At 54.9% G+C, this 56929-nt stretch carries 53 protein-coding genes and 4 tRNA genes (1 of these 57 only partly in view); 29 read left to right on the plus strand and 28 right to left on the minus strand.

The window, feature by feature from the left end:
- Positions 1-25: 25 nt before the first annotated feature.
- The 5 genes from miaA to nnr form a co-directional block, all read right to left on the minus strand.
- Positions 26-976, minus strand: coding sequence for a tRNA (adenosine(37)-N6)-dimethylallyltransferase MiaA (gene miaA / locus AAH450_RS13610; RefSeq protein WP_342910695.1), 951 nt, complete (start codon positions 974-976; stop codon positions 26-28).
- The gene (gene mutL / locus AAH450_RS13615; protein WP_342910696.1) at positions 969-2897 is read right to left on the minus strand and encodes a DNA mismatch repair endonuclease MutL; all 1929 of its coding nucleotides are present in this window, start codon (positions 2895-2897) and stop codon (positions 969-971) included. The genes miaA and mutL overlap by 8 nt, the downstream gene beginning before the upstream one ends.
- Positions 2898-2971: 74 nt before the next feature.
- On the minus strand, positions 2972-4624 hold the full coding sequence (gene amiB / locus AAH450_RS13620; RefSeq protein WP_342910697.1) for an N-acetylmuramoyl-L-alanine amidase AmiB: 1653 nt from the start codon (positions 4622-4624) through the stop codon (positions 2972-2974).
- Positions 4621-5097 (minus strand): tRNA (adenosine(37)-N6)-threonylcarbamoyltransferase complex ATPase subunit type 1 TsaE, encoded by a 477-nt coding sequence (tsaE, locus tag AAH450_RS13625; protein WP_342910698.1) that lies wholly within the window; start codon positions 5095-5097, stop codon positions 4621-4623. Before tsaE ends, amiB begins: the two co-directional genes overlap by 4 nt.
- 2 nt (positions 5098-5099) lie before the next feature.
- Positions 5100-6617, minus strand: a complete 1518-nt coding sequence (gene nnr / locus AAH450_RS13630) for a bifunctional ADP-dependent NAD(P)H-hydrate dehydratase/NAD(P)H-hydrate epimerase (RefSeq protein ID WP_342910699.1) — start codon at positions 6615-6617, stop codon at positions 5100-5102.
- Here nnr and queG point away from each other — a divergent pair.
- Positions 6616-7752, plus strand: a complete 1137-nt coding sequence (gene queG / locus AAH450_RS13635; RefSeq protein WP_342910700.1) for a tRNA epoxyqueuosine(34) reductase QueG — start codon at positions 6616-6618, stop codon at positions 7750-7752. The genes nnr and queG overlap by 2 nt on opposite strands.
- 304 nt (positions 7753-8056) lie before the next feature.
- Here the strand turns inward: queG and AAH450_RS13640 are convergent.
- From AAH450_RS13640 to orn, 4 genes are all read right to left on the minus strand, one after another.
- Positions 8057-8132, minus strand: a tRNA-Gly gene (locus AAH450_RS13640).
- Positions 8133-8165: 33 nt separating this feature from the next.
- Positions 8166-8241: transfer RNA gene (locus AAH450_RS13645), tRNA-Gly, on the minus strand.
- A gap of 33 nt (positions 8242-8274) precedes the next feature.
- Positions 8275-8350, minus strand: a tRNA-Gly gene (locus AAH450_RS13650).
- A gap of 159 nt (positions 8351-8509) precedes the next feature.
- Positions 8510-9055, minus strand: a complete 546-nt coding sequence (gene orn / locus AAH450_RS13655) for an oligoribonuclease (RefSeq protein ID WP_318788546.1) — start codon at positions 9053-9055, stop codon at positions 8510-8512.
- Between the two features lie 95 nt (positions 9056-9150).
- Here orn and rsgA point away from each other — a divergent pair, with 95 nt between their 5' ends.
- The 3 genes from rsgA (at position 9151) to mscM (ending at position 14563) form a co-directional block, all read left to right on the plus strand.
- A complete protein-coding gene (gene rsgA, locus AAH450_RS13660) occupies positions 9151-10212 on the plus strand; it encodes a small ribosomal subunit biogenesis GTPase RsgA (protein WP_342910701.1) in 1062 nt (353 codons plus the stop codon).
- 106 nt (positions 10213-10318) lie between these two features.
- A complete protein-coding gene (asd, locus tag AAH450_RS13665; RefSeq protein WP_318788544.1) occupies positions 10319-11218 on the plus strand; it encodes an archaetidylserine decarboxylase in 900 nt (299 codons plus the stop codon).
- A gap of 9 nt (positions 11219-11227) precedes the next feature.
- Positions 11228-14563 (plus strand): miniconductance mechanosensitive channel MscM, encoded by a 3336-nt coding sequence (mscM, locus tag AAH450_RS13670; RefSeq protein ID WP_342910702.1) that lies wholly within the window; start codon positions 11228-11230, stop codon positions 14561-14563.
- A gap of 65 nt (positions 14564-14628) precedes the next feature.
- On the opposite strand, the gene epmA is transcribed toward mscM, so the two are convergent.
- Positions 14629-15606, minus strand: a complete 978-nt coding sequence (gene epmA / locus AAH450_RS13675; protein ID WP_342910703.1) for an elongation factor P--(R)-beta-lysine ligase — start codon at positions 15604-15606, stop codon at positions 14629-14631.
- A 271-nt stretch (positions 15607-15877) separates the two neighbouring features.
- On the opposite strand from epmA, the gene frdA reads away from it, so the two are divergent.
- From frdA to AAH450_RS13700, 5 genes are all read left to right on the plus strand, one after another.
- Positions 15878-17659 (plus strand): fumarate reductase (quinol) flavoprotein subunit, encoded by a 1782-nt coding sequence (gene frdA, locus AAH450_RS13680; RefSeq protein WP_318788542.1) that lies wholly within the window; start codon positions 15878-15880, stop codon positions 17657-17659.
- Entirely contained in the window at positions 17652-18386 is a 735-nt protein-coding gene (locus AAH450_RS13685) for a succinate dehydrogenase/fumarate reductase iron-sulfur subunit (RefSeq protein WP_342910704.1), read from the plus strand. Before frdA ends, AAH450_RS13685 begins: the two co-directional genes overlap by 8 nt.
- A gap of 11 nt (positions 18387-18397) precedes the next feature.
- Positions 18398-18799: a fumarate reductase subunit FrdC gene (frdC, locus tag AAH450_RS13690; RefSeq protein ID WP_342910836.1), complete on the plus strand. Its 402-nt coding sequence runs from the start codon at positions 18398-18400 to the stop codon at positions 18797-18799.
- Positions 18799-19155, plus strand: a complete 357-nt coding sequence (frdD, locus tag AAH450_RS13695) for a fumarate reductase subunit FrdD (protein ID WP_342910705.1) — start codon at positions 18799-18801, stop codon at positions 19153-19155. Before frdC ends, frdD begins: the two co-directional genes overlap by 1 nt.
- Positions 19156-19227: 72 nt before the next feature.
- Positions 19228-19755: a lipocalin family protein gene (locus tag AAH450_RS13700; protein WP_342910706.1), complete on the plus strand. Its 528-nt coding sequence runs from the start codon at positions 19228-19230 to the stop codon at positions 19753-19755.
- 35 nt (positions 19756-19790) lie between these two features.
- On the opposite strand, the gene AAH450_RS13705 is transcribed toward AAH450_RS13700, so the two are convergent.
- The 3 genes from AAH450_RS13705 to efp form a co-directional block, all read right to left on the minus strand.
- Positions 19791-19925: an entericidin A/B family lipoprotein gene (locus AAH450_RS13705; RefSeq protein ID WP_318788537.1), complete on the minus strand. Its 135-nt coding sequence runs from the start codon at positions 19923-19925 to the stop codon at positions 19791-19793.
- Positions 19926-20035: 110 nt separating this feature from the next.
- Entirely contained in the window at positions 20036-20167 is a 132-nt protein-coding gene (locus AAH450_RS13710) for an entericidin A/B family lipoprotein (RefSeq protein WP_306208433.1), read from the minus strand.
- Between the two features lie 58 nt (positions 20168-20225).
- Positions 20226-20792, minus strand: coding sequence for an elongation factor P (efp, locus tag AAH450_RS13715; protein WP_034891518.1), 567 nt, complete (start codon positions 20790-20792; stop codon positions 20226-20228).
- A 41-nt stretch (positions 20793-20833) separates the two neighbouring features.
- On the opposite strand from efp, the gene epmB reads away from it, so the two are divergent.
- A complete protein-coding gene (gene epmB, locus AAH450_RS13720; RefSeq protein ID WP_342910707.1) occupies positions 20834-21862 on the plus strand; it encodes an EF-P beta-lysylation protein EpmB in 1029 nt (342 codons plus the stop codon).
- Between the two features lie 95 nt (positions 21863-21957).
- Here epmB and AAH450_RS13725 read toward each other — a convergent pair whose 3' ends face one another.
- From AAH450_RS13725 to AAH450_RS13740, 4 genes are all read right to left on the minus strand, one after another.
- Positions 21958-22311: a DUF4156 domain-containing protein gene (locus tag AAH450_RS13725; protein WP_318788535.1), complete on the minus strand. Its 354-nt coding sequence runs from the start codon at positions 22309-22311 to the stop codon at positions 21958-21960.
- A 231-nt stretch (positions 22312-22542) separates the two neighbouring features.
- Positions 22543-24189 (minus strand): chaperonin GroEL, encoded by a 1647-nt coding sequence (gene groL, locus AAH450_RS13730; RefSeq protein WP_318788534.1) that lies wholly within the window; start codon positions 24187-24189, stop codon positions 22543-22545.
- Between the two features lie 45 nt (positions 24190-24234).
- The gene (locus tag AAH450_RS13735; RefSeq protein ID WP_034891529.1) at positions 24235-24528 is read right to left on the minus strand and encodes a co-chaperone GroES; all 294 of its coding nucleotides are present in this window, start codon (positions 24526-24528) and stop codon (positions 24235-24237) included.
- A 212-nt stretch (positions 24529-24740) separates the two neighbouring features.
- Entirely contained in the window at positions 24741-25202 is a 462-nt protein-coding gene (locus tag AAH450_RS13740; protein WP_342910708.1) for an FxsA family protein, read from the minus strand.
- A gap of 378 nt (positions 25203-25580) precedes the next feature.
- Here AAH450_RS13740 and aspA point away from each other — a divergent pair, with 378 nt between their 5' ends.
- The 5 genes from aspA (at position 25581) to AAH450_RS13765 (ending at position 31191) form a co-directional block, all read left to right on the plus strand.
- The gene (gene aspA, locus AAH450_RS13745; RefSeq protein ID WP_318788532.1) at positions 25581-27017 is read left to right on the plus strand and encodes an aspartate ammonia-lyase; all 1437 of its coding nucleotides are present in this window, start codon (positions 25581-25583) and stop codon (positions 27015-27017) included.
- 114 nt (positions 27018-27131) lie between these two features.
- Positions 27132-28433, plus strand: a complete 1302-nt coding sequence (locus AAH450_RS13750) for an anaerobic C4-dicarboxylate transporter (protein WP_342910709.1) — start codon at positions 27132-27134, stop codon at positions 28431-28433.
- Positions 28434-28603: 170 nt separating this feature from the next.
- Positions 28604-30364: a protein-disulfide reductase DsbD gene (locus AAH450_RS13755; protein ID WP_342910710.1), complete on the plus strand. Its 1761-nt coding sequence runs from the start codon at positions 28604-28606 to the stop codon at positions 30362-30364.
- 62 nt (positions 30365-30426) lie between these two features.
- The gene (locus tag AAH450_RS13760; protein ID WP_306208451.1) at positions 30427-31005 is read left to right on the plus strand and encodes a transcriptional regulator; all 579 of its coding nucleotides are present in this window, start codon (positions 30427-30429) and stop codon (positions 31003-31005) included.
- Between the two features lie 110 nt (positions 31006-31115).
- Positions 31116-31191: transfer RNA gene (locus AAH450_RS13765), tRNA-Phe, on the plus strand.
- A 3-nt stretch (positions 31192-31194) separates the two neighbouring features.
- On the opposite strand, the gene AAH450_RS13770 is transcribed toward AAH450_RS13765, so the two are convergent.
- On the minus strand, positions 31195-31443 hold the full coding sequence (locus tag AAH450_RS13770; protein ID WP_342910711.1) for a hypothetical protein: 249 nt from the start codon (positions 31441-31443) through the stop codon (positions 31195-31197).
- Between AAH450_RS13770 and umuD the strand changes: the two genes are divergently transcribed.
- The 3 genes from umuD (at position 31442) to dld (ending at position 34096) form a co-directional block, all read left to right on the plus strand.
- Positions 31442-31861: a translesion error-prone DNA polymerase V autoproteolytic subunit gene (gene umuD, locus AAH450_RS13775; protein WP_342910712.1), complete on the plus strand. Its 420-nt coding sequence runs from the start codon at positions 31442-31444 to the stop codon at positions 31859-31861. The genes AAH450_RS13770 and umuD overlap by 2 nt on opposite strands.
- Before the next feature lie 14 nt (positions 31862-31875).
- Positions 31876-32259: a hypothetical protein gene (locus tag AAH450_RS13780; protein WP_342910713.1), complete on the plus strand. Its 384-nt coding sequence runs from the start codon at positions 31876-31878 to the stop codon at positions 32257-32259.
- A 142-nt stretch (positions 32260-32401) separates the two neighbouring features.
- On the plus strand, positions 32402-34096 hold the full coding sequence (gene dld, locus AAH450_RS13785) for a D-lactate dehydrogenase (protein WP_342910714.1): 1695 nt from the start codon (positions 32402-32404) through the stop codon (positions 34094-34096).
- Positions 34097-34163: 67 nt separating this feature from the next.
- Here the strand turns inward: dld and AAH450_RS13790 are convergent, their stop codons facing one another.
- Both AAH450_RS13790 and AAH450_RS13795 read right to left on the minus strand, forming a co-directional pair.
- Complete coding sequence (locus AAH450_RS13790; RefSeq protein WP_342910715.1) at positions 34164-34748, minus strand: YceI family protein; 585 nt, start codon at positions 34746-34748, stop codon at positions 34164-34166.
- A gap of 574 nt (positions 34749-35322) precedes the next feature.
- Complete coding sequence (locus tag AAH450_RS13795) at positions 35323-36177, minus strand: SDR family oxidoreductase (RefSeq protein ID WP_342910716.1); 855 nt, start codon at positions 36175-36177, stop codon at positions 35323-35325.
- A gap of 118 nt (positions 36178-36295) precedes the next feature.
- Between AAH450_RS13795 and AAH450_RS13800 the strand changes: the two genes are divergently transcribed.
- From AAH450_RS13800 to AAH450_RS13810, 3 genes are all read left to right on the plus strand, one after another.
- Complete coding sequence (locus tag AAH450_RS13800; RefSeq protein ID WP_342910717.1) at positions 36296-36697, plus strand: winged helix-turn-helix transcriptional regulator; 402 nt, start codon at positions 36296-36298, stop codon at positions 36695-36697.
- Between the two features lie 47 nt (positions 36698-36744).
- Entirely contained in the window at positions 36745-37173 is a 429-nt protein-coding gene (locus tag AAH450_RS13805; RefSeq protein WP_342910718.1) for a nucleotide triphosphate diphosphatase NUDT15, read from the plus strand.
- 167 nt (positions 37174-37340) lie between these two features.
- Positions 37341-38120, plus strand: a complete 780-nt coding sequence (locus AAH450_RS13810) for a HalD/BesD family halogenase (protein ID WP_342910719.1) — start codon at positions 37341-37343, stop codon at positions 38118-38120.
- A 164-nt stretch (positions 38121-38284) separates the two neighbouring features.
- Here AAH450_RS13810 and AAH450_RS13815 read toward each other — a convergent pair whose 3' ends face one another.
- The 3 genes from AAH450_RS13815 to AAH450_RS13825 all read right to left on the minus strand — a co-directional run bounded on the left by AAH450_RS13815 (position 38285) and on the right by AAH450_RS13825 (position 41967).
- Positions 38285-39394 carry a DUF2817 domain-containing protein gene (locus AAH450_RS13815; RefSeq protein WP_342910720.1) on the minus strand — a complete coding sequence of 370 codons (1110 nt, stop codon included), beginning with the start codon at positions 39392-39394 and terminating at the stop codon, positions 38285-38287.
- A gap of 5 nt (positions 39395-39399) precedes the next feature.
- Entirely contained in the window at positions 39400-40170 is a 771-nt protein-coding gene (locus tag AAH450_RS13820; RefSeq protein ID WP_342910721.1) for an ABC transporter substrate-binding protein, read from the minus strand.
- A gap of 150 nt (positions 40171-40320) precedes the next feature.
- Positions 40321-41967 (minus strand): alpha,alpha-trehalase, encoded by a 1647-nt coding sequence (locus AAH450_RS13825; RefSeq protein ID WP_463322733.1) that lies wholly within the window; start codon positions 41965-41967, stop codon positions 40321-40323.
- A gap of 532 nt (positions 41968-42499) precedes the next feature.
- Between AAH450_RS13825 and AAH450_RS13830 the strand changes: the two genes are divergently transcribed.
- Both AAH450_RS13830 and AAH450_RS13835 read left to right on the plus strand, forming a co-directional pair.
- A complete protein-coding gene (locus AAH450_RS13830) occupies positions 42500-43798 on the plus strand; it encodes an MFS transporter (RefSeq protein WP_342910723.1) in 1299 nt (432 codons plus the stop codon).
- Between the two features lie 146 nt (positions 43799-43944).
- Entirely contained in the window at positions 43945-44844 is a 900-nt protein-coding gene (locus AAH450_RS13835) for a LysR family transcriptional regulator (protein ID WP_342910724.1), read from the plus strand.
- A gap of 30 nt (positions 44845-44874) precedes the next feature.
- On the opposite strand, the gene AAH450_RS13840 is transcribed toward AAH450_RS13835, so the two are convergent.
- On the minus strand, positions 44875-45654 hold the full coding sequence (locus tag AAH450_RS13840; RefSeq protein WP_306208492.1) for an L-threonylcarbamoyladenylate synthase: 780 nt from the start codon (positions 45652-45654) through the stop codon (positions 44875-44877).
- Positions 45655-45896: 242 nt separating this feature from the next.
- Between AAH450_RS13840 and AAH450_RS13845 the strand changes: the two genes are divergently transcribed.
- Entirely contained in the window at positions 45897-46463 is a 567-nt protein-coding gene (locus AAH450_RS13845) for a GNAT family N-acetyltransferase (RefSeq protein ID WP_342910725.1), read from the plus strand.
- Between the two features lie 2 nt (positions 46464-46465).
- Here the strand turns inward: AAH450_RS13845 and AAH450_RS13850 are convergent, their stop codons facing one another.
- Positions 46466-47533 (minus strand): SDR family oxidoreductase, encoded by a 1068-nt coding sequence (locus AAH450_RS13850; RefSeq protein WP_342910726.1) that lies wholly within the window; start codon positions 47531-47533, stop codon positions 46466-46468.
- 1329 nt (positions 47534-48862) lie between these two features.
- On the opposite strand from AAH450_RS13850, the gene AAH450_RS13855 reads away from it, so the two are divergent.
- From AAH450_RS13855 to AAH450_RS13875, 5 genes are all read left to right on the plus strand, one after another.
- Positions 48863-49576, plus strand: a complete 714-nt coding sequence (locus tag AAH450_RS13855; protein ID WP_342910727.1) for a fimbria/pilus periplasmic chaperone — start codon at positions 48863-48865, stop codon at positions 49574-49576.
- A 29-nt stretch (positions 49577-49605) separates the two neighbouring features.
- Positions 49606-52209 (plus strand): fimbrial biogenesis usher protein, encoded by a 2604-nt coding sequence (locus tag AAH450_RS13860; protein ID WP_342910728.1) that lies wholly within the window; start codon positions 49606-49608, stop codon positions 52207-52209.
- A 207-nt stretch (positions 52210-52416) separates the two neighbouring features.
- Positions 52417-52974, plus strand: coding sequence for a fimbrial protein (locus AAH450_RS13865; protein ID WP_342910729.1), 558 nt, complete (start codon positions 52417-52419; stop codon positions 52972-52974).
- 387 nt (positions 52975-53361) lie between these two features.
- Positions 53362-53844: a hypothetical protein gene (locus AAH450_RS13870; protein ID WP_342910730.1), complete on the plus strand. Its 483-nt coding sequence runs from the start codon at positions 53362-53364 to the stop codon at positions 53842-53844.
- Positions 53845-54015: 171 nt separating this feature from the next.
- On the plus strand, positions 54016-54267 hold the full coding sequence (locus AAH450_RS13875; protein ID WP_342910731.1) for a LysR substrate-binding domain-containing protein: 252 nt from the start codon (positions 54016-54018) through the stop codon (positions 54265-54267).
- On the opposite strand, the gene yjdN is transcribed toward AAH450_RS13875, so the two are convergent.
- The 3 genes from yjdN to AAH450_RS13890 form a co-directional block, all read right to left on the minus strand.
- Positions 54264-54704 (minus strand): VOC family metalloprotein YjdN, encoded by a 441-nt coding sequence (gene yjdN, locus AAH450_RS13880; protein WP_342910732.1) that lies wholly within the window; start codon positions 54702-54704, stop codon positions 54264-54266. The two genes, AAH450_RS13875 and yjdN, sit on opposite strands and share 4 nt — an antisense overlap.
- A 233-nt stretch (positions 54705-54937) precedes the next feature.
- Positions 54938-56248: a c-type cytochrome gene (locus AAH450_RS13885; protein WP_342910733.1), complete on the minus strand. Its 1311-nt coding sequence runs from the start codon at positions 56246-56248 to the stop codon at positions 54938-54940.
- A gap of 11 nt (positions 56249-56259) precedes the next feature.
- Positions 56260-56929, minus strand: the 3' end of a protein-coding gene (locus AAH450_RS13890) for a GMC family oxidoreductase (RefSeq protein ID WP_342910734.1). Its footprint extends 1112 nt past the window's final position; only the last 670 of its 1782 coding nucleotides appear in the window; its start codon lies off the right edge, out of view; it ends in the stop codon at positions 56260-56262.

Raw genomic sequence — 56929 nt, forward strand, 5'->3', positions numbered from 1 at the left:
AGGATAATGCACTAATTGTACACAATCACCCAGGCTTCGCACTAAGAACCTGTAACAGCGTATCCTGTGCGGCTTCCGGTTGTTCGCTATCCAGCCAGTGAACCTCCTTCCAGCCACGCAACCAGGTTATCTGTCGCTTAGCTAACTGCCGGGTCGCACAAATTCCCCGATAAACCATGTCATCGTAAGTGATTTCGCCCGCTAAATATGACCACATCTGGCGATAACCCACACAACGAATGGAAGGCATGTCCGTATGCAAATCACCTCGTGCGTATAACGCCCGAGCCTCCGCTTCAAACCCTGACGCCAACATCTGCTGAAAACGCAGCTCAATACGCTGATGGATCACTTCGCGATGCTGAGGCGCAATCGCAAACTGAACAACATCGTAAGGTAACGCTTCACCAGCAGTTTTAGTCAGTTCCGTTAAAGTTTTACCCGAAATAAAAAAAACTTCCAGTGCTCGCGAGAGTCTCTGGGGATCATTCGGATGAATACGATTTCCAGCAACGGGATCTATCTCACATAATTGACGATGAAGGGCATCCCACCCCCTTTCATTCGCCTGCTGCTCAATACGCTGACGCACTTCCGGATCCGCCGGGGGCAACGGCGACAATCCTTCCAGCAAAGCCTTGTAATAGAGCATGGTGCCACCAACAAGCAACGGAATACGGCCGCTTTGGGTAATCTCCGCCATTTCTGCCAGCGCATCCCGACGAAACTCTGCGGCGGAATAGGCCTCAGAGGGGTCGCGAATGTCCAGCAAACGATGGGGTGCCAACGCCAGTTCTTCTGCGGAAGGTTTGGCAGTACCAATATCCATTCCGCGATAGATCAGAGCCGAATCGACGCTGATTAACTCAACCGGCAGCTGCTGACGTAATGCAATTGCCAGCGCGGTTTTACCGGAAGCCGTTGGCCCCATCAAAAAAATTGCCTTTGGCCGGCCAGCCTTGGATGTTTCACTCATGCTTCAGGGCGTTCATCGCCAGTTCTGTATCGATGTGCTGTAAAAAACCAGAAGGTGGCGATTTCAGTAACTGCGGACAAAGTCGTTCAACTTCAGCCAGCAGAGCAATCGCCTGCGAGTGATTCCAGTGTGGATGCTCTGCGACAGAATGGCGCGCCAACCATTGCGCCACCTGCGTTGCCGACGCATCCTGCTGCCGGGCGAGATAGCCTAACAGGTCTGGAATCAAGTTTTGTAAATTTTGTTGGCGTAATGGTAAAGGTACGGCACGAAGCGTCACGTGATGCGAATCTGCCTGCAAATCAATGCCCATTCTCGCTAATAAATCGGCCTGCTGCCCTATCGCTTCCCGCTCCGGCTTCTCCATCTTCAGCCGCACCGGAATCAGCAGCGGCTGCGGTTTCAGCCCTTCTACTCCTGGCTCCAGCTGCGCCTGTTTCAGCCAGCGCTCCGCCACCGGCAGATTGATCAGCGCCAGCCGCTCCTGTGCTTCAACCACCGCATAGCACTCCCTGAGCACCGTGAGTACGCGGCCAAAGCTCTGGCTGTGAGCGCTGAGCGGCATCTCCCTGGCTTTTTGGGGCAGCGGCTCTTCAACCCTGGCACTTTCCGGCGTTTGCAGGAGCTGCTGATAGGCTTTCCCTTCCCTTTTCTGGTAGCCCGGCTCCTGACGCTGCCAGACAGGGGAAGCCGCGCCCGCCTTTGACGTTCCGCCCGACACTGATGAAGGAGCCGTGGTGGCACGTCGGTCTGAAACAGACGAAGCGCCATGGCTAACGGAACCGCCCTGCGCATAAGAGCCTGAACCCTCGCCCTGCTCTGGCCTGTTTGCCGGTGCCGGAGTGGCGAAATGGTTTCCGCCCGCTGCCTGACGATTTTCAGGCTGCCAGCGGGCAGGATCTTCTGTCTCGCTGACGGGGGTGCCCGTCTCCTGTAGTACGCTCACGACCCCCTGATAGATGAAGTCATGCACCAGTCGTGACTGATGAAAGCGCACTTCATGCTTGGCGGGATGGACGTTAACGTCTACCTGATGCGGATCGATTTCCAGATAGAGCACATAGGCGGGCTGGTGATTCTCTCCCAGCTTGTCCTGATAGGCCTGGCGGATGGCATGATTGATCAACCGATCGCGCATCATCCGGCCATTAACATAGCAATATTGCAGATCCGTAATAGTGCGCGATCCCACAGGGTCAGCCACCCAGCCCCGCAGGCTCAGATCGCCATGCTGCCACTCAATCGCCAGGGCGTGGGTCAGAAAACCCGTTCCGCAAATCGCGCCAAGCCTGCGTTCTCGCTGGCTGCTCTCTTTCACGCCGCGATACTGGCGGATCAATTTACCGTTGTGGGTCAGTGAAAAAGCGACATCAAACCGCGCCAGCGCAATGCGGCGGATAATTTCATCTATATGGGTGAATTCAGTTTTCTCGGTGCGCATGAATTTGCGCCGGGCTGGCGTGTTGTAGAAGAGATCTAATACTTCCAGCGTGGTTCCCACCGGGTGGGCCGCAGGCTTTAACGTCACCGCCATCTCCCGGCCTTCGGCGTAGGCTTGCCACGCTTCTGCCTGCGTTGCTGTGCGCGAGGTCAGCGTGAGCCTTGATACGGAACTGATACTGGCCAGCGCTTCGCCCCGGAATCCGAGGCTGGTAATCGCTTCCAGATCGTCCAGCGTGGTGATTTTGCTGGTGGCGTGACGCGCAAGCGCCATCGACAGCTCATCTTTACCAATACCGCTGCCGTTGTCGCGGATGCGGATCAGCTTCGCGCCCCCCTTATCAATCTCGATATCGATGCGTGTGGCACCAGCATCCAGACTGTTTTCCACCAGCTCTTTGACTACCGACGCTGGCCGCTCCACCACTTCACCAGCGGCTATCTGGTTAGCAAGCTGAGGAGGCAACACCTGAATCGGCATAGTTAAGTCCTTGTGATAAATGAAATTGCCCGAACGGCCTGCAAACGTCAGGGAGCGAAACGCTGCCGCCAGCTTTACGAAGCCGGAATAGTCAGCGTCTGCCCCAGCATAACGTTTTGCGACTTCATTTTATTCGCCTGCTGTATCGCCTGCGGGCTGACGCCATAATGGACGGCAATAGCGGTGAGCGAGTCGCCACGCACCACCTTATGCCGTGTCGGCGCTTTCGCCACGCTGGCGCCCGCCGGAACTTTTAATCGCTGCCCAACCCAGACAACATCGCGCTTCAGGGTATTGAGTGAGCGCAACGTCGACATACTCACGCCATATTGCGCGGCGATGCCGGAAAGCGTCTCTCCCCGTTTTACCACATGGCGCTGAGTTGCCCCAGTGTATTGGGTCGATTCAGGTGCCGGGTTAGGTTCAACATTAACCGCCGCTGCGGACTGCAAGGGGCGGTTTTCCTCCTTTGGGATAGATTGCAGCGGGTGCGCCAGGAAGTAGTTGCGGAGTCCTTTGTAAATCGACTCGGCAATCTTCTGCTGGTATGCGCTACTGCCCAGCAGTCGCTCCTCCGAAGGATTACTGATAAAGCCGGTTTCCACCAGCAGAGAGGGAATATCCGGCGAGCGAAGAACGCCCAGGCTCGCATGTTCCGGCCGACGCTTATGGAGCGCCCCTACGCGCTGAAGCTGCGCAATAACCTTAACCGCGACATCATAGCCAACCCGCTGCGAGTGGCCGAACTGCAAATCCAGTACCGCCTGGCTGAGGTAGGGATCTGCCTGGCTGTTCGCCAACAGATCTCCCGCCCCACCCAGTAGCTCAGACTGCTTCTCATGCTGCTCCAGCCAGCCAGCCATCTCACTGTTGGCACGACGGTTAGAGAGCACCCAGACAGAGGCACCGGAGGCGCTGCGGTTAGGTGCGGCATCGGCATGCACAGAGACCAGCACGTTGGCATTCTGCTTGCGCGCAACGTCTGAACGCCCCATCACCGAGATAAAGTAGTCGCCATCGCGGGTCATTACCCCTTTGAACATCGGGTCAACGTTCAGCAACGCCTTGAGCTTGCGGGCAATTGCGATGGTCACATTCTTCTCTTTCAGGCCGCCCGCGCCAATGGCGCCGGGGTCCTGACCGCCATGACCGGCATCAATCGCCACAATCACCTGCTCATTGACTGAGCGAGGCGTACTGCCAGATACCACAACCTGATTGCCGCTGGTAACGGTTGTCACAGGATTGGCTTTAAAAGGGTTCTCTTTCGGTGAAGTGGATACGCTTCGTGAAGCGCTGCTCACTTCAGCCGTACGACGGCTTGTCGTGGTGGCGGATCTGGTGCCGTTGATGGTGAACACCACGTTGTAGTTATTGCCGTTACGCTGCGTGACGGCACGGGTTTTGCCCGCCTGGGTCAGCTCAAATACCAGCCGGATACTTTGATTATCTTTAGGCTGGCTGGAGCGAATGCGCTTAACAATATTCTCGCCGCTGAAGCTCAGCGGCAGCCCTTTCACCACGCCGCTCTGACGAATATCCAGCACCACCCGGTCCGGGTTATGCAGCGGGAAAAAGCCATAGATAGGCTGTCCGCTGAAACTCAGCGTTACGGTGGCTTTGTCATCACCGTTGGAGACCCGGATATCGGATAAATTGGCTGCGAGCGTGCTGAATGTCGACAGTAAAAGCGCCAGTACCAAACCAAACTTTATGCGCAATCTCATTGCCAATCCTTTTCCGACGCGACTTGCTGAACCATCTTTTCCCCAACGGCGCTACAGGCGGTGAGTTTTGCCTGACGCGCGTTGCCCTGATAAGTCAGGAATAATTCAATATCCGGCACCGGCAGGAAGCCAGCGCCCTGTTGCGGCCACTCCACCAGGCAGATGCTTTCGCCGGTGAAATAGTCGCGGATGCCCATAAACTCAAGCTCTTCGGGGTCGGCCAGGCGATAGAGATCGAAGTGGTAAACCTGCCGGTCGGGCAGAAGATAGGGTTCCACCAGCGTATAGGTAGGGCTTTTGACATTGCCCTTATGACCTGACGCCTGTAGGAAACCGCGGCTGAAGGTGGTTTTTCCGGCACCCAGGTCGCCATAGAGATAGAGAGTCACCGCGCCCTGACTGGCACGGGCCAGACTGGCACCTAAAGCGAGGGTTGCAGCCTCATCGGGCAATGCGATTACACAGGTCTTCATGCTTATTTATTCAGAATCTCTGGATTAACAAAAAGATACAGCTCGGAAAAAAGATCGGTCGCCACCATTCCCCTCGTGCCATAGCGGGCAGAAACCGCTTCAGCCGCCGCACCGTGGGCTACGCATCCTGCGCAGGCTGCATCGAACAGTGAGAGCTTTTGCCCTAACAAGCTGCCAATGATGCCTGACAATACATCTCCCATACCGCCGGAAGCCATGCCTGCATTCCCCACATCGGCAAAGGCCATCTCACCGGTTTCACTGGCGATAAGGGTGCCCGCCCCTTTCAGTACCACTACGCCACCGTAGCGCTTTGCCAATTCTCTGGCTGAATGTAAGCGGTCACTCTCAATTTCACTGGTCTTGCCGTTCAGCAAGCGAGCCGCTTCACCCGGATGGGGGGTAATTATCCGATTTTGACGTTTATCGGGTCTGATTGCCAGCAGGTTAAGCGCATCTGCGTCCCAAAGCATGGGTTTCTGAGAATTTTCCACCTTTTGCAGCGCTTTTTTTCCCCATTCACCCTGACCCAGGCCAGGCCCGACGACGATCACGTCCGCCCACTCCAGCGCCTCATCAATCGCCTGCCCCGTTAATTCCTGTACCATCAGTTCGGGCCGCGCCGTCAGCAGCGGGGTAATGTTGTCTTTGTGAGTAAGTACTCGCACTAACCCCGCTCCAGCGCGCAGCGCCGCCTCTCCCGTCATGCGAATGGCGCCAGCGGTGCCGTGATCGCCACCGATAATCACCAGCTTGCCATGATCTCCCTTATGCGAGGTGGGCTTGCGGGGCTGCAACCAACGTGAAAGCGAGGAGGCATCAAAACGTGCGAAAGGCGCCTCCTGCCCGGCAAGCCAGCTGTCGAGGCTCAGGGCGTGGAAATGCAATTGCCCGATATAATCGCGCGCTTTGCCGGTTAACAAGCCCGGCTTAAGGGCGATAAACGTCAGGGTGTGCCTGGCGGATATCACAGCGCCGGGCGCTGTACCGTTAGCGGCTACTAACCCCGAAGGGATATCTACCGCAAAAACATCGGCCCGATGCGCATTCGCTTTATCAATCAGATCGGTGTAAGGCGCTTCTGGCGACCGGTTTAGCCCCGTTCCCAGCAACGCATCAACAATCACATCAACTTTTTCCGGCCAGGCAGTAGCCGGATCGTGAATGATGCCGCCTGCCGCCAGCCAGGCATCGCGCGCCTGTGCCGCCTCTTCAGGCAGAGGTTTGCTGCCTTCGCAGGCGATCACCGTGACGGAAAGCCCCGCCGACTGGGCGAGCCTGGCGATCACAAACCCATCGCCGCCGTTATTCCCCTGTCCGCACAAAATCAGCCAGTGAAGGCTGTCAGGCCACTGTTTACGCAGCGTGGCAAAAGCCGCTTCGCCCGCCCGCTGCATCAGTTCAAACAGCGTTAAGCCCAGCGCATCTGCGGCTTCCTGCTCAAGCTGCGCCATCGCCTCTACAGGCCAGACAGAATAGGGTAAACTGGTGGGGTTAATTTGTTGGTTTAGGTTAGTCATGTCGCATCCTCTCGATCTCCATCAACTTGCCCTGGATATTAAACAGTGGGGGCAGGAACTCGGCTTTCAGCAAGTGGGTATCTGTGATACAGATTTAAGCCCTGAAGAGCCGCGCCTACAGGCCTGGCTGGACAACCAGTATCATGGGGAGATGGAGTGGATGGCGCGTCACGGCATGATGCGCGCTCGTCCCCATGAACTGTTGCCCGGCACGCTGCGGGTCATCAGCGTACGGATGAATTATCTTCCCGCCAAAGCGGCCTTCGCCAGCACCCTGAAAAACCCTCAGCTGGGCTATGTCAGCCGCTATGCTCTCGGGCGCGATTACCATAAAGTATTACGCAATCGACTGAAAAAGCTCGGAGACTTGATCCGCGAACGCTGTTCAGAGGCGCAGTTCCGTCCTTTCGTAGACTCCGCACCGGTTCTGGAAAGGCCGCTGGCAGCAAAAGCGGGACTGGGCTGGACAGGCAAACATTCGCTGATTCTTAACCGTGAAGCGGGTTCGTGGTTTTTCCTGGGCGAGCTGCTTATCGATCTGCCGCTGCCCGTTGATCAACCGCAGGAAGAGCAGTGTGGGCGCTGCGTCGCCTGCCTGACTATCTGCCCCACCAATGCCATTGTCGAACCCTATAAAGTAGACGCCAGACGCTGCATATCCTATCTGACCATTGAGTTGGAGGGCGCAATTCCGGAAGAGTTCAGGCCGCTGATTGGTAACAGGATCTACGGCTGCGATGATTGTCAGCTGATCTGTCCCTGGAATCGCTATGGTCAGTTAACCGATGAAGAGGACTTCAGCCCTCGTGCCGTGCTGCACGCCCCGCCGCTGACAGAGCTGTTTGCCTGGGATGAGGCAAAATTCCTGCGGATAACGGAAGGCTCAGCCATACGGCGTATTGGTCATCTGCGCTGGTTGCGTAACATTGCCGTGGCGTTAGGTAATGCGCCCTGGTCGGCAGAAAATGTTGCCGCGCTGGAGGTCAGGCTGGGGGAAAATGCGATGCTGGATGAACATATTCGCTGGGCGCTTGAGCGGCAGCTAGCCCGCCGCAGTGAAAATGCCATAGAGATAAATGGACAGCAGAAAAGGCTGGTAAGGGCAGTAGAAAAAGGATTAACACGCGATGCATAAGTGTACAGCGGAGCTGTGGCTAAACTTGTCCACACGCTGTGCATAAAAATAAAAACTTGTTGTCATTCAATCGTAACAGAAAGCACAAGCGATCCGGATAACAATTTGTAATATTAATATAAGTAGCAAAAACAAGAATTTAAATAATAAACGTAACTATTTACTTCACAGCAGAGGGCGCGGTGCACAGGATTAACTTGTGGATAACTCTGTTAAAGAACTTTTGCAAAGAGTGATAAAAAGCGACGCGCAGACGGCTTATCCCTGTGGATAAATCGACTGTAAAAAAAGAAGGGTGATGTACTGGAGCGGGAAACGAGACTCGAACTCGCGACCCCGACCTTGGCAAGGTCGTGCTCTACCAACTGAGCTATTCCCGCTTAGATATCTGGTGACGGTCTGCAACAAACGTTTGGAGCGGGAAACGAGACTCGAACTCGCGACCCCGACCTTGGCAAGGTCGTGCTCTACCAACTGAGCTATTCCCGCTTGGGTGCCTGCTGCAATACTACAAAATCAATTTGGAGCGGGAAACGAGACTCGAACTCGCGACCCCGACCTTGGCAAGGTCGTGCTCTACCAACTGAGCTATTCCCGCTCTGCGTAACGAGTAAAAAGTGTCTCGGTACGGGGTGCGCATTATACGAGAAAACAGCCCTGTCGCAAGCCTGTTGGCGGAAAAAATTTCTCTTTTTTGCTCGACTGCTGATTAAATCATCAAAGTGGCAATTTAATCAGCAGCCACAGGCAGCAGGGTTTACAGCTGGATAAAATGTTCGCGGTAATAAGCCAGTTCTGCCACCGATTCACGAATATCATCCATCGCCTGGTGAGTGCCCTGCTTTTTAAAACCAGGCAAAATAGCGGGCTTCCAGCGGCGTGCCAGCTCTTTCAGCGTGCTGACGTCAAGGTAGCGGTAGTGGAAGTAAGCTTCCAGTTCCGGCATATATTTAAACAGGAAGCGACGATCCTGGCCGATGCTGTTGCCGCAAATGGGGGAACTGTTGGCAGGCACCCACTCTTGCAAAAAGGCGATGGTCGCCAGTTCTGCCGCACGGTCATCATACTGGCTGGCCTTAACGCGCTCGACCAGGCCGCTGTTGGTGTGCGTGTTGACATTCCATTCGTCCATCAGCGCCAGCTGAGCATCGGACTGATGCACGGCAAAGACCGGGCCTTCCGCCAGAATATTGAGATCGGCATCGGTTACCAGGGTGGCAATCTCAATAATACGATCCTGTTCCGGGTCCAGCCCGGTCATTTCAAGGTCAATCCAAATCAGGTTACTGGCATTTGCAGGCATAGGGATCCTCACCGTGGCTTATATCATCAAACATTAGGGTGTATCATAAACGTTTTGCCCTGTCAGGGCGAAGCCTGCCAAACGTGAGAGGAAGAGTGAGTAAAAACAAACTGTCCAAAGGTCAGCAACGTCGCGTGAGTGCCAACCACGACCGCCGTCTTAAACAGCGTGCGGATAAACCAGAACCCGATGACAGCCTGTTTGGCGAAGCGCGGGACGGTGTGGTCATTAGCCGTTTTGGTATGCACGCTGATGTGGAAGATGCGGATGGTTCAGTACACCGCTGCAACATCCGCCGAACCATTCGTTCGCTGGTCACCGGCGACCGCGTGCTCTGGCGCCCCGGTGTGCAAGGCGGCGCGACCGTCAAAGGCATTGTGGAGGCGGTTCATGAACGCACCTCCGTCCTGACGCGTCCTGATTTTTATGATGGCGTGAAGCCGATTGCCGCCAATCTCAATCAGATTATTATTGTCTCTGCGATCCTGCCAGAGCTGTCGCTGAACATCATAGATCGCTATCTGATAGCCAGTGAAACGCTCGAGGTGGAGCCGCTGCTGGTGCTGAACAAAACGGATCTGCTGGATGATAAAGGCCGTGAGTTCGTTGACAAGCAGATGGAGATCTACCGCAATATTGGCTACCGCGTGCTGATGGTTTCCAGCCATCAAAAGAACGGTCTGGAAGAGCTGGAAGCCGCGCTTACCGGGCGAATCAGCATCTTTGCCGGGCAGTCTGGCGTAGGTAAATCCAGCCTCCTGAATACCCTGCTGGGGCTGGAGCTGGGCACCAATGAGATCCTGACCAATGACGTATCAGATGTTTCCGGCCTGGGTCAGCACACCACCACCGCCTCTCGTCTCTATCATTTCCCCCAGGGCGGCGATGTGATTGACTCCCCTGGGGTGCGCGAATTCGGTTTATGGCACCTTGAACCGGAACAAATCACCCGGGGATTTGTCGAATTCCGTGAGTATTTAGGTCACTGTAAGTTCCGGGATTGTAAACATGGTAACGATCCCGGCTGTGCCATTCGTGAAGCTGTAGAAAAAGGCGAAATCGCGAAAGCGCGCTTTGAAAGCTACCACCGAATTCTGGATAGCATGTCTGATATGCAACTGAAAACACGGCGTACTTTTTCAGAAAACAGTGACTAATACTGGCCCGTCTGCAATCAGCGGGCGGGCGCCATAGCCTAATCACCAGGGCACTGTTACAATCCGCCCCGTTTCTCTATTTGTCTGATCAAGCCAGGAGGCTACTGTGTTGGATCGTCTTAAACTCGGCCTGAACGCTGTTTTACCTAAAAAAGGCCTGACTGAACTCGCTGGCTGGGGCGCAGGAAAACGCGCAGGCTGGCTGACTAAAGCGGTTATCGATACCTTTGTCTGGTTCTATAAAGTCGATATGAAAGAGGCTCAGAAACCGGATACGGCAAGCTACCGCACCTTTAACGACTTCTTTGTCCGCCCACTGCGTGATGAAGCCAGACCGATTGAAACCGATCCGAATTTGCTGGTACTGCCTGCCGACGGCGCGATCAGCCAGTGCGGTCATATTGATGGCGACCAGATTTTCCAGGCGAAGGGGCATACTTATTCGCTGGAAGCGCTGCTGGCGGGTAACGCGGCGATGACCGAGATGTTCCGCGACGGCGAGTTTGTGACCATTTACCTGGCCCCCAGGGATTATCACCGGGTACATATGCCCTGCAACGGCATCCTGCGTGAAATGATCTACGTTCCAGGGGATCTCTACTCGGTTAACCCGCTGACGGCACAGAACATTCCAAACCTGTTTGCCCGTAACGAACGCGTTATCTGTCTGTTTGATACCGAATTTGGCCCGATGGCGCAGATTCTGGTAGGCGCAACGATCGTCGGCAGCATCGAAACCGTCTGGGCTGGCACCGTAACGCCGCCGCGTGAAGGGGTAATCAAACGCTGGAGCTGGCCGGGTGCGGAATCTGAAGAGTCGGTAGTGCTACTTAAAGGTCAGGAAATGGGCCGTTTCAAGCTGGGTTCTACAGTGATCAACCTGTTCGCCAAAGATCGGGTTAAGCTGGCCGAGAGCCTGACGCCAGAAACCGTCACGCGCCTGGGTCAGACGCTGGCTATCGCACTACAGAAAACCAGTGCAGAAGATGTTCTCCACCACTCATAGCAGACACGCATGTTACGCCTGATTCTTACTGTTTTATTGGGCTGGGTCCTTCTCCAGCCAGCCTGGGGTGCCAGTGCACCCGACGCCGCCCCTGTCAGGCAACAGCTTGACGAGGCGAAGTCGGATAAAAATATGCCGAATCAGGCGGACGTCGTGGATGCGCTGCAAACGGCGCTGAACTGGCTGGACGAAAGAGATAAATCGCTCGCCGCTTCAGAGGAGTATCAGCAGGTCATTGACGGCTTCCCCAAACTCTCCCGCGAGCTTCGTCAGCAGATCGTCGCGCTGACGGACAGCCCTAAAACCCTCAGCACCACCATCACGGCACCCGAACTGGATCAGGAGATCCTTCAGGTCAGCAGCCAGCTGCTGGAAGAGGGTCGCCAGGCGCAGCAGGAGCAGGACCGCGCCCGTGAAATCAGCGACTCTCTGGCCCAGCTTCCCCAGCAGCAGACGGAAGCGCGTCGGGCGCTGAACGAGATTGAACGCCGCCTACAGGGGCAGCCTTCGGGTACCACGCCGCTGGCGCAGGCTCAGCTTATCGCCCGTCAGGCGGAATCCGCCGCGCAAAAAGCCAAAGTGGATGAGCTGGAGCTGGCTCAGCTTTCGGCCAACAATCGCCAGGAGCTGGCCAGAATGCGGAGCGAGCTGCATCAGCGCAAAGCTGCCCAGCTCGATACCTATCTACAGGATCTCCGTAACCAGCTCAACAACCGCCGTCAGCGCGAAGCGGAAATTGCGCTGGAGCGCACCGAACAGCTGGCAGAAAACAGCGGCGAGCTGCCGAAAAACATCAGTAAACAGTTCCGCGTCAACCGCGAGCTTTCCAATGACCTGAATCAGCAGGCGCAGCGCATGGACCTTGTGGCTTCCCAGCAGCGTACTGCCACCAACCAGACCATTCAGGTTCGTCAGGCGCTGAGCACCATTCGCGAACAGTCGCAGTGGCTGGGGGTCTCTAACGTGCTGGGCGAAGCCCTGCGCGCGCAGGTTGCCCGCCTGCCTGAGATGCCCAAACCCCAGCAGCTTGATATTGAAATGGGTGAGCTGCGGGTACAGCGGCTGCGCTATGAAGATCTTCTTGAGCAGCAGCAACAGCTGCGCAAGCTAAAGCAGGATGATGGCAGCCCGCTCACCAACGATCAAAAACGTATTCTTGATGCGCAAATCAAGACCCAGCGTGAGCTGATAAACTCTTTGCTTTCCGGCTGTGACAACCTGATCCTGGAGGTTACCAAGCTGAAGGTAGCCAATGGGCAGCTGGAAGATGCGCTCCACGAAGTTAAAGAGGCCACGCACCGCTATCTGTTCTGGACGGCGGACGTAAATGCGTTAAGCCTGAACTTCCCGCTGGATCTGGCACGCGATCTGAAAAGCCTGCTTTCTCTGGATACTCTTGGTCAGATGGGCGGCGCGCTGGTTATGATGTTTACCAGCCGTGAAACCGTGATCCCAATTCTTGGCGCCGTGTTGATGGTGGGCTTCAGCCTTAGCTCCCGCCGTCATTACCGCGATTTTATGGCTCGCTCGGCCAGCAAAGTGGGCAAAGTCACCCAGGATCGCTTTGGTCTGACAATGCGTACTGTGTTCTGGTCCATCCTGGTTGCCCTGCCCCTGCCAGTGCTCTGGATGGCGTTGGGCTACGGGCTGCAACACGCCTGGCCCTACCCTATCGCCGTTGCTATTGGCGATGGCGTCACGGCAACGGTGCCGCTGCTGTGGGCATTTATGATTAGCGCCTCTTTTGCCCGCTCTCAGGGGCTGTTCATTGTGCATTTCCGCTGGCCTCAGGCGCGGGTTGCCCGCGCGATGCGTTTTTACACGCTTTGTGTCGGGCTGGTTGTGCCGCTGATTATGTTATTGATCAGCTTTGATAATCTGGACGACAGACAGTTCTCCTCCACGCTGGGCAGGCTCTGCTTTATTCTGATCTGCGGCGCGCTGAGCCTGGTGACGATCAGCCTGAAACGGGCAGGCATTCCGCTCTATCTCGACAAAGAGGGCAACGGCGAAAACCTGATCAATACGCTGCTGTGGAACCTGATGATCTGTATCCCCCTGATAGCTGCGCTGGCTTCCTGCATTGGTTATCTGGCGACGGCACAGGCGCTGCTGGCCAGGCTGGAAACCTCTGTGGCTATCTGGTTCCTGCTGCTGGTGATCTACCACATTATTCGTCGCTGGATGCTTATTCAGCGCAGACGTATCGCCTTTGATCGTGCCCGTAACCGACGAGCTGATATCCTGGCGCAAAGGGCAAAAGGGGAAGAGGAGGCCGTGACTTCTCAGACCAACTCCGACACGCTGGAAGTGGAAGAGCCAGTGATTGACCTTGACGCTATCAGCGCGCAGTCGCTGCGGCTGGTGCGCTCGATTCTGACGCTGATCGCCCTGATCTCGGTTATCGTGCTCTGGTCAGAAATCCATTCGGCGTTTGGTTTCCTGGAAAACATCCGGCTCTGGGATGCCAGCACCACCGTGCAGGGTGTTGAGAGCCTGCAACCGGTCACGCTGGGGTCGGTACTGATTGCGGTTCTGGTGCTGATCATCACCACGCAGCTGGTGAGAAACATGCCCGCGCTGCTGGAGCTGGCGCTGCTGCAACACTTAAGCCTGACGCCGGGCACCGGTTACGCCATCACTACTCTGACCAAATATGTGCTGATTTTTGTCGGCGGGCTGGTGGGCTTCTCGATGATTGGCGTGGACTGGTCGAAGCTGCAATGGCTGGTCGCGGCGTTGGGTGTGGGATTAGGGTTTGGTTTGCAGGAGATCTTCGCCAACTTTATCTCTGGTCTGATCATTCTGTTTGAGAAGCCGATACGCATTGGCGATACCGTCACCATTCGCGATTTAACCGGCAGCATCACCAAAATCAACACCCGCGCCACCACCATCACCGACTGGGACCGCAAAGAGATTATCGTGCCGAACAAGGCCTTTATCACCGAGCAGTTTATCAACTGGTCACTCTCGGACTCGGTTACCCGTGTGGTTCTCACCATTCCTGCGGCTGCGGAAGCCAACAGTGAAGAGGTCACCAACGTGCTGCTGACCGCCGCGCAGCGCTGCCAGTACGTGCTGGACACGCCGCCAGCAGAAGTTTATCTGGTCGATCTACAGCAGGGCATACAGCTGTTTGAGCTGCGTATTCATGCCGCTGAAATGGGTCACCGTATGCCGTTACGCCATGAACTGCATCAGCTGATCCTTCGCGGTTATCAGGAGCATGGGCTGGAGATGCCGTTCCCACCGTTCCAGGTGCGAATGGAAACAATTGGCCGCAAGACGCCTGCGCAAAACGGCGCGCCCGCAGCAAGAACTTACAGGTCGGGTGGGTTGTAAAGCGGGCTGAGGCCGTATGAGAGGTCAGAAAAGGGAGGCGGTGGAGAACCGCCTCCTGCGGTCGGTCAGCAGCGATCGACGGAGAAAGCGATCACTTCACTCAGCGTTTCTGCTTTAAGTGCCAGCATCACAATACGATCCACACCTAACGCCACGCCGGAACAGTCCGGCATGCCGTGTGCCAGCGCAGCCAGCAGATGAGTATCAATGGGGTGCTGCGGCAGACCGCGCGCGGCACGCTTCCGGTTATCCTGCTCGAACCGCTGGCGCTGTTCACGACTGTCGGTCAGCTCGCGGAAGCCATTTGCCAGCTCAATTCCCCTGAAGTAAACCTCAAAACGCTCCGCAACGCGGTGATCCTCAGTACTGATCTCCGCAAGAGCCGCCTGGCTTGCCGGGAAATGATAAACAAAGGCCGGTTTATCTTTACCGATCTGCGGCTCCACGCCCATCATAAACAGCAGTTGCAGCAGCGTGTCGCGGTCTTCTTCACGGCGCGCCAGATCGCCTACGCCCAGCTTTTCAGCGACTTCACGCAGCTGCGTTTTGTCTGCTGAGAGCGGGTCGATCTCCAGGTGGCGGAGAAAAGCCTGCTGGTAAGAGAGCGTTTCTGCGGGCGCGCACTCCAACACCTGCTGTAACAGATCGTCCACCTCGTTCATCAGCCGGTACATATCGTAGTGCGGGCGGTACCATTCGAGCATAGTAAATTCAGGATTATGGTGGCGCCCTGCTTCCTCGTTACGGAAGCTGCGGCAAAGCTGAAAGATCGGGCCGCTTCCCGCCGCCAGCAGACGCTTCATATGGTATTCCGGGCTGGTCATCAGATAGAGATCCAGCCCCTGCGCCGCGCCTGGCCCGACGAAACGGGTCTGGAAAGGAAACAGATGAACATCGGTCACCGTAGCCTGGCTCATAGCGGGGGTCTCTACTTCTAATACCCCACGATCGGCAAAAAATCGCCGAATTTCCGCCATAATCGCCGCACGCTTCAACAAATTGGCAATGGGTGCGCTCGGCAGCCAGCTGGCCGTATCGCTCATCGTTTTTACTCCTCATCAGACAGGGTGAAGCAGTCTACCTGTACCGGCAGGAACACACAAATCTGCGCGGAGAAATTCCCTTGGGGCGGTAAACAGTCTGACCAACAGCGCGTAAAAACCCTGACGCCGCTCCCGTTTTTTCTGTTTATTTCGCAACCAAATACCGGAACATATCAAGTTTAGCGGTGATGGACAGTTTTATACTGATGTCCCTGGAAAAAATAAGGGCTTATCCTTTTTTCCACTCTGACAGTCTGACAGGGAGAACACCGTGCACACTTGTACTGCCGATCTGGTCATTGTCGGCGCTGGCGGGGCGGGCCTGCGCGCCGCCATTGCCGCTGCCGAAGCGAACCCCACCCTCTCTATTGCGCTGGTTTCCAAAGTCTATCCCATGCGCAGCCACACGGTTGCCGCTGAAGGCGGCTCTGCCGCCGTTACTCAGGCCCATGACAGTTTCGACCTGCATTTTCAGGACACTGTTGCAGGCGGTGACTGGCTGTGCGAGCAGGATGTGGTCGACTATTTTGTTGAACACTGCCCGCGTGAGATGACGCAGCTTGAACTGTGGGGCTGCCCCTGGAGCCGCAAGGAGGATGGTTCGATTAACGTTCGCCGCTTTGGCGGCATGAAGATTGAGCGTACCTGGTTTGCTGCGGATAAAACAGGCTTTCATATGCTGCATACGCTCTATCAAACCTCGCTGAAATATCCGCAAATCCAGCGTTTCGACGAGCATTTCGTGCTCGATTTACTGGTTGATGAAGGCGAAGCGCGCGGTCTGGTGGCGATGAATATGATGGAAGGCACGCTGATGCAGATCCATGCTGCGGCGGTAGTGCTGGCCACCGGCGGCGCTGCCAGAGTCTATCGCTATAACACCAACGGCGGCATTGTCACCGGCGACGGCATGGGAATGGCGCTGCGTCATGGCGTGCCGCTGCGTGACATGGAGTTTGTGCAGTACCATCCCACCGGGCTTCCCGGATCGGGGATCCTGATGACCGAAGGCTGCCGGGGCGAAGGCGGCATTATGGTCAACAGGCACGGTTATCGCTACCTACAGGATTATGGCATGGGGCCGGAAACCCCACTGGGCCAGCCGAAAAATAAATATATGGAGCTGGGTCCGCGCGACAAAGTTTCTCAGGCTTTCTGGCATGAATGGCAGAAAGGCAACACCATCGCTACGCCGCGCGGAGACGTGGTTCATCTTGATCTGCGTCACCTTGGCGAGAAGAAGCTGCATGAACGGCTGCCCTTTATCTGTGAACTGAGCAAGGCCTACATCGGCGTGGATCCGGCTCAGGCCCCTGTTCCCGTCAGACCTACCGCGCATTACACCATGGGAGGCATAGAAACCAATACCCAGTGTGAAACGCGCATTTCCGGGCTGTTCGCCGTGGGTGAATGCTCGTCCGTGGGGCTGCATGGCGCCAACCGGCTGGGTTCCAACTCGCTGGCTGAGCTGGCTGTTTTTGGCCGCTTAGCCGGGGAAAATGCCGCCGCGCATGCCCTGCAACATCCGGCTAAATCCAACAGCGTGGTAGAGGCTCAGGCAAGGGATTGCGAAAGCCGCTTAAAAGGTCTGGTCAATCAGCAGGGTAAGGAGAGCTGGTCTGCTCTGCGCGATGAGATGGGCCTGGCAATGGAAGAAGGATGCGGCATTTACCGTACGCCTGAGCTGATGCAGAAAACCATCGATAAACTGGCCGAGCTACAGGAACGATTCAGACAGGTGCATATCAGCGATACCAGCAGCGTTTACAACACCCAACTGCTTTACAGCATCGAACTTGGTCATGGCCTTAACGTAGCGGAATGCATGGCGCACTCGGCTATGCAGCGCAAAGAGTCCAGAGGGGCGCACCAGCGTCTGGATGAAGGTTGTACCACGCGTAATGATGAGCAGTTCCTTAAACATTCGCTGAGCTACTACACCCCCGCAGGCGCGCCCGTTATTGCCTGGGATAAGGTGAACATCACCCGCCTGCCGCCTGCACAACGCCTGTATGGCGCAGAGGCGGAAAACAAGGAGGCTACTCATGGCTGAACTCACCCGCTGTAGAATCGATATTCAGCGCTACGATCCGGAAACCGATCTGCTGCCGCGCAATGAAATTTTCGAGGTTCCCTGGGATGACCAGACCTCATTGCTGGACGCGCTGGGTTATATCAAAGATAACCTGGCTTTCGATCTCTCCTGGCGCTGGTCATGCAGAATGGCGATATGCGGCTCCTGCGGCATGATGGTGAACGGTGTACCCAAGCTGGCGTGCAAAACTTTTCTGCGCCACTACCCGCAAGGAATAAAAGTTGCGCCGCTGGCCCATTTTCCCGTTGAACGGGATCTGATTGTGGATATGAGCCGCTTTATCGAAAGCCTGGAAGCGATCAAACCGTGGATTATTGGTAATCCGCGTGAGGCGGCAAAAGGCCCTAACCGGCAAACACCCTCGCAGATGGCAAAATATCACCAGTTTTCCGGCTGTATCAACTGCGGCCTCTGCTATGCCGCCTGCCCACAGTTTGGTTTAAATCCCGAGTTCATTGGGCCAGCCGCTATTACCCTGGCGCACCGTTATAACCTCGATAATCGGGATAAAGGCCGGGCGCAGCGTATGCCGCTGCTCAACGGCGATAACGGCGTCTGGCCCTGTACCTTTGTGGGTTACTGTTCAGAAGTGTGCCCCAAACATGTCGACCCGGCTGCCGCTATTCAGCAGAGCAAAGTGGAAAGCACCAAAGACTTTATGATTGCCACCCTCAGACCGCAATAAGGAGCCGCATGATGACCACCAAGAGGAAACCTTATCATCAACCAATTGCCGCTAACTGGTGGCTAAAGCTGGGCTTTTACCGCTTTTATATGCTGCGTGAAGCCACGGCCATTCCTGCCGTCTGGTTCAGTCTGGAGCTGCTTTACGGGCTTTTTGCGCTGAAAAAGGGTGAGCAGAGCTGGCTGGCCTTTGTTGCTCTGTTGCAGCACCCGGTAATGCTGGTGATAAACATGCTGGTGCTGGCTGCCGCCCTGCTGCACAGCAAAACCTGGTTCGACCTGGCTCCCAAAGCGCAGATCCTTGTGCTGGGCGGGAAAAAAGTGTCGCCCGGTCCGATTGTAAAAGGACTCTGGGCGGTAATGATTCTGGTCAGCCTGATCCTGCTGACCTGGGTAGTGATACAGGAGCAGTAATGAAAAAGCTGACAACACGTTCAGATGAGCCGATTTTCTGGAGTCTGTTTGGGGCAGGCGGCATGTGGGCTGCAATTGTCTCGCCAGTCATGGTTTTGCTGGCAGGCATCCTTTTGCCGCTGGGTATTGGCACCGAAAGCGGGCTGAGCTACGAGCGCCTGCTGCATGCGGCACAGTCTTTACCGGGGCGTCTCTTTCTTTTCCTGGTGATTGTGCTGCCGCTCTGGTGTGGCCTGCACCGACTTCATCACGGTATGCATGACCTCAACCTGCACGTTCCTGCCGGGAAATGGGTATTTTATGGGCTTGCAGCGATCCTCTCCGTGGTCACCGCCCTGGGTGTGATTACGCTGTAAATCTCAGGCGGTATACCGCCGCCTGCTAAAAACCTTCTATACTCAAGCTATTCATACATAAAGGAATAGCTTATGTCTCTGTGGAAATTTCTGGCGGCGGGCACGGGTGCCCTGCTCTCGGTAGCCTGTAGCACCACGCCGCCCAAAGGCGTAACGCCGATCGAAGGATTTAACGCTGACCTCTATCTGGGAAGCTGGTATGAAATTGCCAGGCTGAATCATCCCTTTGAGCGGGGTCTGGATCACGTCACTGCCACCTACAGCAAACGGGATGATGGCGGCTTAAAAGTGGTGAACCGCGGCTATAACACCAAAAAACAGCGTTGGCAGGAGAGCGAGGGGAAAGCCTATTTTACCGGACAGCCGAGCCGGGCCGCGCTGAAGGTTTCGTTCTTCGGCCCGTTTTACGGTGGCTATAACGTCATTGCACTGGACAGCGCCTATCAGCATGCGCTGATTTGCGGGCCTAACAGAGATTATTTATGGATCCTCTCCCGCACGCCGCAGATTAGCGACCAGGTTAAAACATCTCTGCTGGAGAAAGCACGAACGGATGGGTTTGCTGTAGATAAGCTGATTTGGGTGAAGCAGACGCACTAACGAATGAGGCCGGTGCAGCGCACCGGCACCCAGGATTACTGAGCGGTTCGCTGAATCGCCTGCCCACCGGCAGAGACATCTTCACCCACGCCACGCGTAGTATTACAGGCTGTGAGCACTGAAGAGAGCACCAGAACAGAAAGAATCGAAATAATACTTTTCTTTAACATGGGAATGTCCTTTTAAGGTGAAGTAAAGTACTGCAATCAAAGCATAGCCGTAATTCAGCCACTTGCGCTTGATGGGAGCAATAAAAAGGACATTTTAGGAAACGAAGAGATTATTTGGCCGCGTGTGAGATGGCGCCACCCAGGTGCTGGACGTCCTCACCAAAACCGTGGAAGGTATTACAGGCGCTGAGCGCGCTGGTCATTAACAGTGTGACAACAAGGCGTTTTATCCACTTCATCATCTGAATCGGCTCACTTCATTAAAGAAAAGGGCCTGAAAACAGGCCCACTTCCCGGCGGTTATTTTACGCGAGAAACGTATTCACCTGAACGGGTATCCACACGAATAACTTCACCAATCTGCACAAACAGAGGCACTTTCACCACGGCACCGGTAGAGAGCGTAGCGGGCTTGCCGCCGGTTCCTGCGGTATCGCCTTTCAGGCCAGGATCGGTATCAGTGATTTCCAGCTCGACGAAGTTAGGTGGCAGCACCTGGATCGGCTTGCCGTTCCACAGCGTCACGATACATTCAGCATTATCCAGCAGCCATTTAGCCGCATCGCCAACGGTCTTCTCTTCAACAGGATGCTGTTCGAAGGTTTCCGGGTGCATGAAGTGGTAGAACTCACCGTCGTTATACAGGTAGTTCAGGTTGGTATCTACTACGTCTGCGCCTTCGGCGGAGTCGGTAGATTTGAACGTTTTCTCAACGCGGCTGCCGGTCAGCAGGCGACGCATTTTCACGCGAGCAAAAGCCTGGCCTTTGCCTGGTTTAACGAACTCGCTCGATTCGATAGCGTAAGGTTCGCCTTCGAACATGATTTTAAGACCGGGACGGAAATCGTTGCTAGAATAAGTCGCCATAAAGGCCCTCTACAATTTAACACTGGTACTTAGCCAAAAAAATGGCACACATTGTAACCCTAAATACCCCTTCGCGAGAAGAATGGTTGCATCAACTTGCAGATGTAATCACCGACCCTGCTGAATTACTGCAACTGCTAGGCCTCGATTCGCACCCGGAGCTGACGGCGGGCAATGCTGCACGCCGTCTGTTTGCCCTGCGCGTCCCGCGAGCCTTTGCGTCCAGAATGCAAAAAGGCAATCCACAAGATCCGCTCCTGCTACAGGTCATTACCGCCAGCCAGGAGTTTATTGATGCTCCGGGTTACAGTACCGATCCGCTCGATGAGCAGACCAGCGTGGTGCCGGGTTTATTACATAAATATCGTAATCGTGCGCTGTTGCTGGTCAAAGGCGGCTGTGCGGTTAACTGCCGCTACTGTTTCCGCCGCCATTTTCCCTATTCTGATAACCAGGGAAACAAGCGCAACTGGCAGCAAGCCCTGGAGTATATCCGAGAGCAGCCAGAACTGGATGAGATTATTTTCTCCGGTGGCGATCCCCTGATGGCAAAAGATGCGGAACTGGCGTGGCTGATTGACGAACTGGAGCAGATCCCCCACCTGAAACGTCTGCGCATCCACAGTCGTTTACCGGTAGTGATCCCAGGCCGCATCACGCGTGCTCTCTGCCAGCGGCTGGCACAGTCGCGATTGCAGGTGCTGCTGGTGACCCATATCAACCACGCGCAGGAAATGGATGATGAGCTGCGCGCTGCGCTGCATCAGCTGAAGCAGGCGGGCGTAACCCTGCTTAACCAGAGCGTTCTGCTGCGTAATATCAATGATAACGCCGTCACGCTGGCAGAGCTGAGTAATGCGCTGTTTGATGCCGGTGTGCTGCCCTATTACCTGCACGTGCTGGATAAAGTCCAGGGTGCGGCGCACTTTTACGTCTCTGACGACGAGGCCAGGGCCATCATGCGCGATCTGCTGGGCCGGGTCTCGGGCTATCTGGTGCCAAAACTGGCCAGGGAGATTGGTGGCGAGCCAAGTAAAACGCCGCTGGATTTACAGCTCAGACAAGTTTAATACCCGGCCTGAAAAACAACAGGGGAGGATCATCGATCCTCCCCTGTTCACTTTTAAGCATTCTGGCTATGTTGCCTGGCGCTTATCCGGTGCCATTAAGGGCACTTATAGACCTGGCCGCTCATCTTGCTGTCCAGCGGGGCAAAGCTTGACCAGATATTTTGCGTTGGGCTGGTGGCGCCATAAATCACGTTGCCGCCCATCTCTGCCGCACGGTTGCGCAGATCGTTAGCGGCGCCACGCAGCGAGCTGCTTTCGCCGCCGCCTGCACCGCTAAACCAGTTACTCTGTTCGCCGGTCAGGTTGCCCAGCATCTGACACTCTTTTGCTGGTTGCTGGTCAGTGAAGGTGACGCGTTGACCCGCAGGACTCAACTTGTTAGAAGTACTGCTACAGCCTGCCAGCAGCACGGCTGCCAGAGAAAATCCCAGCAAGACGTTAGTCCGCATTTTAATCCCCATTATTATCATCAGAGTCAGTTCTGAGCGTACCGGAATTTGAGCACTTTGGGTAAGCTTCCGTTGCCCAAAAACAGATAAATCATTGTTCGGGTTACTTCTTGCGCCATAACTTTACTATTTTCCCCCCAAAAAGAAAAACCCCCGTTTAAAAAACGGGGGTTTATCAGCGAGCTGAACCTTTTGTCTGCGACGCCAGGTTCTTTTGCCGGGAGGCGGGGATTACATCATGCCGCCCATGCCGCCCATACCACCCATGCCGCCGCCAGCACCTAAATCAGGCGCGTCGCCTTTAGGCAGGTCGGTCACCATGCATTCGGTGGTGATCATCAGACCCGCTACAGAGGCCGCGTACTGCAAAGCAGAACGGGTCACTTTGGTTGGGTCCAGGATACCGAAGTCGATCATGTCGCCGTACTCTTCGGTCTGAGCGTTATAACCGTAGTTACCTTCGCCCGCTTTCACGTTGTTGGTTACTACAGAAGGTTCTTCACCGGCGTTAGAAACGATCTGACGCAGTGGAGATTCCATCGCGCGCAGTGCCACTTTGATACCCACGTTCTGGTCTTCATTCTGGCCACGCAGTTCGCCCAGTTTAGAAGCAACGCGTACCAGCGCCACACCACCACCAGCAACCACGCCCTCTTCTACTGCCGCACGGGTTGCGTGCAGAGCATCTTCAACGCGAGCTTTCTTCTCTTTCATTTCTACTTCAGTCGCTGCGCCCACTTTCAGTACGGCAACGCCGCCTGCCAGTTTAGCCACACGCTCCTGGAGTTTTTCACGGTCGTAATCAGAAGTTGCTTCTTCAATCTGCTGGCGAATCTGAGAAACGCGGCCAGAGATAGTAGCTTCTTCACCAACGCCATCGATGATGATGGTGGTGTCTTTGTTGATCACAACGCGTTTTGCCTGACCCAGATCTTCCAGCGTCGCTTTTTCCAGCTCCATACCGATCTCTTCAGAGATTACGGTACCGCCAGTCAGCACAGCGATATCCTGCAACATTGCTTTACGACGGTCGCCAAAGCCTGGTGCTTTAACAGCAGCCACTTTCACGATACCGCGCATGGTGTTCACTACCAGGGTAGCCAATGCTTCGCCTTCAACATCTTCAGCAACGATCAGCAGCGGTTTGCCTGCTTTCGCTACAGCTTCCAGAACGGGCAGCATTTCGCGGATGTTGGAGATTTTTTTGTCAGCCAGCAGGATGAACGGGGTTTCCAGTTCTACTGCGCCGGTTTCTGGCTTGTTGATGAAGTACGGGGAGAGGTAACCACGGTCGAACTGCATACCTTCAACCACGTCCAGCTCGTCCTGCAAGCCGGTGCCTTCTTCAACGGTGATGACGCCTTCTTTACCCACTTTCTCCATTGCCTGGGCGATCAGTTTGCCCACAGTTTCATCGGAGTTAGCGGAGATGGTGCCGACCTGAGCAATAGCTTTGGAATCGGAGCAAGGTACAGAGAGGTTTTTCAGTTCTTCAACCGCCGCGATAACGGCCTGGTCGATACCGCGCTTCAGATCCATCGGGTTCATGCCCGCAGCGACGGCTTTCAGGCCTTCGGTGATGATGGATTGAGCCAGCACGGTTGCGGTGGTGGTACCGTCGCCCGCTGCGTCGTTCGCTTTAGAGGCAACTTCTTTCACCATCTGCGCGCCCATGTTCTCGAACTTGTCTTCCAGTTCAATTTCACGTGCTACGGAAACACCATCTTTAGTGATGGTCGGTGCACCAAAAGATTTATCCAGCACTACGTTACGGCCTTTAGGACCCAGGGTAACTTTAACTGCATCTGCCAGTACGTTAACGCCACGCAGCATTTTTACACGTGCGTCATTACCGAATTTTACGTCTTTAGCTGCCATCTTAAATATCCCTTAAATTCGTTTCGTTCAATGAGTTACGCGAAATTACGCTTCAACAATTGCCAGAATGTCGCTTTCAGAAATGATCAGCACTTCCTGGTTGTCAATTTTCTCAGTTTTCGCACCGTAGCCTTCGCTGAAAATGACCACATCGCCCACTTTCACATCCAGCGGTTTAACTTCACCGCTTTCCAGGATACGGCCATTGCCAACAGCCAGCACTTCGCCACGGGTAGATTTGCCAGCTGCGGAGCCGGTCAGCACGATGCCACCAGCTGATTTGGATTCCACTTCTTTACGCTTGACGATAACACGGTCGTGCAATGGACGAATTTTCATTGATAACTCTCCTTTGAGAAGTCCAATCAGGTTTTTTGGGATGAACGCAGGGCTTCACTGCCCCGCCTCGTGACGGAAGAGATAGGGACGCAAGGCATCGCTTTCAAGGGGAAAAAAATAAAAATTTTGCTTCTGCGGCGCTTTTGCTCAGAAAATGCGCAATACCCTGCCGTAAAAAGCAAAAGGCGGGAAATCTCCCGCCTTGCGTTTCGTTACCGGCGATCTTCAGGATCGTCATGTTCAATCAGTTTGCTCTCTTTACGCTCATACTCACCGTCAACGGTGAAGCCGCTGTCGGGGCCTGCGCCTGTACCGCGCCAGACCTTGAGATGGGGCATCAGTTTCAGCGTCAGATGCTTCTGTACCGGCGGCAATAACAGCAATAAGCCGAGGAAATCGGTAAAGAAGCCGGGCAGCAGCAGCAGGAAGCCCGCCAGGATCAGCGAAACGCTTTTGATCATCTCCGCCGCGGGGCTTTCTCCCACCGCCAGTTTCTGCTGCATCAGCATGAAGTTTTTCATCCCCTGGTTCTTCACCAGCGAGATACCAATGAGCGAGCTGAACACCACCAGCAGTAGCGTCAGCAATACGCCCATGACGTGGGCAACCTGGATGAAAATCGTAATCTCGATCCAGGCGAGAAGAAATAGGACTAAAAACGGTAACCAGCGCACCGCACACTCCTGTCAGTCAGGGCCGTCTCGCCAAAACGCGACGGCAAAAAAGGGATCGTTAACGATCGTATCTTTCAGAGATGGGCTTGCCCACTCCTGTTTTCAACCGCAACCAGAGAATTTCATGCCGGATGAGTATTTGTGATCCAGATCACATCAGATCGGACACGTTTGAAAATAAACGCTCTTTAAGTGATCTCTCTTCAGGCTTTTTGCTACTAACAGAATATGATCGTGCTCCGTCAGTCGCAAATGGATAACATGTTCGCCGAGATGCAGCAGTACCAACGATCACATTGATTGTGACCACTCATGCCCCCTGAGTTCCGCCTGTAGAAGGCGCCCGGCAAGGGAAAGGGCATTAACAAGAAGGTTCCCATGACTAATAACATTCGTATCGAAGAAGACCTGTTAGGTATGCGTGAAGTTCCGGCAGATGCTTACTACGGTGTTCATACTCTGCGTGCGATTGAAAATTTCTACATCAGTAACAGCAAAATCAGCGACATTCCTGAATTTGTGCGCGGCATGGTAATGGTCAAAAAAGCGGCGGCCATGGCCAATAAAGAGCTACAGACTATCCCGCGCAACGTCGCTAACGCGATTATTCAGGCCTGCGATGAGGTGCTGAACAACGGTAAGTGTATGGATCAGTTCCCGATTGACGTCTATCAGGGCGGCGCGGGGACGTCGGTTAACATGAACACCAACGAAGTGCTGGCCAACATCGGGCTGGAGCTGATGGGGCATCAGAAAGGGGAGTATCAGTTCCTCAATCCCAACGACCACGTTAACAAGTGCCAGTCAACCAACGATGCTTACCCAACCGGTTTTCGTATTGCAGTCTACACCTCAATTTTAAAGTTACTGGATGCTATCGGGCAGCTGAGCGAAGGGTTCCAGCGCAAGGCTGTGGAATTTGAGTCCATCCTGAAAATGGGTCGTACCCAGTTGCAGGATGCCGTTCCCATGACGTTAGGCCAGGAGTTCCATGCCTATAACGTGCTGCTGAATGAAGAGATTAAAAACCTGCTGCGCACTGGCGAACTGCTGCTGGAAGTTAACCTGGGCGCAACGGCCATTGGCACACGCCTGAACACGCCTGACGGTTATCAGGCGCTGGCGGTGCAGAAGCTGGCGGAAGTCAGCAACCTGCCCTGCGTTCCGGCAGAAGATTTGATTGAAGCAACCTCTGACTGCGGCGCTTATGTCATGGTGCACAGCGCCCTGAAACGCCTGGCGGTGAAGCTTTCTAAAATCTGTAACGATCTGCGCCTGCTCTCTTCCGGCCCGCGTGCGGGACTGAACGAGATCAACCTGCCGGAGCTACAGGCTGGCTCCTCAATCATGCCAGCCAAGGTCAACCCGGTGGTGCCAGAAGTGGTAAACCAGGTCTGTTTCAAGGTCATCGGTAACGATATGACGGTAACCATGGCCTCTGAAGCGGGCCAGTTGCAGCTGAATGTTATGGAGCCGGTTATTGGCCAGGCGCTGTTTGAATCTGTTCATATCCTGACCAACGCCTGCTCAAACTTGCTGGAAAAATGCGTGAACGGCATCACCGCTAACAAAGCCGTTTGTGAAGCCTACGTGTTTAACTCCATCGGCATTGTGACCTACCTGAATCCTTATATTGGCCACCATAACGGCGATATCGTCGGCAAAATTTGCGCCGAAACGGGCAAAAGCGTACGGGAGGTGGTGCTGGAGCGCGGCTTGCTGACCGAGGCGGAGCTGGATGATATTTTCTCAACGCAAAACCTGATGTTCCCGGTTTACAAAGCAAAACGCTATACCGATGAAAATGAACAATAAAGGTCCAGCCAGTTAGGCCTTAAAGGCACGCCAGTTGCAAAACGGCGTGCCTTTTTTTATGACACCCTACAAATCATTAACGGTTAGTTATCATTTTTGACCAAGGAGAGCAGTATGTTAATACCAGAGCTGATTGTCGTGCTGATGGCGATCTATCTTGGGGCGCGGTTGGGCGGCATTGGCATTGGCTTCGCCGGAGGATTGGGCGTCCTGATCCTGACGCTGGGCTTCCAGCTCAAACCGGGCGCCATCCCCTTTGATGTTATTGAGATCATCATGGCGGTTATCGCCGCTATTGCAGCAATGCAGGTCGCGGGCGGCATGGATTATCTGGTCAGTCTGGCCGAGCGCCTGTTAAGAAAGCATCCGCGGCATATTACTCTTCTTGCTCCGCTGGTTACCTGGACGATGACCCTGCTGGCTGGAACGGGCCACACGGCCTTTTCTACCCTGCCGGTGATTGCGGAAGTGGCCAAGGAGCAGGGCGTTCGCCCTTCCCGTCCGTTATCTATCGCCGTAGTTGCTTCTCAGATCGCTATCACCGCCTCACCCATCTCTGCCGCCGTGGTGTTTCTGGCCGGCATTCTGGAACCCAGGGGCGTCAGCTATCTGGCCCTGCTTGCCGTATCGATCCCCTCAACCCTGATCGCCATTTTGCTCGCTGCGCTGGTCACTAATTTCCTGGGCAAGGAGCTGAAAGATGATGCGATTTATCAGCAACGGCTGGCAAAAGGAGAAACGGTATTAAGGGGAGCGGGCCTGTTTGAGGCGAAACCTGGCGCCAGACTTTCCGTGCTGCTGTTCCTGCTGGGGATTGTGGCTGTGGTGCTCTATGCCACCGCCATCAGCGATGCGGTGGGCCTGATAGCAAATCCGGTTCTGCCCCGTAACGAGGCCATCGTGGTCTTTATGCTGACGGTTGCCGCACTTATTTGCTTCACCTGTAAAGTGGATACGGCCAGGATCCTCTCGGCCAGCACCTTTAAATCGGGCATGAGCGCCTGTATCTGCGTAATGGGCGTGGCGTGGCTGGGCGATACCTTCGTCAAGGCCCACATCGGTGAAATCCAGCAGGTGGCGGGTGAACTGCTTAATGACTATCCGTGGATGCTGGCGGTGATCCTGTTTTTTGCCTCCACGCTGCTCTATTCCCAGGCCGCTACCACCAAAGCGCTGATGCCTGCGGCGCTGCTGCTGGGCGTGTCGCCGCTTACCGCTGTCGCCTCCTTTGCAGCCGTTTCAGCGCTGTTTGTACTGCCAACCTATCCTACTCTGCTGGCTGCCGTGGAGATGGATGACACCGGCTCAACGCGTATTGGCCGGTTTGTTTTTAACCATTCGTTTATCGTGCCTGGCATCATCGCCATTGCACTCTCGGTGCTGTTTGGCTTCCTGTTTGGAAGCCTGATTTTGTAACAGCCCGCCAGGCCTGAGGATGAGAAAGATACCGCAAGGCCTGGTTACGTCCTGACAAACCTCCCCACGCGCCGTCATGATATAGTCTGCTTCTTAGTCAGGATTGCCCTGTGCGCTCAACCTGAGCCAGGAGAGGCACCTGCCCGATTTACTGCAACATGGAACCTGTAATGGCTAAGCGCTTTACCCACCTGCTGTTCATTCTGTTTATTTCACTGCTCAGCACGAGCGCTTCTGCGTCACTGTTCGGACAAAACCGCACGCAGTTCGTTACGGTTGACCAGGCCTTCGCGTTCGACTTCACTCAGCAGGCGAACAAACTGACGTTAAGCTGGCAGGTCAAACCGGGTTATTACCTCTATCGTCAGCAAATTAAAATCACCGCTCAGGGTGCCCAACTGGCCAGATGGTCGCTCCCGGCGGGTAAACCGCATGAGGATGAGTTCTACGGCAAAACGGAAATTTATCCCGACAGCCTGACACTGCCGCTCACGCTGCAACAGGCCGGACAAGGTGCCACCGTTACCGTAACCTGGCAGGGTTGCGCTGCGGCAGGATTTTGCTATCCGCCGGAAACCCGTTCGGTTCCGCTGAACGCCGTAAGCGCTTCGCAAAACAGTGACGCACCGCGCAGCACATTGAACAGCGAGCCAGAAGCCGCCATCGCTTCACAAAACAGCGACACATCAGCCGCAGCGTTACACATACAGTCCTCTGCCGCTGAAAGCCTGCCGTTTTCACCGCTGTGGGCATTGCTGATTGGCATCGGTGTAGCCTTCACGCCGTGCGTTCTGCCAATGTACCCTTTGATTTCAGGCATCATCCTGGGAGGGAACCGGAAATATGCTCTCCCCCGCCTGTTTGCGCTGGCGATGGTATATGTTCAGGGTATGGCGCTGACTTATACGGTAATGGGCGTAATTGTTGCCGCTGCGGGCCTGCGCTTTCAGGCCGCTCTACAGGCACCGGCAATTCTGATCGGCCTTTCCCTCGTTTTTATTCTGCTGGCGCTGTCGATGTTTGGTCTGTTTACGCTGCAACTTCCCTCCGCTTTGCAGACGCGGCTCACCTTGTGGAGCAATCGTCAGCAAGGGGGTTCGCTGCCTGGCGTATTCCTGATGGGCGCGCTGGCGGGCCTGATTTGTTCGCCCTGCACTACCGCGCCGCTTAGCGCCATTCTTCTTTATATCGCCCAGAGTGGAAATATGCTGGCTGGCGCAGGGACGCTTTATCTCTATGCACTGGGAATGGGCCTGCCGCTGATCGTGGTCACGCTGTTTGGTAACCGTCTGCTGCCGAAAAGCGGTGCCTGGATGCAAACGGTCAAGGAGGGTTTTGGTTTTGTGATCCTCGCGCTGCCGGTGTTCCTGCTGGAGAGAGTGACAGGTGAGGTCTGGGGGTTACGTCTCTGGAGCCTGCTGGGCGTAGGCTTCTTCGGCTGGGCGTTCCTCAGCCTGCAATCCAAAAACGGCTGGCTGCGTCTGGGGCAAATTTTGATGCTGGCGGCTGCGCTGGTAGCAGCTCGCCCCCTGCAAGACTGGGTATTTGATGCTCCGCCGCAAACGGCTACCACCCTGGCGTTTGGGCGAATAACAAATACTGCACAGCTTAATCAGGCGCTCCAGAACAGCCAGAACCGCATCACCATGCTCGATCTCTATGCGGAGTGGTGCGTAGCCTGCAAAGAGTTTGAAAAACAGACCTTCAGCCAGCCTCAGGTTCAGCAGGCGCTTGGCCATACTCAGCTGCTTCAGGCCGATGTCACCGCCAATAATGCGCAGCAGCGCGCGCTGTTAAAAGAGTTGCAGGTGCTGGGGCTGCCGACCATTCTTTTCTTTGATGCCAACGGCAAAGAGATCCCCCAGTCACGCGTGACGGGCTTTATGGATGCGGCGGCGTTTGTGCAGCATTTGCAGAAACTGCCGCAGTAAACGACACTACACTGTGATTTCCCGGCCCGTGGCCCGGAAAAGGCATTGATGAGGAGAGTCACTTGCAACGTGAACAGGTTCTCGAGCATGCACTGAATATACTCGAGCAAAATGGCCTGGCGGCCTCTACCTCCTTTGCCATGATGGCGGACGGGGTAAACTGTCAGGAAGAAGATCTGCAACGCTACTGGCCAGACCGTGAAGCGCTGCTGTACGACGCGCTGCGCTACCACAGCCAGCAAATTGATCTCTGGCGGCGCAAGCTTATGCTGGATGAGACGCTGAATGCAGAACAGAAGCTGCTGGCTCGCTATCAGGTGCTGGAAGAGGCGGTGAAAAATAACCGTTATCCCGGCTGTCTGTTTATTGCTGCCTGTAGCTTCTACCCCCAGCCCGATCACCCTATCCATCAGGTGGCCGATCTGCAAAAGCGCGCCTCATGGCAATATACGCACGATCTGCTGTCGCAGCTTGGCACTGACAACCCAACCCTGGTCGCCCATCAAATGGAGCTGATTCTGGAAGGTTGCCTGAGCCGCCTGTTGGTGAAGCGCAACGTGCAGGAAGTGGTGACCGCCCGCACGCTGGCGGAAGATGTGTTGAGCTTCGCGCTTTGCAGGAAAAATGGCGCATTAACCTGAGTAAGATTCACACTTTCTGTCTGAAAAGCAGCCAGTCAGCGCCTCTTTAGCAGATTTTTGTGACAAAGCCGTTGACGCAAGACGGCCTTTACGGTTTAATGCGCCCCGTTGCCCGGATAGCTCAGTCGGTAGAGCAGGGGATTGAAAATCCCCGTGTCCTTGGTTCGATTCCGAGTCCGGGCACCATATTCAGAAAAACCAGCCTGCGGGCTGGTTTTTTGCTTTCTGGCGTTCCTGACATTCCCTTTCCCCTTTTTTTCTGCATCTCCCCTCTGCTCCGCGCTGATAATTCCTTAACTTAAAATAAATTTCCTGCCAGATCGTTGCCTGGCAAGCCCTGCCGCTGCGCCCGCAAAAAAAAGCCGCAGCCGGGCTTGATCGATCCCTGAAAATGATAATACTGTATTTATATACAGTCATTTCACGAGCTACTAACATGAATCTTCTCCAGCTTGCCGAGGTGCGGGATACCCTCTCTCTCCCGCTTTTTCTGGCCCGCGTACCCTGCGGTTCACCTTTCTGTGCAGAGGATGACGTCGGGCAGCCGATGGACCTGAATAACCTGCTGATCCAGCACCCCGACGCCACCTATTTTATCAAGGTGAGCGGCGAATCGATGAAGGATGCCGGCATCAACGACGGTGATTTACTGGTGGTGGATAACTCGTTGACGGCCGGTCACGGCGACATTGTGGTCGCAGCCATCGACGGCGAGTTCACGGTAAAAAAATTGCATCTGCGGCCGGTGGTTCAACTGGTGGCGATGAACGAAGCCTGGCCACCGATTGTGCTGGCCGGGGAGGAGAAGCTGGATATTTTTGGTGTGGTTACCTTCACCATTAAAGCGATGGAATAAAAGAGGAATAATGCATGAAGGATCGTATCAGACAGTATGTCACCGGTGAGGTTTTGTCTTCTCACGCCGCCCGTTTCCGCTCGCCTGCCAGGCGGGAAGTAAAGTTTCTGTTCAGTAAATTACAGGATTTGGTGCCGACCAATCACGACTGCTATCTCACCGCCTGTAACGGCAGTTTCTGTATTATTGACCGTTATCGTCCAGCCGTAGCTGGCAGCCGCGTGCTGATAGAGCTGAACGGTAAAGGTGACTGGGCGAAAGTCCGGCTGAACCCGCCTCAAATGGTCACTGACGATGGGGAGATTATTCAGGGTGAACAACTGGATGAGGTAACGGTAATTGGCGTGGCGATCCGTGAAGTGGTCTCAACCTATCTGCACCCCCGGCCCGTTCTGTAACCGCAACCTGCCCCGCCGGGCTGGCTCTGATGCGCACGGAAATCCCTGTTTTACACATTCCGGCGCGGTAGAATCCTGACTCATGCCCACCAGACCGCCGCTACACAAACAGCGGCGGCTGGGAGAACCAGGAGCAGTTTTGATGGTAAAGGATCCGGAAATCATTTCCCGGCTGGAGCAGGTGCTGGGGAAAGAGCAGGTGCTGACCAGTGAGGACAGCAAAGCGTATTACACCAAAGGGTATCGGGTAGGCAGCGGTAAGGCGCTGGCTGTGGCTGTTCCACAGACGCTGATGCAGCTCTGGCAGGTTCTGGAAGCGTGCATCGCCTGCGATAAAATTATCCTTATGCAGGCGGCCAATACCGGCGTCACCGGCGGGTCAACGCCGGATGGCGCGGAGTATGACCGTGATGTCATTATTGTCAGCACCCGCCGCCTGAAAGGGGTGCAGATTATTGACGAGGCGCGTCAGGTCATTGCTTTCCCTGGCAGCACCTTAACCGAACTGGAAAAGGCTCTGCTTCCCCACGGCAAAGAACCCCACTCCGTTATCGGCTCATCCTGCATTGGTGCTTCCGTTATCGGCGGCGTATGTAATAACTCGGGCGGTTCGCTTATCCGTCGTGGCCCCGCTTTTACCGAGAAATCGCTGTTTGCCCGCATTAATGCAGACGGTTCCCTGCAACTCGTCAACCATCTCGGCATTGAACTGGGCAGCACGCCGGAAGAGATGATTGCGAATCTGGAGTCCCACCACTACAGCACCGGTACGGCAGCAGACTGGCAGGGAAAAATCTGGGCGGATGATTATGCCGGGATCCTGCGGGACGTTGAAGCTGATACTCCAACCCGCTACAACGGTAACGTTCAGTATTTGCATGACAGCTCAGGCAGCGCCGGTAAGGTCGCAGTGTTTGCCGTGCGCCTCTCCACCTTTGATGCCAGCGAGAAAACCCGCACCTTCTATATCGGCACCAACGATGAGGCGGAGCTGGTTGCTCTACGCCGTACGCTGCTGACCGGGCTGACAGAATTACCCCTCCAGGCGGAGTATATTCATCGCGATGCCTTTGATTTAACCCTGCGTTACGCCAAACATATGTGCTGGGCAATCAGCCGTTTTGGCCCCGAAGCCTTGCCTGGGCTGATGGCAAACAAAGCCAAATGGGATATTCGGGTAAAAAACCTGAAGATCCTTCCGCATAATTTCGTCGACAAAGTGTTGCAGTTTGCTAACAACGTGACGCCAAAAGGGGTCGCGCCGCGCATTCTGGCCTGGCGGGATAAGTTTGAGCATCATCTGATGATCAAGGCTGAAGCCCGTCATGCCGATGAGTTACAGCAGCAGCTGGAGCAGTTCTTCAGCGGCAGATCTGGCCGCTATTTTGCCTGTGATGAACGTGAAGAGCGAGATGCTTTCCTGCTCCGTTTTGGCGTGGGCGGCTGCACTATCTCATATTGTGATTATAAAGGAATCAACGCCGACCAGCGGCTGGTTGCTTTTGACGTGGCGCTGCGTCGCAATGATACGGAATGGCGGATAAAATTGCCGCAGGCGCTGCGGGATCAGGTGCAGGAGGAGTCCTGCTGCGGGCATTTCTTCTGCTTCGTCAATCATCAGGACTACATTCTGAAGCCTGGGGTGGATGCCGTAGCGTTCAAACATGCCGTGCTGGACTATCTCGATCGGCGCGGCGCGAAGTATCCGGCAGAACACAACGTTGGGCATCTCTACCATGCCTCGTGTGAGTATGAGTCGCACATGCGTCAGCTGGATCCGACCAACAGCTGCAATCCTGGCATCGGCAAAACCAGCAGGAAGAAGTTCTGGCAATAAACGCAGAATGAATAGATTGCAGGAGAAGAGAAGAGCGCGGAGGGCTGAGCCTCCGCGCTAACAGGCATTACTTCGCGTAAGCCTCGGTAGAGATAGTCAGCTTCACATCATCGCCGACGGCCGGAACATATTTATCCAGCTTAAAGTCTGAACGCTTAAAGGTGGTAGTGGCATCAAATCCTACCGCCTGCTTCTTCACCATCGGGTGCATGCCCTGCTTATTCAGCACCGCATGCAGGATAACCGGTTTGGTAATATCTTTAATGGTCAGGTCGCCATAAACATCCATTTTGTTTTTCCCTTTACTGACAACTTTTGTGCTTTTAAAGGTTGCCGTCGGGTACTTGCTCACGTCGAAATAGTCTGCGCCTTTAAATTCCGTGGTCAGCGCATCAACGTGGGTATTAATGGTTTCAACCGGGATGGAAACCTCCACTTTCGATGCAGAGACGTTGCTGGCATCAAAATCAATATTACCGGTGATATTGGAAAGATCCGCCGTTGGATGCGAGAAACCGAAGTGGTTCCAGGCTACCACAACCGAGGTGTGGCCTGAGTCCATTGCATAGCTCTCTACCGCCGCGGCAGAAAACTGGGAATAGAAAGCGGCGGTAACTAATAACGGTACGGTAATTTTTTTCATTACTGACATCAGACTTGCCTTTATTTTCTCGAAGTGTGGTTCCGATAGTGCAAGATTATTCCCGCTGCCGATAGTGAAGATATTTGACCGGGTTGGTCAAAAAGATTAGACGACAGGCAGGCGTTATTTCTCCCACAGCCGGTTTCTGCCGTCCTGATTCGTGCTTATTTGCCGGTCAGCGATTCTGTTTCAGCTTTGGTTTGCAGCAAGGCGGGCAATAAAGTGGGCAAATGCTCTTCAAAAAGTCGGGCGGGTGAAGCAAGGGAAAGTGCATCGCGCTTGTTATCCGCAGCGTCAGGGCCACCGCCCCCTGTACGCCCACCAGATGCTCTTTAAGATCGGTCGCTACCCCTTTTTTCCGCCTCTCGTGAAGAGGGATTGGCTGGCGGCCCGATCAGCAGAGGTATTGGCCGTTCTTACCCTGCCCTTACCAGGCGTGGTGATAATTGGCGCGAGAGCCGCTAAAGCTCCTGTCAGCGGAGCTTTATCGGCGCTCTGCCTGTTACGGGGAGAGAAACGTTATGGCGCTCGCAGATAAACCTGCAACAGGCAGAACGGGAGAGCCAGGCCCTCCCGTAACGGCTTAGCCTTGCACGAAAGCTTTTACCACTTCCTGCCAGGGCGTGGTTGGGCGCCCAATCAGTTTGCTGAGCGTATGGCTCTCATCAAACAGCGCACCTTTGGCCGCATTAGCATCGGAGTCAGCCAGCATCTCTGCCAGCCCGGCCGGCAGACCGGCGCCTTTCAGCGCATCTGCAAACGCTTCCTGAGAGAGATTGATGTACTGAACCGCTTTGCCGCTTTGCCTGGCAATCTCTGCGGTGAAGTCCGCCAGCGTATAGGCTGAATCCCCCGCCAGTTCGTAAATCTTGCCTGCCGCATCGCTGCTGGTAAGCACTGCGGCGGCAGCTTCCGCGTAATCCTGACGGCTGGCAGAGGCTATTTTCCCCTCTGCTGCGGCCCCAATAAAGGCGCTGTGGGTAAGCGCAGGCGCAATGCTGGCGGCATAGTTTTCGGTGTACCAACCGTTACGCAGAATGGCGAATGGGATGCCGGAAGCGATCAGGGCCTGCTCGGTGCTGCGGTGCTCACCACCCAGCCCCATGGGCGTGGTATCCGCATGCAGCAGGCTGGTATAGGCCAGCAGCGAAACGCCTGCCTCCTTAGCTGCGGTAATCACCGCCAGGTGCTGTGCCTCACGGGCACCCACCTCGTTCGAGGAGATTAACAGCACTTTATCCACGCCGCTGAAGACACTGAGTAAGCTTTCAGTATCGCTATAGTCCGCTTTACGGACCTGCACTCCCAGAGCGGCAAGGTCAGAAGCTTTCTCAGGTGAACGTACGGCGGCAATGATCTCAGCCGCAGGGACTCTCTTCAGTAAAGCCTCAATCACTAAACGGCCCAGTTGGCCCGTTGCACCGGTTACAGCAATCATGTTGATCTCCTTATTTGTCTTTCAGATGCGTTAACAGCCTTTATGCGGCTAAATCGCTTTCACCCCACCACCCTATGTCATACACTAATTAAAAGTAAGTACTTACAGGAATGTTAGTGTGATAAAAGATCAAAATATCCCCTGCACTTCGCTCAGTGAAAAGTTTCGCCGTGGCGAACTGTTTGATGCCAACTGCCCCTCCAGAGAGGTGCTTAAGCGTCTGACCAGCCGCTGGAGCCTGCTGATTCTGGTCGCGCTGGAAAATGACACCTTAAGATTTAGCGAGCTTAAGAGAAAAATTGGTGGCATCAGCGAAAGGATGCTGGCGCAAACCCTGCGTTTTATGGAAGAGGATGGTTTTGTCGAGCGCATCGCTTATGACGTGATCCCGCCGCACGTAGAGTACCGGTTGACGCCAATGGGCCAGGAAGTGCGCGGCCAGGTGGTCGGGCTGGCAGACTGGGTTGAAATGAATTTGCAGCAGATTATGATGCATCGCCAGCACTTTTCCGGCGAGTGATCCCGCTTGCTGATGCAGAGTTGCAGAGCGTTAAAACGAGGCAAAAAATGCATTATCCGAAAACAGGCGTAGGCGTTCTGATTGTGCGGGAAGGCAAGCTGCTGCTGGGCAGGCGCACGGGAAGCCACGGTGCCGACAGCTGGTCAACACCCGGTGGTCATCTGGAGTTTGGTGAAACGCCGGAACAGTGCGCCCGCCGGGAAACGCGCGAGGAAACCGGACTGCACATTGGGAAAGTGACGAATCATGCGTTCACGAATAATTTCTTCACCGCTGAGAATAAACATTACGTGACGCTTTTTATGCTGGCGGATGAGGTTTCCGGAACGCCGGAGCGCTGCGAGCCTGAAAAGTGTGCGGGTTGGGCGTGGTTTAGCGCTTCTGAATTACCGCACCCTTTGTTCGCCCCGCTTGAGACATTGCTTAAGGAAGGCGGGCTGCTGCCCCTGTTAGGCGGCGCGCTTAAACGTACCTGACTGAGCCTGATAATTCCTTTTTACAGGCCAGGCAATACTCTTAATAATTTATCCTTAAATTTTAATAAATTAAGCAAAATTCAGCCGTTCTGTAAGGCGAACATCTGGTGAGCCGGGCTGACTGGCAGTAGAGTGAAGATCCCCTGTGTTGATGATGAGCATCTGCGATGACCAGCCTGGCCCCGATTATCAATTTATCTTCCCACCCGATTCACGATGCCGACTACCTTGCCAGCTGTAAACAGCAGCTTGATAAGAGCGGCGCCCTGGTATTGAGAGCGTTTCTGACGACGGATGCGCTGAAGCGTGTTCGTCAGGAAGGCGAAGAGCATCAGCACCTTGCCTACTACGCGGCCAGCAAGCACAACGTCTATCTGAAAGCGCCAGACGAGGCGTTTGCTCCCGATCATCCGCGTAATTACCCGATCACCTCTTCCAAAGGGTGCATTACCGATGAGGAAGTGCCGGAGAACTCACCGCTGCGTGCGCTTTACAACGCGGAAGCCTTTAAGGCTTTTCTCTGCGGCGTGCTGGGCGAACAGCAGCTCTATCCCTATGCAGATTCCCTCTCCTCTATCAATCTGCACTATGCGCATACCGGGCAGGAGCTGGGCTGGCATTTTGATAACTCCTCTTTTGCCATCACCCTGCTGATCCAGAAGCCCGAAGCGGGCGGCGTATTTGAATATGTCAGTAATCTGCGGGATGCCGAAGCGGGAGAGATGAATTTCGACGGCGTGGAGCAAGTTTTGCAGGGCAAACGGGAAGTAGAGAAGCTGGCGATAAATCCGGGCGATCTGGTGCTGTTTCGCGGCCGCAATGCGCTACACCGCGTGACGCCAACCGAAGGGGAGACCAGCCGTATGCTGGTGGTGCTGGCCTATAATGCTCAGCCCGATATTGCGCTCTCCGAAACCGCCCGCATGACATTTTACGGGCGTCTGTAATCTTTAAACGGGGGAAAGAGGCCTGTAATCACCGCCCCCAGGGGAAGGGCTTCCACTGCCTTTTCCCTGCCAGTTTGCAAGCTTTTCTCTCCGGCAGCCAGGAGAGCCAGGCTGTACGTGAAGAAACCTCACACCCCAAAACGGCGGCACAGCGCCCTGATATGTTACCGCGCGGGAGGAGCCTCTGGCTGCGTTAATGCCGTCCAGGCCCTGACGAAGATCTGTCGGGTGCGCAGCGCGATCAACGCCTGCCAGTCGTGATCGTCAGGAAAGAAGCCGTCAAAAAGATCCCGCTTGATCTGCAACCCCTGTTCACTGGCGGGATCGCCAAACAGATGCAGCCAGTGATCGTTACGCACGCGGCGGTGCATCTCTTCGCCTTCCAGCGTCCCACACTCCACCACCAGCTGAAGCAGCTGCGTTTGCGGCAGGTTATCCAGCATAAACTGGGAGAGATAACCGGTGGCCGTGGCGGTTACGCCCGTTTCGCTGTTGCGGCCTGCGCCAGTAATCAGCACCGTTAGCCACTCGCCAAAGATCGCTCTGGCCTGCCGAAGCGCCGGATAGTCATGCTCTGCTATCGCCATCAGCATCGGATGACCATAAGCGCCCGCGCCGGTATGCAGATCGAAACTGAAGATCTTTTCAGCATGAACCAGATGACGGTCAATAATGGTTTTCAGCGTAAGGTGTGACCAGCTCGCCCGCTGCCCGCCATAGAAGATGCCGTCGGCAAACTGATACTGTCCCGCCTCAACGATACGCTTAACGCCTGCCCAGCCCAGCGTTTGCCGTTTCTCAAGCAGCAGCGCGTCTGCCTGCGCCCGCCCGGCCCCGTCAAAGTCGCGGCAGGTATAAACGGCATGCAGTTCACCATAGGCCTGGTTATGCGGCACCCCTGTCACGAAATTGATAAAGTTACGGTTGAGATCGGCATTATCTTCGTTCACCCGACGTAAATGGGCGGTGCCCCAGGGGTTGATCAGATGCACCAACACCAGCGCCACATTATCCGGCATCGCTGCGGCCTTAACCGTATCCAGCCAGGCAATCTGGCTCTCTGAGCCGTAATAGCCCTCCACGCCGTGCGTGCCGGAGACAATAAGCATCAGCTTTTCCGCTGCGGGATCGCCCACTACCGCAACATCGGTAAATAATGCTTCGCCATTTGGGCCAGCAAGAGGATGCGGATAAGGGGTATTCACCCCGCCCGCTCTGGCCACGGCGGCCAGAAAGCGCGCCCGCTGCGCGCTGTAATCAGGAAGAGATCGCATCAGGCTCACTTCTGCAAATGGTAAACATCAAAGCTGAAATACTTTTTCGCCAGCTTGTCGTAGGTGCCATTTTTATGCAGTTCAGCCAGCGCGGCGTTGATCTCAGCGACCCGTTTGGTGTCATCTTTACGCAGACCAATCCCAACACCTTCACCAAAGTACTCTTTGTTATAGAGCGTCTCGCCGCTGATCTGATAATCCTTGCCCTGCGGGGATTTCAGGAAGCCCGTTTCCGCCGACGCGGCGCTGGTCAGCGTCGCCTCTACGCGCCCGGAAGCCAGATCCGGCCAGATCTCTTCCTGATTAGGATAAGAGACCACCTGGATACCCGCGGAAGCCCAGACAGCTTTAGCATAAGCTTCCTGCGTCGTGCCCTGCGCCACGCCGACCGTTTTGCCTTTCAGTGAAGCCGTATCCGGAGCCAGACCGCTGTTCTTTTTTGTCACCAGTGCGCTGGGGGTGTTGTACAGCATATCGGTGAAGGCTACCTGCTGGCGGCGCTTGTCGGTCATTGCCATTGCCGAGAGGATGGCATCGAATTTCCGCGCCTGTAAGGCAGGAATAATGCCGTCATAACCCGTCTGCACCCAGACACATTTCACCTGCATTTGATGGCAGATGGCGTTGCCCATCTCTATATCGAATCCCCGCAGAGTGCCATCCGCCGCTTTGGATTCAAAAGGCGGAAAAGTGGGGTCAACGCCAAAACGCAGCGGCTCGGCGGCAGAAACGCTGGCGGCAAACAGCACCAGAGCAGTAAGGACAATTTTTTTCATTCATGGCTCCCGGAAGTAAAAGCGTAAAAAACGTTCATCTCCTTCATACCATGATTTATTTGCCCGAGGGGATACTTTCCGCTTATAGCTGATTTTACAGATAAAAAAAGGGCCTTCATCAGAAGGCCCTTGTTGCTGTTTCACGCTGAATTAACGCTGGGGTGCGGCGTCCGGATACATGGCTAACAGGCGGCGCGTCACGCCGTTAGTCCAGCCAAAGCCATCCTGCAACGGATATTCACCGCCGCCTGCCAGCACCGGCGCGCGTCCGGCCACATTATATTTTTCAACCATTTTGTGATGGCGATGGTAGGTTGCGCCCACTACCTGTAGCCAGCGCGTGGCAATTTCCTTCGCCAGCAGCTCTTCGCCATAATTGTTGAAGCCTTTGATCGCCATCCACTGCATGGGTGCCCAGCCGTTTGGTCTGTCCCACTGCTCTCCCGTCTCTTCAACAGTACAGAGCACGCCGCCAGGGGCAAGCAGATGCGAACGGATAGCGGCCGCAGTCTGGGTAGCCTGATCCAGGCTTGCCATCCCCACATACAGCGGCGTCACCGAAGCCGCAGAGAAAGCCCCTTTTTCGCGCTCACGCCAGTTGTAATCGCGGTAGAGACCCGCTTCGGCATCCCAGAGATAGTTGTCCAGGATCTCCCGGCGGCGCACGGCTTTCTGCTGGAACAGTTCAGCCGTTACCTGGTCTTTCTTCTCCGCCGACAGGCGCGCAATGGTGGTTTCCAGCTTGTAGAGAAACGCATTAAGGTCAACCGGCACGATGCTGGTGGTCTGGATACTCTCCAGACGGCCAGGCTCGCTCAGCCAGCGCGAAGAGAAGTCCCAGCCGGAAGCCGCCCCTGCGCGCAGATCACGGTAGACCTCGCCAGAAGGACGTGCGGAATTTCTGGCTGTTTCAACATCCTCAATCCACGACTCATCGCGCGGCGTATCGCGATCGTCCCAGTAGCGGTTCAGCACCGATCCATCAGAAAGCATCACCACATGGCGATACGCTTCATTTGGCGTCAGCGACTCCTGACCATCCATCCAGAACGCATGTTCGCGCTTGAGCTGCTTCAGGTAGCGATGCGCTTCATTTACGCCATCCTTCTCAAACAGCTCTACCATCATGGCGAATACCGGTGGCTGTGAGCGGCTCAGATAGTAAGTCCGGTTGCCATTCGGAATATGCCCGTAGGTATCAATCATCCAGGCGAAATTGTCCGCCATGTTTTTAAGCAGATCGGTACGGCCGCTGGCGGCAAAACCCAGCATGCTGAAGTAAGAGTCCCAGTAATAGGTCTCGCCAAAGCGGCCGCCCGGCACCACATACGGCTCTGGCAGCGGCAGCAGCGAAGAGAATTCGGAATGCTTCTCAGGCTGACGGGTTAATACCGGCCACAAGGAATCGATATGCTCGCCCATACTTTTATTGGGATCGGAAACATAGCGACTGTCATGCGCTCGTGGCAGATCGAAATTCTCCAGCACAAACGCCAGAAGATTAAAGTCTTCGCGCTCACGCTGGATAAAATAGCGGTACAAAATTCTTTCGGGTTCAATTTTCGGCGCGCAATCCGCAAACGTTTTACTGTCGGAAAATATCCGCGACGTTTGCACCGCCTCAAACAGTTCCTGATAGCGATCGGAAGGCGTCAGGATATCCGGTGAGGGCAGACCACGGATCGGCTCCGGTTGTGGCTCAACGTTTACGTCCAGACCAGCTTCATAGTCATGATAATAAGCTTCAAAGTCAGTCTGATTATTGTCAATGATTAGGTCATTTTGGTTAAAAGTGATAAAAACCTCCTGATGCCAATTTATATCGACAATGTTAGCGCGGTAAATTCGAAAGAAGGGCTTATTATAGTACTCTGGTCTCACAACGCAACCCGCTGTATTTATTGCCAGTAATAAGAGAATATTTCAAAAAATGACTCACTGCCCTTCTCAGTTATATTTCCACGTCTTTATTTATATTTATTCTTATCCACAGACATAAACTGACAGAGTGGGGTAAAGAATGAGAACTTTCTTGCTTACATGTCGCACGATAAATCACCCAAAAGCGGGCTGCGCTTCAGGCGTAGTGCAGAAAAGCCGCAGCGGATGACTTAAGGAAAATTCTTAGTACTCCTGGTTTTTTTCAGCAGAAAAATTAGCCAGCGACAATAGAAAAGTAAGTAAAAATAGTGGGATTTTTCGTTTACATATTTTTAAAAGAGTCGAATACTGTCTCCGCCAGATTGTCGTGCAGCCCTTGCCACGTCTGGCATTAATAAGTTTATCTGATAGCAAACCAGACACGTTAATTAATAGTTAAGGAACTCTCGTGGCACCCGTAGTAAATAAATCCGCAGCGTTGCACTCGGAAAGTCTTTCTGATGAAGATGACAGTTTAGTTTCCTCTCCGGCTATCGATTCCATAAATAAAACCTATATTACCCGTGGCACACGTCGCTTTATGCACGCCACGCTGGCGCTATTTTGTGCCGGGCTATCGACCTTTGCCGTGCTCTACTGTGTGCAACCGATCCTTCCTGTTTTCTCCCAGAGCTTTAACCTTACCCCTGCCCAGAGCAGCCTCTCACTCTCGGTGACGACCATAATGATGGCGCTGGGGCTGCTGGTAACCGGCCCGCTGTCGGACGCTATCGGGCGAAAATCGGTGATGTCCGTGTCGCTTTTGCTGGCGGCGTGCTTCACCCTGATCTGCGCCACGATGAGCAGTTGGGAAGGGGTGCTGGCGATGCGCGCGCTGACTGGCCTTGCCCTGAGCGGCGTTGCGGCAGTTGCCATGACCTGGCTCAGCGAGGAGCTGCATCCCGTATTTCTCTCATTTTCGATGGGCCTTTATATCAGCGGCAACTCCATTGGCGGGCTGGTTGGCAGGCTCTCGACAGGAATGCTGGCCGATCACTTTTCCTGGAACGTCTCGCTGTTTGTTGTGGGCCTGTTTGCGCTGGCAGCCGCAGGGCTGTTCTTCCGCCTGTTGCCGCCTTCGCAGCACTTTCGCGCCTGTTCGCTGCGGCCTCGTAAGCTGTTAGTTAACTTTATGTTCCAGTGGCGTGATACGGGGCTGCCAATGCTGTTCCTGATCGGGTTTGTGTTGATGGGCAGCTTTGTCACCCTCTTTAACTATGTCAGCTACCGTTTTATGGCCGCGCCTTTTTCTCTCAGCCAGACGGTTGTTGGCCTGCTGTCAGTGGTTTACCTGACCGGCACCTACAGCTCGCCACGAGCCGGAATGATGACCGTAAAATATGGTCGTGGCGTGGTTCTGACAGGCTCGCTGATGCTGATGCTGACCGGCCTGCTGGCCACCCAGTTCACCACCTTGTTGCTGGTACTGCCCGGACTGATGCTGTTTGCGGCGGGCTTTTTTGCTGCGCACTCTGTGGCCAGTAGCTGGGTTGGCCATCGCGCACGTCGTGCCAGAGGCCAGGCTTCCTCTCTTTATCTGTTCTTTTATTATCTGGGTTCCAGCGTTGCGGGCACGCTGGGCGGCGTGTTCTGGCACGGTTGGGGCTGGATGGGCGTCTCGGCATTTATCGCCGTTATGCTGCTGGGCGGTCTGTGGCTGGCTAACCGGCTGCGGAAGATCCCCGTTCTGGTGAAAAAAGTACGATAACAGGCGGGCGGAGGCGCACCTCCGCCCCCGCTCCTTCCCCGAAGATTTACAACCTTCTGCTCAACCATTAAGCTACCGCCCTGATCAAGCCCAACCCCCTGCCCGTTGCCCTTTTCAGGCCGGGAACTGCCGTTGAAGGAACAGTGATGAGCGACGTGGAAAACCTACAGGCCATGGTGATCTTCGCCAAAGTGGTTGAGACGCTCAGCTTTACCGAAGCGGCGAAGCTGGTGGGCGTGTCAAAATCCTCTGTCAGTAAAGAGATCGCTGCGCTGGAAGTCCGGCTGGGCACCAAACTGCTGCAACGCACCACCCGTAAAATTGCGGTGACCGAGGTCGGCATGACCTGGTATCACTACTGCGCCCGTATTCTCAGCGAAGTAAAGAGCGCCGACCTGTTTATCCGCCAGTATCACGAAGAGCCAACCGGCAGCCTGCGCGTGGTGGCCCCGGTCACATTCGGCTGCCAGTGTATAGTGCCGGTGCTTAATCAGTTTGTGGCGAATAACCTGCATGTCAGCGTCGATCTTGATCTCACCGACCGCCCCGTAAATCTGGTGGATGACAATGTGGATCTGGCGATTGTGATCCGGCGCGATCCGCCTGAGCATGCCCACACTACGCCGCTGATGGATATCAGTTGGGGGTTGTATGCCGCGCCTGACTATCTCAAGCGTTTCCCGACGATCGCCCAGCCGGACGACCTTCCCCGTCACGACTTTGTTCTGTTTCGCGGCCCGGCCCATACGCTTTCGCTGCCGTTTCGTCGTGACAAGCTCAAGCGGGACATTGAGGTACGCAGCCGCTTTCGTGCTAACAACAGCACTGCGCTGGTTAATTCCGCCATTGCGCAGACCGGCATCGCCTATCTGCCGGACTACATCGCTCAGGAAGCTGTCAGTGAGGGCAGGCTGTGCCGTGTTTTACCGGAGTGGGAAATGGATCTCTACAAATCGTGGGTTTTGACGAAAAGCGACAGTCTGATTTCGCCGCGCGTCAGGATCTTTATTGAGGATTTACAGCAGGCTTTGGGGCAGGAAAGTTAAAGGCGGAAGCGCTGTTCCGCCTTTTTGCACTCAGTAGTAGTTACCGTGACGGTAATCCCAGGTGGTAAAGGTGTCTGACAACATAGACATAATCTTATCCACATCCAGCCCTTTACGGATCAGTACCGGGCATGGCGTGATATTACGCTCGCCTTTCTGCTCCGGAACCAGTTTGCCCTGATCATCGACCATTGCCACCATCACGCCCTGCTCGTAACGGGTTTTCTCAGACTCGTTCGGCTGGATAGATTTTACGTAGTCGTTAGCTTCAATAATCAGGTCAGCCTGCGATTCAATACGCTCGCCAATCCCTTCAACCAGACCACGATTGCCTTTGCCTGACGGGTTAGCGGAGCTGGCAAAGGAGAATTTCCCGTGGTTTTCCCACAGCTCTTTCGCCAGGTTTTCGCCAGGTACGCCAAACTTGATCACAAAGCAGCTGGTCTGGCGACGATCCATCATCAGCTCTTTTGAACCATCTTCCGGGATACGGGCCACGGCTTCTTCTTTCCACGGCAGAATGCAGCCTAACAGCACATCCTGATCCCAGTGCTGCTGATAGAGCGACTCGATTTCCGGGTTCAGCTGCGCCAGCTCTTTCAACTGCTCCAGGGAACCACACAGCACCACGCCCGGCTTGTTACGGTTGCGCTGCTTGGCATCAAACTTACGCTCCAGACCTTTAGCATCGGAAGTCATAATGATGTAGCCCACTTTAGTAGGACAAACGATCATCCCGCCCTCAGCAGAGAGAATGTTAACTGCTTCTGGCTGTAAGCCGCCGTTCCAGTGGATAGTTTTATTGCTCATGGTGGCACCTGTTCTCAGAGATTCAAATTTAGCCAGACGTTGAAGGTAGCACAGCTTTCACCGGCTGGCCTTGAACTGGCCTGTTGCAATCATCCTGCCGTCAACTCGTTACTTACGCAACAATTAAGCAGTAAATTGCGTCATTGTTTTTACCAGGAAACAATTGTTGCTTAATGCGTACTCTGGCGAACTTCATTCTCTTCCGGCCCACTCAACATTTTAAGCCAAAATCCGGAGGCTATATGCAGCTCGACTTTTTTCAGGAACAGGATATCCCCCTTCTCAGGAGCTGGTTTGCTTCACAGCGTGAGGTGACCCAGTGGGCAGGGCCCGGCGTGGCATGGCCGTTAAGTGACGACTTTCTGGAGACGCTGCTCGGTTCTGCCAGCCAGAAACCGGCACGTCTGCTGACGTTTGCCGCGCGGCAGGAAGGGGAGCTGGCGGCCGTGGCGCAGCTTGGATTTGAATGGGAAAACCATCTTGCCTGTCTCTGCCGCGTGGCGGTGAACCCCAGGCTGCGCGGGCAAAATCTGGCGGAAAAAATGGCTACTATGCTGATTGAAAGTGCCTTTCTGCACCTGGAGCCTGTGGTGGAGCGGCTGGAGCTTCACGTTTATCCGTTTAATAAGGCGGCGGTAAGGACCTATGAAAAACTGGGCTTTGTGCATGAGGGCGTGCGACGGGCTTGCGTTGCGGTGGGTGATGAACGCTGGGACTGCGCCTTTTACGGCCTGCTGCGCACGGAATACACCGGGCGCAGCGCGGGATTAACAGCGCAGGAGAAGGTTTTCAGCGCTGCCTCTGCCTGAAATCAGGCCGGGATCAGTTTTTCCGCTTTCAGCCGGTCAAACAGCGCAATAAAGGCATCGCGGGTGCATTGATAGCCCATGAATCCTGCTTTGCGGCTCTTGCTGATGTCGGTAAACACCTCCATCGGCCGGCCCAGATCGGCATCGGTATGCCACCAGGAAACCAGTTTGCTGATATCCGCTTCTTTCAGGTCGAACTGTTTTGCAATGGCCTGCCACTCGGCTGGCGCGGCATCCATACGCCCTTCCAGCGGCTGCACTTCGCCTGGGAACGGCGCGGCTTCAATGCCAAAGTAGTCGGCAATCTCACCCCACATCCATTTCCAGCGGAATACGTCACCGTTCACGACGTTGTAATCCTGATTCTGCGCTGAAGGGGTGGTCGCAGCCCATTCCAGCTGCTGCGCCAGAATATGCGCATCCGTCATATCGGTCACGCCTTCCCACTGCGCCTGAGAACCAGGGAAGATAAACGGCTGGCCGGTTTGCTTGCACAGGGTCGCATAAACCGCCAGCGTCTGGCCCATGTTCATCGCGTTGCCCAGGGCAAACCCGATGATGGTGTGTGGACGGTGAACGCTCCAGGTGTAACCATATTTCTCTGCGCCAGCGAAGAGTTCATCTTCCTGAGCATAATAGAAATTATCCACTGGCTGACGCCCCTGCTCTTCGCGGAACGGGGTCATTGGCACGGCGCCCTTGCCGTAAGCATCGAACGGGCCAAGATAGTGTTTAAGGCCGGTGATCAGGGCAACATGACCGCCTTTCAGGCGATCGCCCAGAGCTTCAATCACGTTACGTACCATCGCCCCGTTAACGCGAATATTCTCCTTCTCATTAGCCTGACGAGCCCAGGCACTGAAAAAGACTTTGTCCACGCTGATGCCTTGCAGGGCTTTCTGAACAGAGTCGCTGTCAGTGAGATCGGCGGTGAGCGCCGTACAGCCGGCAGGAACGGCAGTCCGCCCACGGGACAAACCATAAACTTCCCAGCCTTCACCGGTGAGCTGCTCTGCGAGGGCGGTACCATTAATGCCGCTGATACCCACAATGAGTGCGCGTTGTTGCATAACTAATCTCCTGAAAATAGGCAGACAATAAGCATAATAGAGAAATTAATTCTTATTCTGGGATATTTTCACATCCTTCCCGAAAGGCACTCCTCAATCATGATGAGTCAGGATCGTCTTAAGGGTATGTTCCCCTTTGTGTTGCCAGCGTGAAACGGGGCAGCTTGGTAACAGTGTTGTAACTAAAAAGTCGTATCGCGTGAAGCGGTGAGGTTTCAGGCTCTGATCAGACGCCCTAAGCGCCAGAGGTGCTAAAGCGTTGAAGTCATACCCCGGCAGCACACCCCATCACAGCAAGACAGGCTTTTACTATATGTTGCTGGCGTTCAATACCCTTGCGTAAAACCGACCAGGTTCAACTTAAAATTAATACAGTCTAAACAAAACTCAATTCCCTTAACCCGCTCAACAGGGGTAATGTGACTTTTTGTTTTATTTTTTGTTTCTGCATCACTTTGTTATGCGGTCATTAACTTGTTGTTCTCTTTGTTTATTTAGTTTGATGACCCTTTTTTTTACTCAATTATATAACATTTGACGGCCGGTTATTGCGTGTAAACAGGTTTCATCTGCTTATTTTTTGATATTGATGGTTGTTGTAGATCAATTTCCGCTCGTTTAATATCACCGCCCTCACACAGGGTGAACGAATCGCCACGTGAGCTTCTGTCTGACTGAGTAGATGCAAATAATTTCGGGCGCACGGTAAAAATGATAAACATCCGCGATCCTATAATTTTAAATACGATTTTTCGCCACGTATAATTTGTGGAACGTTATTTCCGCACAGGTCACTGGTAGTGTCTTTCGAAAATAAATGGAGATAATGCTTTGATTTTGCGAGGTAAAAATAAAGCAAACCTTACAGGGAAAAGAGAGGTCACGGCGGATTACATACGGAAAAGAGTGGAGTTATTTGGTTTTACCGAGGTAAACGATATTCTTGTTTTTTTGAGGGTTTGTTGTGGGCCACGCCTGAATGAATATGAATGCAGGTATATCCACAGCAAGGTCGCACATTGCCTCAGACGTCACGATAACGGCAGTGACTACTTTTGTTCACTCCGTGAACTCGCCTGTGAATTAGGCGGTACCCCCCGAATCTAAACAACAATCAACTTTCGCGGTGAGTTTATTTTAATCTGAAACTGGCAATAAAATATTAACTTTCTGAATAACAAGTTTTAAATAAAAGGCTCCTGCGGACTAAGTTACCTAATCTCTTTCGATATCCGGCAGTTTTTAAACGCGGGATTCAAACAGCGTGCGCGTCCGCTTCTGAAATAAACAGGCACTAACAACTCATTCACCTTCTTAAGGGGATATTATATGTATTCTGGCTTCTCTTTTTTCCGAAAGGCCACGCTGGCTGTTTTTACCTGCACCTGCGTCTGCCTGACCTCGTTGTCTGCCTTAGCGGAAGGCGGAATTGCTCTTCAGTCAACCCGTATTGTTTATCCTCAGGGGGAGCATCAGCAGAGCATATCCGTAAGTAACAGAACCACTGGCGAGTCCTTTCTCATCCAGTCCTGGGTGGAAGATGCCCAGGGGCATAAAAGCCCGGACTTTGTTGTTACCCCTCCGCTTTACCTGAGTGCGCCCGGTAATGAAAACACGCTGCGCATCATGCTCTCCTCAGCCGCTTCTCAGCCAAAAGATCGGGAGACACTTTACTGGTTTGTGGCGCGGGCTATTCCGCCGGTGAATAAAACTGGTGAAAACGCAGGCTCGTTGCGTCTGGCCCTCGCCAACCGTATCAAGCTCTTCGTTCGTCCGTCCGGGTTGATGACGGACATTAACCAGGCCCCCGATCTGCTCTCCTTCCACCGTGCAGGGGGGCGGCTGGAAATCAGCAACGCCTCACCTTATTTCCTGACGCTTACCGACGTGAAAAGCGGTAATAAAACGCTGGGCGACATCATGGTGCCCCCAAAAGGGAGCGCCGCAGAGGCGCTGCCGGCAGGCAGCGGCAACAGCGTGTCATATCAGACTATTAGTGACTACGGCAGTCCGACAGCGCGACTGACAAAGCCAATTAATTAAGTGAACAGCTTAATTCAGGGTTATTGATTATGCGGTACAGATACGCTCATTCTTCGTTCTTTAAGCTGTCACCTGTCGCGCTGGCCGTGATGAGCTTCTGGGCGCCAGTGGCACAGGCCAACCTTGAATTTGACCCGTCGATGCTGAGTTCTGACAACGGACAGGTGGCAGACCTCTCCCGCTTCGAACAGGGCGGAGGCACTCAGCTTCCGGGTGATTACCTGGTTACTGTTTACCTTAATGGCGCCTTTATTGAGTCCCGCCACCTGCGCTTCCAGGCCCGCGATACGGCTGCTGCCGCAGGTGAGGATGTCCGTGATGGCACCGGCCTGATGGCCTGCCTTACCCGACAGGATCTTCGCGACCTGGGGGTAAACACTGATGCCTATCCGGGATTACGTGACGCTGCTGACGGGCAGTGCCTCTCTCCCGGTCAGCATGTCAGGGGAGCGTTCACCGCCTTTGACTTCCTGAATCAACGTCTGGACATCAGTATTCCTCAGGTTGCCTTGCAGAATAAGGCGCGCGGCTGGATCCCTCCAAAGCGCTGGGATAACGGCATCAACGCAGCCCTGCTCAACTATCAGTTCAGCGGCAATCAAAACAAGGGCCAGTACGGTAACAGCAGCAGCCAGTTTCTTAACCTGACAAGCGGCCTCAATTTTGGCCCGTGGCGTCTGCGTGATAACAGCACCTGGACGGACACGCAGTCCCGTTACAGCCATTCGCGCCGCTGGCAGCACCTCAACACCTACGCTCAGCGCGCGATTATCCCGTGGCGCAGCGAGCTGACCGCCGGGGACAGTACCACCGGGAGCGAGGTGTTTGACGCCATCTCCTTCCGTGGTGTGCAGCTTGCCACCGATGACAGCATGTATCCGGACAGCCAGCGTGGCTTTGCGCCCGACATCCGGGGCACCGCTATGAGTAATGCACAGGTCACCGTCCGTCAGAACGGTAACGTCATCTATCAGACGGTAGTCGCGCCTGGCGAGTTTGATATTAACGATCTCTACCCGGTCACCAGCGGCGGTGACCTGGAGGTCACTGTGACGGAAAACGGCGGCAGCGTGCGTACATTTACCGTTCCGTATTCCTCTGTGCCCGTCCTGCAACGTCAGGGGCATGTTCGTTACGCCCTGACGGCCGGTCATTACCGTAGCAGCAGCGACCAGTATGATCAGCCTGCCTTCGCGCAGGGAACGCTCCAGTGGGGGCTTCCCCACGGTATCACCGTCTATGGTGGGACGCAGGTGGCAGACCATTACCAGTCTGCCGCTCTCGGCTCCGGAGTCAACATGGGGGGCTGGGGGGCGTTGTCCGTGGATCTCACTCAGGCAAACAGCGTGCTTGCCGATGGTTCACGCCATGAGGGGCAGTCGGTGCGTTTTCTGTATGGTCGCTCTCTGATTTCCACCGGTACCACTGTGCAGCTGGCAGGTTACCGCTATTCCACTGAGGGGTTTCACACCCTTCAGGAGACGGCGACAAAACGCATGACCGGCTGGCTGAATGACAGCGATGAGGTGGATGCCGCCGGACGTCCGGTGGCGCGCCGCTGGACCAGCTATTACAACCTGTACAACAGTCGCCGTGAACGCATTGAACTCAATATTTCCCAGAGTCTGGGGGAGAGCAGTTCACTTTATGCCACCGGTACTCACCAGACTTACTGGCACAGCGATGCCACCACGGAATCATTACAGGCCGGATTCAGCAATACCTATCACCAGCTCAGCTGGACACTGTCGTATGGCTACAGCCGCATCAGCGATCACCCAAAGGCCGACCGGACATACTTTGCCTCGCTGTCGGTGCCGCTGGTTGCCCTGTTGTCACACGACAGTGGCCATAACATCTGGGCGAACCACAGCGTCCGGCGTGATGCCGATGGCACGATGACCCAACAGGCCGGCCTCAGCGGTACGGCGCTTAGTGAGAACAACCTCAACTGGGGAATTTCGCAGGGTTACAGCCGACAGGATGGGGAGAGTGGCGATCTCAGTCTGGCTTTACAGGGAACCTACGGCAACCTGTCCGCTGGCTACGGATACGCGGCAGATTACCGGCAGGTTCGCTACGGAATGTCAGGCGGCATGATCGCCCATCGCGGTGGGCTGACGTTTGGTCAGCCGTTGGGAGAGACCAACGTACTGATTGCCGTGCCGGGAGCGGCCGGAGTGCCGCTGGAAAACGGCACGGGTATCCACACCGACTGGCGGGGCTATACGGTGATGCCTTACGCCAGTATGTACCGCGATAACCGTGTGGCGCTGGACGTCAGCCGTCTGGATGACCATACCGATGTCGATAACGCAGTGGCTCATGTAGTCCCGACCAGGGGCGCCATCGTGCGGGCTAACTTTGCGGCGCACAGTGGCGTGCGGGTCATGATGACGCTGCGTCACAACGGCCGCCCGCTGCCCTTTGGCAGCACCGTGGTCAGCGGAACTGACGGTCACGAGAGCCTGGTGGCTGACGGAGGCGTGGTCTATCTGTCGGGACTGCCCCTGACCGGCACGCTGAAGGCGCAATGGGGTCGGGGCGCAGAGCAGCAGTGCAGCGTGCGCTACCGCCTGCCAGCCGAGGTGCTGCATCAGGCTCTTGCTCAGGCGGAGGGAGAGTGCCTCTGACGTGGGCGCCAGCAAAACAGGCGCGGTCGTGTAAAGGATTGTTGATGCAGCAGCATCCAGGCCGCTCACTCTTCAGCCGTGGATTAACGCCCGCTGGAACGCTGACAGACGCAGAGCGCAGGCATCACACACCTCAGCAACATCATTATATTCATTAACCCGGAAAGGGCTTCGCCCCTTTTTTAATCAAACTGAAAGGAAAGTACCATGGCATTAGTTTCTGCTAAAAATATCAGCGTAATGAGCGTACTGGCAGCTTCGCTTTTTACCACTGGCGCCTTTGCCGACGCTTCACCGTCCACCACCGATATTAACATCACGGCAAAGGTTGTTGATGCAACCTGTACCGCTGGCTGGGATACCAGTGGCGTATCGCTTGACCTGGGTTCGGTGTCAACTTCGTCCCTGGCGGCAAAAGGTGATATCGGGGCAAGCAAGCCACTGACTCTGACTCTGACTGGTTGTACGGGCATGACAAAAGTCCACCTGTCGGCGACGGGTAATAAGGACAGCGACGACAGCACAGCCTTCAGTAACTCCGGTACAGCGAAGGGAGTGGCGGTTCAGCTGTTCGGTGGTGAGGGTCAGAGCACTCAATTGCTGCCGCAGGACAGTACCCAAACGGCGGATTACACCATTAAAGATGGCAATGCCACGCTGGCCCTGTTGGCGAAACTTGAGCGCACCACGGATGCCTCAGACGAGAAGGCTTTTGCAGCGGGTACAGTGGTGAGCAAGGCGACCCTGAACCTGACGTATGAGTAATACGTAGCGGTCCGGTTCCTGTATTACACAGGAACTGGGCCATCCACTAACCAGTCACTCAAGGTAACCAGCATGAAGTTAAACGGGAAAGCGGCACCAGCAAAGAAGATGTATAAGATACCGTATCTGAGGAAAGTCCTGACAACGTCCATAAGCGCATTAGTGCTGCTGTGCGGGGCAGGAAACCCTGCCCAGGCCACGGAACTCAGTGCATTGAAGTATGGTGTGCTGACGTTTCAAGGCCTCTCAACCTATTTGGATCCAAGAACTTATGCTCACACGGCGGAAATAGATGTCAGTGATGAAATGGCCCAGTGTCTCGAACCAGACCATCTCTATATAGCTCAGGCTATGGCAATTATTAATATAACAGCGTGGAATACCATAATGACAGGAGAGGATATACTCTCTGCCGCGCAATATCTGATGGGGGCAATCAGAAATCACTGCGACCACCGCATTGCCGGGACGCTCACCCTGAAGGTCTCGTGGCCTAACGGAGCGAAAGGCTCTGCCCCGCTCGACATCAACGTTCCCGCCGCCACGTCATGCAGCGTCCAGGTTACAAAAGATGTTAACCTGAGCACCAGTTCTGCCGGTATATCCTCAGTGGTTCAGCTCACCAGCGGCGGGAGCGGAGGTTGTAACGTCACGGTCAAACCTGCAACGGCAGACACGATCGGTGGCACCCTGGCCAGTTCTGACGGACAGGGGAAGACGATTCACTATCACCTGACTAACGGCACATGGGACGCGACCCAGAAACAATGGACCCTGCCGCAAGCTCAGGACTCAGCGGTGGAACTTCTCGCTCCCTTCAGCGCCGGAGAGTATGCGGGAACGGCCACGGTCACCCTGATCTCTGAATAGGGTTCTGTCGCATGAACGGCAGCGGCCTGGCAAAAAATGGGCTGCCTGTTTTTCAAGTAATCAGCAGAGAAAACCTGCCGCTCATCCACAGACCCGCCCCGCCCGGATGCGGCTATTGGCCCTTGCGTTCACCAGCTTAATCGCTGTCAGTTTCCATTCAGGATTTCTTATGTGCCCCTGGCGCACCAGATGGCATCAGACGATGGTGAAGCGCAGGTCGCGGCCGTGGTTGCCGCTCCTGGCGTGGCGCAAATGGCGACATGGCTGATGGAAAAGGAGCTGTCGGGGGAAGAACTGTTACTCATCCTGTCAGAGCTGGTGGTGAATGAGCTGCCGCTAACCCTGATCTGGCCGCGCAAAAAGCAGCTGACACCCAAAGTCGATGCGCTGCTTTCCGTGTTAAATCAGCTCAGAATGCATTAATTGCTGGCAGGTTTGTTAACGCTTATCCGCCATGGAATACCGAATTTATCCACCAGCGTACCGAATCCCAGCGCCCAGAAGGTCTCTTTCCACGCCAGCGTCACAGAACCGCCCTCGGCAAGGTTGTCGAACCAGCGTTTGCCTTCTTCAACGTCATGGCTGGAGAGGCTGACGGCAAAACCGTTGTAGTTTACCGCTTCAGCGCTGTCGCTCAGTTGCAGTTCGCCGTCGCCGATATGCAGCAACGCATGCATGATTTTATCATCTGCGGGCTGCTGTGCTGCGGGGCTGTTCTGCTTTTCAGGCTGCTGATGCTGGTCAGAGGGGACATCTCCCCAGGTCATTTTAAACGCCAGTTTGGCGCCGGTAGCCTGCTGATAAAAGGTCAGAGCTTCTTCACAGTTGCCAGCAAAATAGAGATAGGGTGAAAGCTGCATAACGTCTCCTTGGTTTGAAAGGGGGCAAAATCTCAGACTCAGGAGCAAGTGTAGTAGAGGAAAGCGGCGGGATCGGAAATCTCGGGAATTGAGTCTGGTTATTTATCCCGTAAGACCGGGATGTGGAAAGAAAAATGGCCGGATTTACCGGCCATGGGAGAAGATAAAACGGAGGCTGCGGTTTGCTCTGCGTCCGTTTTTCTACGTCCGCAAAGCACATAAAACCGCTGCCGCTACTTGCCCTGCATCAGTTTTTCTACGTCCACGTTGCCCTGTTCCGGCACCGTTTTACGCACTTTCGCCACATCGCTGGCGCTGACCTGCGTTTTGGCTGTGTTGCCCCAACTGGTGCGGATAAAGTTCACCACATCGGCCACCTGCTGGTCATCCAGGCGCCAGCCGAAAGCGGGCATGGTGATGCCGGACGGCGCGCCTTTCACGCCTGGCAGCGTAGAGCCGGCAAGCACAATGTGGATCAGGGAAGTGGGATCTTCCGCCTGAACCACAGGATTGCCCCGCAGTTCCGGGAAGAAACGCTGATAGCCGCTGCCGCTGGTTTTATGGCAGGCGGCACAGCTGTCCACATAGAGAGAGGCGCCTGGTTTGCTCTCATCTCCTTTCCACAGCGCTTTCGCAACGGCCTGATCCTCTTTGAAGCCAGCCTGATTAGGATCGCGCGCGCCTAACGACTTCAGATAGCGGGCAATGGCGGTAGCATCTTCAGCCGAGAGGTGTTGCAGACTGTGCTCAACCACGTCGGTCATCCCGCCAAATACGGCGGTGCGATCGTTGCGGCCTGTACGCAGGAACTGCACCAGATCCTCTTCGCTCCAGCTGCCCAGACCGTCCCGGTTGTCGCCACGCAGATTACTGGCGGTCCAGCCATCAATCGGCGCATTACTACCGGACAGGTAGTCGCTGCCTTCGCTGTCGTTAAGCGCTTTTTCCTGCATAGTGAGGCTGCGGGGCGTATGACAGGCGCCACAGTGCCCCAGCCCTTCCACCAGATACTGACCGCGAGCCAGCACGGGATCCTGACCTTTTATCGGCTGGAAGGCCTTCACATCCGGCGCAAACATGCCGCGCCAGATAGCCAGCGGCCAGCGCATAGAGAGCGGCCATACGATGTCACTCTTCTGGTTGGGCTGCTCTACCGGCTTCACGCCATGCATAAACCAGGCATATAACGCCTGCATGTCGCTATCGCTGACCACTGCATAGGAGGGATAGGGCATCGCCGGATAGAGCGTATCGCCGTTTTTCGCCACGCCATGACGTACCGCTTTCTGGAAATCATCATAGCTGTAGTCGCCGATACCGGTTTTCTTGTCCGGGGTAATGTTGGTGGAGTAGATATTGCCAATAGGCGTTGCCATCGTCAGGCCACCCGCAAACGGCTCGCCGCCTGCTTTGGTATGGCAGGCTACGCAGTCTCCGGCTCGCGCCAGATATTCACCGCGTGCGATCTGCTCTGCACCGTTGTCATCCGCCAGCGCGGCAAAACTTGCCATGCCCAGGAACAGGGCCGGGATCATCATCTTCATCAGGGTTCTCCTTACGCCTGCACCAACGGACCTGGGTTTTTCAGGTACTGTTCACGAATCGCTTTCGCTGACCAGTAGGCCAGTGCCGCCACCATGCCGGTTGGGTTATAACCCAGACCTTGTGGGAAGGCAGAAGCGCCGGGCACAAAGACGTTCGGCACGTCCCAGCTTTGCAGATACCGGTTCACCGCGCTGGTTTTAGGATCTTCACCCATGATCGCGCCGCCGTTCATATGCGTGGTCTGGTACACCGTGGTGTCGAAGTGGGTGCCTGGCTTTTTCGGTGAGCCGCTGATCAGTTTCGGGTTCATCGCTTCAGCAATTTTGTGCATCCGATCGTGCATAAACTGCGACATTTTGATGTCGTTTTCCTGCCAGTCGAAGGTCATCCGCAGCAGCGGCTGGCCAAATGCGTCCCTGTAGTTGGGATCGAGATCCAGATAGTTATTACGGTAAGACTGGTGGGCGCCGTGGGCATCCATCGAGACGTGGTGGGTATAGTGATCGGCCACTGCCGCTTTCCACTTGCTGCCCCAGTTTGGCGTGCCCGGAGGCGTCGGCAGACCGGAGATAGGCTTCACGCCCGCCTGGTTGACCCAGAAAGGGGAACCGCCGACAAAACCATATTTACCGTGATCGAAGTTATCCGCGTTGAAGTCATCCACACCCACGCCCGCGCCG

This window comes from Erwinia magellanica (assembly GCF_039023495.1).
Classification (GTDB): Bacteria; Pseudomonadota; Gammaproteobacteria; order Enterobacterales; family Enterobacteriaceae; genus Erwinia.

What these genes read in the sequence shown, in the direction of transcription:
- AAH450_RS13790 (WP_342910715.1), bottom strand. Translation starts at nt 34,748, where the DNA reads ATGTCAGTAATGAAAAAAATTACCGTACCGTTATTAGTTACCGCCGCT.
- dld (WP_342910714.1), top strand. Translation starts at nt 32,402, where the DNA reads ATGGTAAAGGATCCGGAAATCATTTCCCGGCTGGAGCAGGTGCTGGGG.
- AAH450_RS13835 (WP_342910724.1), top strand. Translation starts at nt 43,945, where the DNA reads ATGAGCGACGTGGAAAACCTACAGGCCATGGTGATCTTCGCCAAAGTG.
- AAH450_RS13810 (WP_342910719.1), top strand. Translation starts at nt 37,341, where the DNA reads ATGACCAGCCTGGCCCCGATTATCAATTTATCTTCCCACCCGATTCAC.
- AAH450_RS13705 (WP_318788537.1), bottom strand. Translation starts at nt 19,925, where the DNA reads ATGTTAAAGAAAAGTATTATTTCGATTCTTTCTGTTCTGGTGCTCTCT.
- AAH450_RS13860 (WP_342910728.1), top strand. Translation starts at nt 49,606, where the DNA reads ATGCGGTACAGATACGCTCATTCTTCGTTCTTTAAGCTGTCACCTGTC.
- umuD (WP_342910712.1), top strand. Translation starts at nt 31,442, where the DNA reads ATGAATCTTCTCCAGCTTGCCGAGGTGCGGGATACCCTCTCTCTCCCG.
- nnr (WP_342910699.1), bottom strand. Translation starts at nt 6,617, where the DNA reads ATGACTAACCTAAACCAACAAATTAACCCCACCAGTTTACCCTATTCT.
- AAH450_RS13805 (WP_342910718.1), top strand. Translation starts at nt 36,745, where the DNA reads ATGCATTATCCGAAAACAGGCGTAGGCGTTCTGATTGTGCGGGAAGGC.
- epmA (WP_342910703.1), bottom strand. Translation starts at nt 15,606, where the DNA reads ATGAGCGATACGGCCAGCTGGCTGCCGAGCGCACCCATTGCCAATTTG.
- frdD (WP_342910705.1), top strand. Translation starts at nt 18,799, where the DNA reads ATGAAAAAGCTGACAACACGTTCAGATGAGCCGATTTTCTGGAGTCTG.
- yjdN (WP_342910732.1), bottom strand. Translation starts at nt 54,704, where the DNA reads ATGCAGCTTTCACCCTATCTCTATTTTGCTGGCAACTGTGAAGAAGCT.
- AAH450_RS13850 (WP_342910726.1), bottom strand. Translation starts at nt 47,533, where the DNA reads ATGCAACAACGCGCACTCATTGTGGGTATCAGCGGCATTAATGGTACC.
- miaA (WP_342910695.1), bottom strand. Translation starts at nt 976, where the DNA reads ATGAGTGAAACATCCAAGGCTGGCCGGCCAAAGGCAATTTTTTTGATG.
- AAH450_RS13885 (WP_342910733.1), bottom strand. Translation starts at nt 56,248, where the DNA reads ATGAAGATGATGATCCCGGCCCTGTTCCTGGGCATGGCAAGTTTTGCC.
- frdC (WP_342910836.1), top strand. Translation starts at nt 18,398, where the DNA reads ATGACCACCAAGAGGAAACCTTATCATCAACCAATTGCCGCTAACTGG.
- AAH450_RS13770 (WP_342910711.1), bottom strand. Translation starts at nt 31,443, where the DNA reads ATGTTAGTAGCTCGTGAAATGACTGTATATAAATACAGTATTATCATT.
- mutL (WP_342910696.1), bottom strand. Translation starts at nt 2,897, where the DNA reads ATGCCGATTCAGGTGTTGCCTCCTCAGCTTGCTAACCAGATAGCCGCT.
- AAH450_RS13725 (WP_318788535.1), bottom strand. Translation starts at nt 22,311, where the DNA reads ATGCGGACTAACGTCTTGCTGGGATTTTCTCTGGCAGCCGTGCTGCTG.
- queG (WP_342910700.1), top strand. Translation starts at nt 6,616, where the DNA reads ATGTCGCATCCTCTCGATCTCCATCAACTTGCCCTGGATATTAAACAG.
- AAH450_RS13870 (WP_342910730.1), top strand. Translation starts at nt 53,362, where the DNA reads ATGACAGGAGAGGATATACTCTCTGCCGCGCAATATCTGATGGGGGCA.
- AAH450_RS13795 (WP_342910716.1), bottom strand. Translation starts at nt 36,177, where the DNA reads ATGATTGCTGTAACCGGTGCAACGGGCCAACTGGGCCGTTTAGTGATT.
- AAH450_RS13700 (WP_342910706.1), top strand. Translation starts at nt 19,228, where the DNA reads ATGTCTCTGTGGAAATTTCTGGCGGCGGGCACGGGTGCCCTGCTCTCG.
- AAH450_RS13815 (WP_342910720.1), bottom strand. Translation starts at nt 39,394, where the DNA reads ATGCGATCTCTTCCTGATTACAGCGCGCAGCGGGCGCGCTTTCTGGCC.
- AAH450_RS13710 (WP_306208433.1), bottom strand. Translation starts at nt 20,167, where the DNA reads ATGATGAAGTGGATAAAACGCCTTGTTGTCACACTGTTAATGACCAGC.
- AAH450_RS13865 (WP_342910729.1), top strand. Translation starts at nt 52,417, where the DNA reads ATGGCATTAGTTTCTGCTAAAAATATCAGCGTAATGAGCGTACTGGCA.
- AAH450_RS13840 (WP_306208492.1), bottom strand. Translation starts at nt 45,654, where the DNA reads ATGAGCAATAAAACTATCCACTGGAACGGCGGCTTACAGCCAGAAGCA.
- amiB (WP_342910697.1), bottom strand. Translation starts at nt 4,624, where the DNA reads ATGAGATTGCGCATAAAGTTTGGTTTGGTACTGGCGCTTTTACTGTCG.
- AAH450_RS13780 (WP_342910713.1), top strand. Translation starts at nt 31,876, where the DNA reads ATGAAGGATCGTATCAGACAGTATGTCACCGGTGAGGTTTTGTCTTCT.
- AAH450_RS13845 (WP_342910725.1), top strand. Translation starts at nt 45,897, where the DNA reads ATGCAGCTCGACTTTTTTCAGGAACAGGATATCCCCCTTCTCAGGAGC.
- AAH450_RS13685 (WP_342910704.1), top strand. Translation starts at nt 17,652, where the DNA reads ATGGCTGAACTCACCCGCTGTAGAATCGATATTCAGCGCTACGATCCG.
- mscM (WP_342910702.1), top strand. Translation starts at nt 11,228, where the DNA reads ATGTTACGCCTGATTCTTACTGTTTTATTGGGCTGGGTCCTTCTCCAG.
- orn (WP_318788546.1), bottom strand. Translation starts at nt 9,055, where the DNA reads ATGCCTGCAAATGCCAGTAACCTGATTTGGATTGACCTTGAAATGACC.
- aspA (WP_318788532.1), top strand. Translation starts at nt 25,581, where the DNA reads ATGACTAATAACATTCGTATCGAAGAAGACCTGTTAGGTATGCGTGAA.
- AAH450_RS13820 (WP_342910721.1), bottom strand. Translation starts at nt 40,170, where the DNA reads ATGAAAAAAATTGTCCTTACTGCTCTGGTGCTGTTTGCCGCCAGCGTT.
- AAH450_RS13735 (WP_034891529.1), bottom strand. Translation starts at nt 24,528, where the DNA reads ATGAAAATTCGTCCATTGCACGACCGTGTTATCGTCAAGCGTAAAGAA.
- AAH450_RS13750 (WP_342910709.1), top strand. Translation starts at nt 27,132, where the DNA reads ATGTTAATACCAGAGCTGATTGTCGTGCTGATGGCGATCTATCTTGGG.
- AAH450_RS13855 (WP_342910727.1), top strand. Translation starts at nt 48,863, where the DNA reads ATGTATTCTGGCTTCTCTTTTTTCCGAAAGGCCACGCTGGCTGTTTTT.
- efp (WP_034891518.1), bottom strand. Translation starts at nt 20,792, where the DNA reads ATGGCGACTTATTCTAGCAACGATTTCCGTCCCGGTCTTAAAATCATG.
- groL (WP_318788534.1), bottom strand. Translation starts at nt 24,189, where the DNA reads ATGGCAGCTAAAGACGTAAAATTCGGTAATGACGCACGTGTAAAAATG.
- epmB (WP_342910707.1), top strand. Translation starts at nt 20,834, where the DNA reads ATGGCACACATTGTAACCCTAAATACCCCTTCGCGAGAAGAATGGTTG.
- AAH450_RS13755 (WP_342910710.1), top strand. Translation starts at nt 28,604, where the DNA reads ATGGCTAAGCGCTTTACCCACCTGCTGTTCATTCTGTTTATTTCACTG.
- tsaE (WP_342910698.1), bottom strand. Translation starts at nt 5,097, where the DNA reads ATGAAGACCTGTGTAATCGCATTGCCCGATGAGGCTGCAACCCTCGCT.